Source organism: Micromonospora sp. WMMD558, from assembly GCF_049315255.1.
In the GTDB taxonomy this organism is placed as follows: Bacteria; Actinomycetota; Actinomycetes; order Mycobacteriales; family Micromonosporaceae; genus Micromonospora.
In genome coordinates this window covers 3,916,496-3,973,605 of record NZ_CP186061.1, presented here as the reverse complement: position 1 = coordinate 3,973,605, position 57,110 = coordinate 3,916,496, and the positions used below count along the sequence as shown (strand labels likewise).

The window sequence follows — 57,110 nt, the reverse complement described above, 5'->3', positions numbered from 1 at the left end:
CGACTTGCGGCCGGCGGCCACCGCGTCCTCCAGGTCGAGGATGACCGCGTCGGCGCCGGCGGCGACCGCCTTGGCGAACCGGTCCGGCCGGTCGCCGGGAACGTAGAGCCAGGTGAGCAGCACTCAGATCACCCCCTGGTCACGCAGCGCGGCCAGCTCGGCGTCGTCGAGTCCGAGGGCCCGGAACACGGCGTCGGTGTCCTGGCCGTGCCGGCGCCCGGCGTGCCGGATCGCTCCGGGGGTGTCGGCGAGCCGGAACGGCACGTTCTGCATCCGCACCTCGCCCAGCTCCTCGTCCGGCACGGTGCGGACGGTGCCGAGCGCGGCGTACTGCGGGTCGGCGAGGACGTCCCGCACGTCGTAGACCGGCGCGACCGCCGCCTCGGCGGCCTCGAACGCGGCCACCACCTCGTCCCGGCCGCGCCGGGCGACCCAGGCGCTCACCGCGGCGTCCAGTTCGTCGGCGTGCGCGGCGCGGCCGCTGCCGGTCGCGAACCACGGCTCGTCGACCAGTTCGGGGCGGCCGACCAGCCGCATCACCCGCTCGGCGATGCTCTGCGCGCTGGTCGACACGGCCACCCACCGTCCGTCCGCGCACCGGTAGGTGTTGCGCGGGGCGTTGTTGTTGGACCGGTTGCCCAGCCGTGGCTGGAGGTAGCCGAGCTGGTCGTACCAGGTGATCTGCGGGCCGAGCATCGCCATGATCGGCTCGATGATGGCGAGGTCCACCACCTGCCCGGCACCGGTGAGGTCGCGGGCCCGCAGCGCCAGCATGGCCGCGTACGCGGCGGCCAGCGCGGTCACCGAGTCGGCCAGCCCGAACGGGGGCAGGGTCGGCGGGCCGTCGGGTTCCCCGGTGGCGGCGGCGAAACCGCTCATCGCCTCGGCCAGGGTGCCGAAGCCGGGCCGCCGGGCGTACGGGCCGACCTGCCCGAAACCGCTGATCCGGACGATCACCAGCCGGGGGTTGACCGCGTGCAGCTCGGCCGGGCCGAGCCCCCACCGCTCCAGCGTGCCGGGGCGGAAGTTCTCCACCAGCACGTCGGCCTCGGCGAGCAGCCGGCGCAGCAGGTCGGCACCGGCCGGGTCGGACAGGTTGCAGGTGACGGTGCGCTTGTTGCGCCCGAGCACCTTCCACCAGAGGCCGACGCCGTCCTTGGCCGGTCCGTGCCCGCGCGACGGATCCGGCTTGGCCGGGTGCTCCACCTTGATCACGTCGGCGCCGAAGTCGCCGAGGAACGCCGCGGCGAGCGGCCCGGCGAACAGGGTGGCCAGGTCGACCACCGTCACCCCGTCCAGCGGCGCGGTCACCGGGTCGCCTCCGTCGCGTCCCCGCCGCCCGGCACCGCAGCAACCAGGTCGGCCGCGCAGCGGAAGCCGACCTGGTCGGAGCGGGTCATCCCGGCGCCGAGCAGCAGCAGCTTCACCGAGACGTCCGGCGGCTGGGGGCCGCCGTCGAGGTACCAGTCGGACCCCTCGGCCCGGTACGCGGCACCGCCCTTCACGATGGCGAACCGGGTCCGGCCGTCGGAGTGCTCGCTCTCGGTGAGGTTCCACACCAGCGGCTCCCCACGAACCAGCAGTCCCGCCTCGGCGGCCACCTGCCACTCGTCCTCGGTCGGCAGCCGCAGCCCGGCCCACGCCGCGTACGCGCGGGCGTCGGCCAGTTCCACCCCGGTGACCGGGGCGTCGGCCGGCCCCTGACCGGCGGTGAACCGCTCCGCGCGCACCGGCCGGTAGCCGGTGGCGCGCAGGAACTCGGCGTACTGACCGTGGGTCACCTCGTGGGTGGCGATGGCGAACCGGCCGAGGTGGACGCTGCGGCGCAGCGTGCCGGTGTGGTGCAGCCGGGGCGGCAGCGGCTTCCACTCGTCCAGGTAGGGGGTCTCGCCGTAGAGCCCGGTCTCCCGGACCCGGTGGTGGACCACCAGCTCGCGCCGGACGCCGTCGACGGCGACCATGCCCGTCGGCACCCCGGTGCGCGGCGCCCACGGGGTCCGGACCCGCACCGCGGCGCGGGCCGGGAACGACGGGTCACCGACCGGGGAGGCGTGCGCCGGACCGGCGTCGTCGGCGGTGGCGACCACGGCGGCGATCGCCCCGGCCGGCAGCGGCCCGCCCACCGCGACCCGACCGTCGGCGGTCGGGGCGGCGGCCAGCTCCGCGCCGGTGACCAGGTCGACGTAGCGTCGGCCGGGACGCGGCTCGGTGACCAGCCACGGGCCGTCGTGGTCGCCGCCGGTGTTCGCCACCGTCCACAGCGGCTCGCCGTCGTGCGTCCAGCGGGACGCGTACACCCGACCGGTGCCGGGGTGGTCGGCGAGCGGGACCCAGTCCTCGGCGCGCAACCACGCGGCGTGGCTGGCCTGCACGCGGCGCATCGCCCGCAGCACCGCCCGGTCCCGGTCGTTCCAGCCGACCCAGACCCCGAAGACGCTCTCCCAGACCAGCACCCCGACACCGTTGAGCCAGGCCGAGTGCAGCTCGTCGAGGTGGCTGCGGTGCCAGCGGCGGGTGTGGTGCAGCACGTGCCGGCGTTCGAACCACTTGGCCCGCAGCACGCCCGGCACCTCGGAGTCGGCGAACCACTGCGCCCAGCTCATCGCGTGGTCGGCGACGCGGGCCAGCGGCACCCGGCTCTCCCCCTCCAGCACCAGGCCGGGGCGGACGGCGTCCAGCTCGCGACGCAGCTCGCCGGCGCCCTCCTTGAGGGTGTCCAGGAAGACGCCGTCCACGCCGAGCGTGCCGGCCAGCGCGGCGACCTCCCGGGCGTCGGTACCGGCCTCGCGTCGGGTGCCGGTGTCCCACGGGTTGTAGTCGACGAACACCCGCACCCCGCGCCGCTGAAAGGCGCGCACCACCTCGGGCAACTCCGGCACGTCCCGGTAGAAGTCGAACTGGTTGCGGTCGTCCAGGCCGATCACCGGGTACGCGTGCCAGAGCACCACCCCGTCGAAGCCGCCGAAGTCGCGCTCGGCGGTGTCGAGGAACTCGTCGACGGTGAAGACACCCCGCTCGTGGTCGTACAGCGTCTCGTCCCACAGCCAGGCGAGGCAGACGCTGAAGCAGTCGCCGGGGATCTCGGCGTAGTGGGAGCCGGTGTACCCGATCCGCGCCCGGGCGTCGGCCCGCCAGCGGGTGAGCTGCTCCCGCCAGGCCGGCCAGTCCGCCGGGTCGGCCGGGGCGGCGAAGATCTTCGCCTCGTCCAGCGTGCTGAGGTCGGCGTCCGCGCCGAGCGGCACCTCCGTGGGCCGGTCGATCGGGCGGGGCACGTACGGGTTGAAGCTCACTCGGTACCTCGGTAGGTCGCGGTGTACAGGGCGTCGATGGCGGCCCGCTCGGGCAGCGCGGTCGACGCGCCGGGGCGCTGCGCGCAGGCGGCGCCGGCGGCGCACGCCCAGCGCACGACGTCGGTGACGGCGTCGGCGTCCGGCGCGCCGCCGCGCTCGGCCCAGCCGACCGCGAGCGCGCCGGTGAACGCGTCACCGGCGGCGGTGGTGTCCACGGCGTCGATCAGCGGGGCCGGGACGGTGCGGCGCGCCCCGTGGCGGTCGGCGTACGCGGCACCGCGCGCGCCGAGGGTGAGCACCACCCGGGGCACCAGCGTCAGCAGCGCGTCGAGCAGCACCGCCGGGTCGTCGGAGAACACCCCGGCGACGACGGCCGCCTCGTGCTCGTTGACCACCAGCACGTCGACCAGGTCGAGCAGCTCCGCCGGCAGCGGGACCGCCGGGGCGGCATTGACCACCACGACGGTGCCCGCGGCGCGGGCGAGGTCGGCGGCGCGGACGACGGTGGGCAGCGGCACCTCCAACTGGAGCAGCAGCACGTCGGCCGCGCCGATCACCGCCGCGTCGTCGGCGTCGAGTTCGGTCAGCGCGGCGTTGGCGCCGGGGGCGACCACGATGAAGTTCTCCGCCGCCTGGTCGACGGCGATCAGCGCGACCCCGGACGGGCCGGGCACGGTCCGCAGGCCGCGCAGGCCGACCCCGGCGCCGGCGAGACTGTCGCGTAGCTGCCGGCCGAACGCGTCGTCGCCGACCGCGCCGACGAACTCGCAGCCGGCGCCCGCGCGGGCGGCGGCGACCGCCTGGTTGGCGCCCTTGCCGCCGGGAACGGTGCGGAAGTCGCCGCCGAGCACCGTCTCACCGGGGCGGGGCAGCTGCGGCGTGCTGACCACCAGGTCCAGGTTGGCGCTGCCGACCACGACCACCCGCGCGCTCATCGCGTGCCCGCCGGGGTGCTTCCGGCCGGCGCGCCGGTCCCGGCCAGAGCGGCGGTACGGGCCGCCAACTCGTCGAAGCCGATCCCGTCGAAGCCGGCGATGCTGCTGGCCAGCCGGTTGTGCAGCGGCGCGACCCAGCGGTCCGGCAGCCCGGAGGCGCCGGTCAGGGCCCCGGTGACCGCCCCGACGGTGGCGCCGGTGGAGTCGGTGTCCCATCCCCCGCTGACCACCGCGCAGATCGACCGTTCCAGGTCGCCCCGCCCGTACGCGAGCGCGGCGGCGATCAACGCGGCGTTGTTGCGCACGTGCACCCAGTGCAGGTGGCCGTGCCGGGCGTACAGCTCGTCCACGACGGCCTCCCAGTCGTCGGTGCCGGACCCGAGGGCGCGCGCCTCGCGGACGGTGGCGGCGAACCGGCTGCGCGGCGGCAGCACCGCCTCGCCCGCGTCGAGCACCTCGTCCACGTCGCCGGCGACGGTGGCGGCCGCGGCCATGGCCGCCACCCAGATCGCCCCGTACGCCCCCGCGCGGACGTGGCTCACGCTGGCGTCCCGCCAGGCCAGCTCGGCGGCCCGGTCCGGGCGGCCCGGGTTGACCCAGCCGTGGACATCGGTGCGGATCTGGGCGCCGATCCACTCCCGGAACGGGTTGTGCCGCCGCGCGGTGGCCGGCGGGGCCAGCCCGAGCAGCAGGTTGCGGTAGGCCACCCGCTCGGCGGTGAAGACCCGCCCGCCGGGCAGCCAGTCCAGCCACGCCTGGGCCACGTCGGCGCTGGTGAAGCCCGGCCCGTGCGTCTCCAGCACGCGCAGCGCCAGGAGCGCGAAGTTGAGGTCGTCGTCCTCGGGCATCCCGTCGATGTTCTCGGCCAGGCTGGTCGGGGCGCTGCGCCGGTTCCACGGCCAGCGGGCCGCCACGTCGGCGGGCAGCCCGCGCGCGGTGAACCAGTCCCGCAGCGGCCAGCGACCGGTCGCGACGAGAATCTCCCGGATGCCCTGCCGGGGGATCTTCTCCACCGGCTTGCCGAGCAGGCAGCCGACCGCCCGGCCGAGCCAGGCCCCGTGCAGCCGGTCGTCCGCCGCCGGGCCGGCCGGCAGCGACCAGGTCGCCGGCCAGGTGGCCCGGACGGCGTCCAGGTCCTCCGGTTCGTCGGCGGACGCGGCGGCCGGCAGCGCGTCGGCCGCGTCGAGCAGCTCGGTGGCGAGGGACCGCAGCTCCGGCGTGGCCGGGCTCGCCGAGGCCCCGCTGACCGGCGGGGTCAGCTCCCCACCGGCGGCGGCCCACCGCCGGGCGATCGCCTCCACGTCGCGACCCTCGTCCCGGCTGGCCGCGATCTCGTGCGGCAGCAGGTCCTCCGGCTGCACCCAGGTGATCCTCACGCCGACTCCCCCACCTGCCCGTCGCCGAGGCCGGCGAAGCGCTCGGCGCGGCGGGCGAAGCGGGCCCGGTCGCGGTCGAAGACCTCGGTGGCCACCGCGGCGAGGGTGCGGGCCGGCTCCACCAGGTCGGTACGCGAGGCGGTGGCGACCGCCTCGGACCACTCGGCGGGCACCGCCGACGCGCCGCCCAGCGCCCCGGCGATCGCCCCGGCCATGGTGGCGGTGGAGTCGGCGTCCCGGCCGTAGTTGACCGCGCCGAGCACCGCCGCGCGGTAGTCGCCCCGGGCTACGACGAGCATGCCGATGGCGACCGGCAGTTCCTCGATGGCGTGCAGCCGGCTGGGTCGCCGGGCCCCGAGGCCGGGGTTGCGGTACTCCTCGCCCACCGTGTCGTAGCGGGACACCGCGGCGCGCAGCGGCGCGATGGCGGCCCGCCAGTCGTCGTACGCCCGGGCCTCCTTGACCACCGCGTCGATGGCCGCCCGGGTGCCGTCGCGGGCCAGGTCCAGGGTGGCGGCGACGACGTCCTCGACGCCCGCGCCGGGGGCCGCGGCGGCGGCGACCGCGGCGGCGAAGACCGCCGCGGCCTCCCGCCCGTAGCTGTGCTGGTGCGCCCCGGCGACCTCCACCGCCTCGGCGTACGCCCCGGCCGGGTCGCCCGCGTTGACGATGCCGACCGGGGCCATGTACATGGCCGCGCCACAGTTGACGATGTTGCCCACGCCCGCCTCGCGGGGGTCGACGTGCGCGTGGTGCAGGCGGGTGACCAGCCACCGCTCGGCGGCCGCGAGCCGGTGGAAGGTCACCCCCTCGCGCTCCAGGTCCGGGATGTACACCACCCGCTCGATCAGGTCGGGGACCAGCAGCTCCACCACGTCGTACGCGTCCAGGTGGTCACGCTTGGCCGCGTACGCCCGCACCAGCGCGTGGGTCATCAACGTGTCGTCGGTGATGTGCCCGTCGCCCTTGTGGTACGGCGCGAGTGGCCGCGCGGTGGCCCACTCGGCGTGGAACGGGGGCACGATGCCCTCCACCCAGCCGCCGAAGCGGTGCCGGATCTGCTCCGGGAGTGCCGTCTCCGTGGCCCCGCCGAGGGCATCGCCCACGGCGGCGCCGACGAGACATCCGACCGACTTGTCGAGCAAGAGTGACATCGTTACCTCAGAACCTGCTTGCCACCGTCGACCAGCTGCGTGCCGAGCTGGTCCAGGGTGATCTTGTTGGCGAAGTACTGCTGCAGGGCCGGAGTGGCGTACTTGGTCTTCCACTCCGGGTACCCGTCGGCGAGCTGGAACGGCGCGACGGTCAGGTCGGCCGCGCTGTCCGCGGCGACGTCCCAGCCCTGCTTGCCACCGGTCAGCTTGACCAGTTCCTCGTTGGCCTGCCTGCCGGTGGGCACCAGCCAGTCACCCTTGGCGAGCGCGGCCATGTTGGCCGGGTTGAGGAAGTACTCCAGGAACTGCGCGGCCTGCTTCTTGCTCTTGGAGTCCTCGGCGATGGACAGCGTCTGCGGGTTCGCCGCCTGCTTGCTGGACAGCCCCTTGACCGGGGGCAGCGTCACCCACTCGAAGCCGGCCGGCGCCTGCTCGACCATCTGCTGGCGCAGCGACACCGAGCCGGGCAGCATGGCGTACTTGCCGCCGAAAAAGCCGGGCAGGGTGTCCGCGCCGCTCATTCCGAGCGCCTCGGGGGACGCCGACTTCGTCGTGTAGATCATGTCGTGGATGCGCCGCGGGACCTCCTTCTCCGGGTCGCCGACCTTCACCTCGGTCCGGCCACCGTCGGTGTAGAAGAACTTCCCGTCGAAGTTGAGCGCCAGGTTGAGCACCCGGTTGGTCGGCGACTTCAGCGCCCAGGCCACGCCGTACTGGCCGGGCTTGGTGAGCTTCTGCGCGTTGGCCTGGAACTCGTCCCAGGTCCAGCCGCCGTCGGCCGGCGGCACCGCGACGCCGGCGGCGTCGAGCAGCTTCTTGTTGGCGATGACGACCTGTGACTCCAGGAGGAACGGCACGCCGGTGACCTTGCCGTCGTAGGTGACCGTGTCCCAGACGCCCTGGTCGATCTGGCCCTTCAGGTCGCCGGACACCAGGCCGGACAGGTCGGCCAGGTAACCCTGCTTGCTGAACTCCCCGATCGCGGACGCCTCGTAGTGGACGATGTCCGGTGCGTCGCCGCCCTCGAACGAGGTGACCAACTGGTCGTGGATCGAGTTCCAGTCACCCTGGACGTACTCGACCTGGATGTCCGGGTGCTCGGCGTTCCACTTGGCGACCAGGTCCTTGTTGGCCTGGAGCGACTCCTTCTGCCAGGCCAGGCTGAGGAAGCGCAGCTTCACCGGGCCGGACGTGGACTCGTCGTCGCCGCCGTCGCCGCACGCGGTGAGCGCGCCGAGGCCGACGACCGCTACCGCGGCGGCCGCGGCGAGTCGACGGAATCTTCTGCGGAGCATGGGGGGAACCTCCTCGGTGGTGGGGTGTGCGATCAGCCCTTGACCGCGCCGGCGAGCGACCCGGACGAGAGCCGGCGTTGCATGAACGCGAAGAAGATCAAGCTGGGCAGGGTGGCCAGCAGCGAACCGGCCGCGAGCGGGCCCAGGCGGGCGGTGCCCTCGATGCCGACGAACCGCGCCAACGCCACCGGCAGGGTGGCCAGTTCGGGCGTCTTGACCAGCACCAGGGCGAAGAAGAACTCGTTCCAGGCCGAGATGAACGAGAACAGCGCGGTGGCGACGACGCCGGGCGCGAGCAGCGGGAAGACCACCCGGCGCAGCACCTGCAGCCGGCTGGCGCCGTCCACGCTGGCGGCCTCCTCCAACTCGCGCGGGATGTTGCGGACGAAGCCCTGCAGCATCCACAGCGCGAACGGCAGCGCCCAGACCACGTAGATCACCACCAGCCCGGCGTGGGTGTTGGCCAGGCCGACCTGCCTCAGCACCAGGAAGATCGGGATGATCAGCAGCACGAACGGGAAGAGCTGCGAGAGCAGCACCCAGCCCAGGGCCACGGTGCCGAGCTTGGAGCGGAACCGGGCCAGCGCGTACGACGCGGGCAGCGCCACCAGCACGGTGAGCACGGCCGAGGCGAGCGAGACCTGGAGGCTGTTCAGCGCGGCCCGGCCCAGCTCCTGCTCGGTGAAGGCCTGCACGAAGTTCTGCACCGTCGGGTTGGACGGCACCAGCGTCGGGTGCAGCTGCACCAGCTCCCGGGGCGGCTTGAACGCCGTCGAGACCAGCCAGACCAGCGGGAACCCGAGGAAGATCAGGTAACCGGCCAGCGCCACGTACTGCAACGTCCGCCCGGTACGGCTCGGCCTTCCGATCACGTCAGTTCGCCTCCCTCAGCCGGCGACGCAGGTAGACGGCGAGCAGCGCCACGATGATCACGACCATCACGTTGCCGAGCGCGGCGGCGTAGCCGTAGTTGCCGTAGCGGAACGCCTCCTCGTACGCGAACAGCATCGGCAGCATCGTCTTGCCGCCCGGACCGCCGGCGGTGAGCACGTAGACCAGCCCGAACGAGTTGAAGTTCCAGATGAAGTCCAGTGCGGTGATCGCGACGATCACCGGCGCGATCGCGGGGAGCGTGACGTGCCGGAAGCGGTGCCAGGTGCTGGCCCCGTCCACCGCGGCCGCCTCGTGCAACTCCCGCGCCACGCCCTGCAGGCCGGCCAGGAGGACGACCGTGGTCTGCGGCATGCCCGCCCAGACCCCGACGATGATCACCGCCGGCAGGGCGGTGCTGAAGTCGCCGAGCCAGTTGGTCCGCAGCCCGTCGGCCCCGACGCGGTGGAAGAACTCGTTCAGCAGACCGGCGTCCGGGTGGTAGACGAGTTTCCAGAGGATGCCGATCACCACCGGGGGCATCGCCCAGGGCACCACGGCCAGCACCCGCGCCACACCCCGGAAGCGCAACTGCTGGTTCAGCAGCAGCGCCAGGCCGAGGGCGAGCAGGAACTGCAGGACGGTCACCCCGAAGGCCCAGAGCAGACCGATCTTGAACGAGTTCCAGAACAGGTCGTCACCGAGCAGCTCGCGGTAGTTCTCCAGGCCGGTGAAGCTCACGTCGACGTTGCGGCCGGCGCGGGCGTCGGTGAAGCCCAGGTACATGCCGCGCAGGAGCGGGAAGACCGACAGCAACAGGATGGGCACCAGCGACGGAAGCAGCAGCAGGTAGATGGCGGTCCGGTCGGAGCGGGACCGGGCGGAGCCGCGCGGCTTCCCGCGCCGCGCGACATCCGGCCGCTCGGCCACGGCGGTCATGAGGGCAGCTCCTCGGTGGACGGGCGGGGCCCCGGCACGGCGACCCGGCTGGAGGCGCGTACGGCGAGGCTGGGCGGCACCTGCTCCCGACGGGGTGGCAGGCTCGGGTCGGCGATCCGGGTGAGCAGCAGCTCGGCGGCGCGCCGCCCGCGCTCGGCCGAGCCCAGGGAGACGCTGGACAGCTGCGGGAACATCATCTGGGCCAGCTCGGTGTCGTCCATGCCGACCACGGCCACGTCCTCGGGCACCCGGTGCCCGGCGGCGAGCAGCGCGTGCAGCGCCCCGACCGCGATCAGGTCGTTGGCGCAGACCAGCGCGTCCGGCCGGGCCCGGGCCAGCAACCGCTCGGCGGCGGCGCGGCCGGCCGCGTACTGGAAGTCGCCGACCTCGACCAGGTCCTCGTCGAGCCCGATGCCGTGCCGGTCGAGGGCGGCACGGAAGCCCGCGTCGCGGGCGGCGCCGGGAACGGTGTCGAGCGGGCCGTTGACGAACCCGATCCGTCGCCGTCCGGTGCCGACGAGGTGGTCCACGGCCAGGGCGACGCCGTGCCGCGAGTCGGTGCGTACGTTGTCGACCGGCGCGTCGGCACCGAGCTGGCCGACCACGACCACCGGGACCGGGCTCTGCACCAGCGCGGCCAGGTGGTCGTCGGTGACCCGGATCGGGGACAGGATCATGCCGTCGACGTAGCGGTTCGCCAGCCGGCGCAGCAGGCTGGTCTCGTTCGCGATCTGCCCGCCGGTCGCGTGCACCAGCAGCTGGCGTCCGGAGGCGGCCACCACCGCCTCGATCGCCCGCATCATCGACACGTAGACCGGGTTGCCGATGTCCTCGACGGCGAGCGCGACCAGTCCGGTGCGCTGGGACTGCAGCGAGCGGGCGATGGCGTTGGGCACGTACCCGACCTCGGCCGCGGCCGCGCGGACCTTGCGGATGGTCTCCTCGCTGCCGCCGACGCCGTTGAGGACGCGGGAGGCGGAGGCGATGGAGACGCCGGCGCGGGCGGCCACGGTGTGCACGGTGGGCCGACCGTCGGCGGAGTCCTGTAAACGTTTACGAACCACGACCCGGCACCTCCGTCTCATCCTGTAAACGTTTCCGGGAGTGTGCGCCGCGTCCACCAGGCAGGTCAAGAGCTCGTTACGAAAACGTTTCCAACCGCCGGAGGACGGCTCGCCACCGTACATTCGTGAGCCATGTCGGGCGATGTCACCTCCCTGTCGACGCAGATCGCCGGATGGTTGCGGGAGAACGCGCCGCTCACGTTCGAGAAGCTGAACCCGCCAGCGGATGAGCCGGCACTGGCCGAGCTCGCTTCGGCGTTGAACACCGAACTCCCGGCGGACCTCTCGGAACTGCTTCGCAACTTCGACGGCTCCGACGCACGAGACGTCACCGGCGTGATCCTGCTTCCGCCGGGCTACCAGGTGATGGGCAGCTCGGAGATCGCAAGCGACACTCGCCAGCGAGCGTCGATCTGGGGCGACGCCTGGCAGCCCACGTGGATCGCGTTCGGAAACGACCTGTGCGGTGGCTGCCTCGTCCTCGACACCGGGCCACAGCCACCGTACGGGCGGATATTCCAGTTCGACGAGATCGACGGCCCGTTCGGATTCGCGTGGGGCAGCCTGACGGATCTGCTCACCGAGATGTTGGCCCTGGTCGAAGGACGAGCGGTCCGCCTGGCTCACCGGATCCCCTACGACTATCCCCGCGCGCCGGATCCCCTGAAGCCGGTTGTCCAGAATGGGGAGTTGGAGTGGGAGGTGGGATAGCAATTCCGCTTCGGTGACCAGATCACCTGTCGACGGGAGCGCCGTCCTGAGCGATGTCGCCGGCCGGCGGGCGATCGAGCCCCGGGAACGCCGCCCGGCACACGGCGGCCACGGTGCGGAAGGCCGGGCCGTGCGCGTACATGGCGGCGGTCAGCGCGTCGACGGCGGCAGCCAACGAATCGTCGTTGGTGGCCTGGGTGACGGTGGGAAACGCCAGGTCACCAGCCCGGATGGCGACCCGGGCCAGGCTGTACCGGGCTTTCGCCTCGCCCGCCGGGTCACCGGCCGCCCGGGCCCGCTCGATCTCGGCCTCGCTCATCCGCACCACGGCGTCGGTGTCACCGCGCCGGAAGGCCGAGCGTACGTTCTCACTGAAGTTCACTGGTCACTTCCGACGTGTGGGTCATCAGGCGGTGTGCGTACGCACCCAGTCGAGGACGGGCTGGGCGACCTCGCGCCAACCGCTGTCGAAGACCAGGGAGTGGCCGCGATCGTCGAACGTGCGGTACTCGGTGTTGCCGCCCGGGCGGTAGAGCTCGGCGGCCTGCCGCGCCACCACCTCGGGGATGGTGTGGTCCCGGCCACCGCCGATGATCAGTAGCGGTCCCCGGTTGCGGTCGTCGAGGTCGACCGCGACGGGCGACGCCGGGTCCTTCTTCGCCGCGGTCAGGTCGAAGATCGGCCGGCCCGGGCCGCGGATCGCCCAGCGGTCGTAGAGCTGGTCGGACTCCTCGCGGCTGACGGCGTTGCCGAAGCGGTACCGGAACTGGCGGCGGCTCAGCATCACCGCCCGGTCGCGGTTGGCCTTGCGACGCAGCACCGGCAGCGCCGACCAGACCTGCGCGAACGGAAGTGCTCGGACGCCCTTGATCGGGGCCGGGTCGATCGCCACGGCGGCCCGGGCGACGCCCGCGGCGAGCAGCTTCTGGGCGATGAGCCCGCCGAACGAGTGCCCGATCACGATCGGCGGTTCGCCGAGCCGCGCGATCCGCGTGAAGTGGTCGGCGATCTCGCGGACGCCGTAGCCGGCGACATGCTGCGGCTGTCGCCGCGTCTGGGTGACGGTTTCGCCGTCACCGGGCCAGCCCGGTGCCTCCGCCTCGAACCCGGCCGAGCGGAAGAGGTCGAGCCACGGATCCCAGGCGCGGGCGTGGATCCAGAGGCCGTGCACGAAGAGAACACGAGTCGCCACGGAATACTCCTATGAACGGACGGATAGAAAGAACGGTCGTTCTCCCTAGGCTCAGACCGTAGCCTTACCCCTCCCCTTCAGCAAGTGGTCGACATGTGAGAGAAAGAACGGTCGGTCTGGGGTGTAGGATGCAGTCATGGCGAGCACCAGGCAGTCAGCGCCCCGCGACCACCTCCTCGCGACCGCGAGCCGGCTGTTCTACGACAACGGCATCAACAGCGTCGGGGTCGACCGCGTCCTCAAGGAGGCCGGCGTCACCCGCGCCACCCTCTACCGGCACTTCGCCGGCAAGGAGGCGCTCGTCGTGGCGTACCTCGAACGCGAGGACCAGATGATCCAGGCGCTCTGGGACGAAGGGCTCGGCCGGGCCGTCTCAGCCGATCACGCACTCGAGATGGCCATCGAAGGCATCGCCGACGACGCCCACCGGCACCACACGCGCGGCTGCCCGTTCATCAAGGCGGCCGGCGAGTTCCCCGACCCCGAGAGCCCGGTGCGCCGGGTGATCGACAAGCACCGCGCCTGGTTCCACGCCGAGTTGCGACGCCTGCTCACCGAGGCCGGCCGCGACGACGTCGACGCCAAGGCCGAGACCCTCGCCATGCTGCGCGACGCCCTCATGATCGGCTGCTTCCTCGACGACCCCGACGTCACCCGCCGCACGTTCGTCCGCAATGCGCGCTGGGTGGCGGGCCTGCGCTGAGCGGAACCCGACCGGTGCACGGCTGGCGGGGTTCACCTCCACGGAAAGCGCCGGCCACCCGGAAACGGCCCCCCGGACGGGTACTTCTCGGGTGATCGCACCCGTCCACGGCCCTCCCACGCTGCTAGCGTTCGGCGGTGTCCGCAGGCCCCGAGGAGGTCCAGCCGAAAGGTCCCGCTCACCAGCCGGCCGACGTCGGTCGACTCGCGGCGTTCAGCGACGGTGTCTTCGCCATCGTCATCACCCTGCTGGTGCTCGAATTGCGGGTACCCGAATACCACCAGGGTGAGCTGCTCGCGTCGCTCGGCAAAGAGGCCCCGTCCCTCCTGGCGTTCGTGGTGTCGTTCGTCTACATCGGCGTCCTCTGGCTCAACCACCACGCACTGCTGCGGCTGGTCCGCGGCACGACCCTCGCGCTCAGTTGGATCAATCTCGCCATCCTCTTCGGCGCGGTCATCATCCCGTTCCCGACCGCGGTTCTCGCGTCGGCGCTCGTCGACGGCGACACCGACGACCTGCGGGTGGCGGTCGTCATGTACGCGCTGGCCGCGGCGCTGATGTCGGCGCCCTGGTTGGTCTTCTTCGCCTACCTGCACCGCCATCCGATGCTGCGCGCGGAGGACGTCGGCCCAGACCAGGTCCGCGCGCAGGAGGCCCGCCCCATCACCGGTCTCGTGCTCTACGGACTGGCCGGGTTGCTCGGCTGGGTCGTGAGCCCGCTACTGGGACTCCTCGGCATCATTGTGATGATCATTTATCACGGCGTGACCAGTGAAGGCCTCCGCACCGGAGCGCTGCGGTGGGTTCGCCGTCGAGGTTGAGGCACGGCGGAAGGTCCGCACGGCGCAGCCGGACCCGCGACACCGGTCGGCGTGACCGCTGAGGTCAGTGCGGCGGACGCAGGTGGGTGTGCCGGCTCTTGCGCCCCGCCTCGTACGCGGCCCGGGCGGCCCGCCCCTGCTCGGTGGTGGAGACCTCGGCGACCGGAACGTCCCACCAGGCGCCGGCATCCGGACCCGCCTGGAACCGGTCCGTCCGCACGTGCACCACGCTGGTCCGGGTCGCCGCCGTCGCCGTCGCCAGAGCCGCCCGGAGCTGCGCCATGGTCGACACCCGGATCAGGTCCGCGCCGAGGCTCGCCGCGTTGACGCCGAGGTCGATCGGCAGCGGCGCACCGGCCCGGTCGACGTAGGCGGTGCCGAGCCGGTGCGCGCCGACGTTCTCCGACAGCCGGCCGATCGAGGCGAAACCGGAGTTGTCGACCAGCACCACGACCAGCTTGACGCCCAAGGCGACCGCGGTGGCCAGCTCGCTCGGCAGCATCAGGTAGGACCCGTCGCCGACCAGCACGAACACCTCGCGCTCCGGCGCGGCGAGCTTCACCCCGATGCCGCCGGCGATCTCGTAGCCCATGCAGGAGTAGCCGTACTCGACGTGGTAGCTCTTCGGGTCCCGGCTGCGCCACAGCCGATGCAGGTCGCCGGGCATCGACCCGGCCGCGCACACCACCACGCCGCCTGCGCCGGCAGCGTCGTTGACCGCACCGATCACCGCGGTCTGGGTCGGCCGCGCGTCAGGTGCGGCCTGCCGGGCGCTGTCCGCCACGGCCGACCAGCGCTCACGCAGCCGCGCCACCGACGCGCGGTACGCCGGCCCGGTGGCCCAGCCGGCGCAGGTCTCGTCGAGGGTGGCGAGGCTCTCCCGGGCGTCGCCGACGACCTGGGTGCCGGACAGTTTCGCCGCGTCGAAGCTCGTGACGTTCAGGTTGACGAACCGGACGTCGTCGCCGAAGAGGGTGCCGGAGGCGGTGGTGAAGTCGCTGTACCGGGTGCCCACCCCGATCACCACGTCCGCGCCGGCCGCGACCTCGTTGGCCGCGGTGGTCCCGGTGACGCCGACCGCGCCGAGGGCGAGCGGGTGGTCGTACGGCATCGCGCCGGTGCCGGCCTGGGTCTCCGCCACCGGCACCCCGTGCTCCTCGGCGAACCGGCGCAGCACCTCGGTCGCCCCGCTGTAGATCACCCCACCGCCGGCAACCACCAGCGGCCGGCGGGCCGCTCGCACGACCCCGGTCGCCCGGTCGACCGCCGCCTCGTCGGCGCGGGGGCGCGGCACGTGCCAGACCCGTTCGGCGAACAGCTCGTCCGGCCAGTCGTACGCTTCGGCCTGGACGTCCTGCGGCAGGGCGAGGGTGACCGCGCCGGTCTCCGCCGGGTCGGTCAGCACCCGCATGGCGGCCAGCAGCGCGGCCGGCAGCTGTTCCGGCCGGTTGATCCGGTCCCAGTAGCGGGAGACCGGCCGCAGCGCGTCGGTGACGCTGACGTCGTAGGAGCGCGGGTCCTCCAGTTCCTGGAGCACCGGGTTGGCCACCCTCGTCGCGAAGATGTCGCCCGGTAGCAGCAGCACCGGCAGCCGGTTGACGGTCGCGCCGGCGGCGCCGGTGACCAGGTTGGTCGCGCCGGGGCCGATCGACGTGGTGCAGGCCAGGGTGCTGAGCCGGTCGGTCATCCGGGCGTACGCCGCGGCGGTGTGCACCATGCCCTGCTCGGTGCGGCACAGGTGATAGGGCAGGTCCGAGCCGGCGGTGGCCAGGGCTTCACCGATGCCGGCGACGTTGCCGTGGCCGAAGATGCCGAAGCACGCCGGGACCAGCCGTTGCCGTCGCCCGTCGCGTTCGGACCACTGCCGGGCCAGGAACCTCACCACCGCCTGCGCCACCGTCAACCGGCCCATCACGCCTCCTTCGTTCCGGGCCGGGTCAGCGGCAGCCGCGGGTCGACCGGCTGGCCGGCCCAGCTGCCCCGGATCCAGCCGTGCCGCGGATCGTCCACACAGGCCATGGTGCGCTCCGCGCCGGGCCCGGCCAGCACGTTGAGGTAGTACAGGTCGTAGCCGGGCGCGGCCATCGACGGCCCGTGGTAGCCGTACGGGACGAGCACCACGTCACCGGTACGCACCTCGGCCAGCACGTCGATCGGCCGGCCGGCCGTGCCGTAGACCCGCTGGTAGCCCACCGGACCCGCACCGGGCGTGCCACCGGCCACCTCGAAGTAGTAGACCTCTTCGAGCGCCGCCTCCACCCGTCCGTCGTCGTGGGTCCGGTCCTCCTCGTGCTTGTGCGGCGGGTACGACGACCAGTTCCCGCCGGGGGTGAGCACCTCCACGGCGACCAGCCGGTCGCAGTCGAAGGCGTCCGGTGCGCAGAAGTTGTTGACCTGCCGGCTGGCCGGCCCGGCGCCGCGCAGTTCCACCGGCACGTCCCGGGCGGCACCGTAGCGGGGCGAGAGCCGGCGGGTGGCCCGGGCCGACGGCAGCGCGAGACGGCCCTCGCCGCGGATCGTCGCGACGGCGTCCCGGGGCAGGTAGGCGAAGTCGGTGACCGCGGCGAACACCGACTCGCGCCCGGTCAGGTTGAGCCGCAGCCCGTCACAGCGCACGGTGGCGGCGCCGGCCAGCGGCAGGACGAGCATCTCCTCGTCGCCGGTGGCGAAGCTGACCTCGCCGCCCGCCGGCAGAGTGAGTACCCGTAGGCCCGCGTACCGCCATCCGGCCCGCTCCGGAGTGACCTCCAGCGCCCATGGCGAGCGGGCCGTGCCGCCCCACGGCAGGTACGCCTCGCCGGTCCTCACGCGTCCTGCCCCGTGGGCAGCAGCGACCCGGCGAGGTCCACCGCGGCGGCCACGTCGTCGTCGGGCGGGTAGAGCAGCGCCCGGCCGACCACCAGGCCGCGCACGCCGGGCAGCCGCAGCGCCCGCTGCCACCGCGCGTACACCACGTCCGGCGCCTCCACCGGGTCTCCGCCGAGCAGCAGGACCGGCAGGGTCGTGGCGGCGACCACCCGCTCCATCTCGTCGATGGCCGGCAGCTTCAACCAGGTGTACGCGCTGGTCGCCCCGAGCGCCTGCCCGACGCTGACGCCCTTGATGACCGATTCCGGGCGCAGGTCGGCGTTGACCCGGGCACCGTTGCGGACCACCCACAGCGGTTCGACCAGGGCCACGGTGCGGTGGGCCGCGAGCGCGGTGACCGCCCGGGCGCAGGCCTGGAGGGTCGAGGCGGTGCCGGGGTCGTCCGGGTCGATCCGGCAGAGCATCTTTCCGCCGTCGTAGCGCATCGTGGCGATGCTGTCGGCGTCGTAGGCGGTGAACCGGTCGTCGAGTTCGAAGGTGGCGCCGGAGAGGCCGCCGCGGTTCATCGAGCCGATGGCCAGGCGGTTCTCCAGCGCGCCGAGCAGCAGCAGGTCCTCCAGGATGTCCGGGGTGCCGAGCACGCCGTCCACGCCGGGCCGGGACAGCGCCAGACGCAGCCGGTCCAGCAGGTCGGCGCGGCCGGCCATGGCCATCGGTCGGTCCCGTACACCGAGGGCGCCCCGGGCCGGATGGTCGGCGGCGATGACGAACAGCGGCCGGCCGGGGTCGGGCCAGGGCCGGCGGGTACGGCGGGCGGCGGCTTCGGCGATCGCCTGTGGCCGGTGGGCGCGGGTGCGGGTCAGCGCGTCGTACTCGGTGCTCACCGGTCTTCTCCTCCCGGGGCGGCGGTCGACGGTGCCGGTCGCGGCGCGGCGGACCGGGCCAGCGCGGCGGTCTCGGCGTAGTCGGGCATGGCAGCGGAGCAGGCCAACCGGGACGCGACGATCGCGCCGGCGGCGTTGGCGAAGCGCAGGGTGTGCTCCAGCGGCCAGTCGCGCAGCAGCCCGAGGCAGAGCGCGCCGCCGAAGGCGTCGCCCGCGCCGAGCCCGTTGACCACCTCGACCGGCACCGGCGGCACCCGTACGGTCTGCGCGTCGGTGCGGGCGAGGACCCCCGCCGGGCCGAGCTTCACCACCGCGAGGCGCGGCCCCCGGTCGAGCAGGAGCCGGGCGGCGTGTTCGGGGTCCCGGGTGCCGACCGCGATCTCCACCTCGTCGAGGTTGCCGACGGCGACGGTGACCTGTGGCAGTGCCTCCGCGATCGCCGCCGTGGCCGCCGCTGGGTCCGACCAGAACGTCGGACGGTAGTCCAGGTCGAGCACGGTGTGTGGGCGCCGGTCGCGGGCGGCCAGCGCGGCGGCGTGGGCGTCGCGGCTCGGCTGCTGGCACAGGCCGGTGCCGGTGAGCCAGAAGACCCGCGCGGAGGCGACCGCGTCGAGGTCGAGTTCCTCGGGCCGGATCTGAAGGTCGGGCGCGGTGGGGGTGCGGTAGAACCAGAGCGGGAAGTCGTCCGGCGGGAAGATCTCACAGAAGGTGATCGGGGTGGGCAGCCCGTCCACCGGGCGGACGTGGCTGTCGTCCACGCCGAACTCGCGAAGTGCCTTGTGCACGTACCCGCCGAAGGCGTCCGCCCCGGTACGGGTGATCACGCCGGCGCGCAGCCCCTGGCGGCTGGCCGCGACGGCCACGTTGGTGGGACTGCCGCCGAGGAACCTGCCGAAGGTCTCGACCTCGGCCAGCGGCGTGGCGACCTGCAGCGGATAGATGTCCACCCCGACCCGGCCGATGGTGAGCACATCGAGCATGCGGCGCCCTTCGTCCCGGCCGGCGACGGCGCGCCCGCCAGCCCGCTTTCGTCCCTGACAGGTAACAGTGCTCCGCGAGTTGTGTCAATGTGTTGTCATGACATCCGTCCTCTGCGCGCAGTGACCGCTTCGGTACAGTGACGCCCGTCCCCCGAGATCCCCGCGCGTCGCACAGCGAGGAGGTGCCGTGAGCGGCCCCGAGATCGCGGTCGACCGGAGCAGCCCGGTCCCGCTCTACTTCCAGGTGGCGGAGCAGTTCGCCGCGGCGATCCAACGCGGCGACCTGGCGCCCGGTGACCGCCTGGACAGCGAGTTGCAGCTGGCGGACCGGCTCGGGTTGTCCCGCCCGACCGTCCGCCAGGCCATCCAGCACCTGGTCGACAAGGGACTGATCGTGCGCCGTCGCGGGGTCGGCACCCAGGTGGTGCGGGGCGAGGTGCGACGGTCGGTCGAGCTGACCAGCCTGCACGACGACCTGCTGCGCGCCGGCCAGCGACCGTCCACATCGGTGCTGGAGTTGGCTACCGTGCCGTGCCCAGCGGAGGTCGCGGCCGCTCTCGGGGTCCCGCCCGGCAGCGAGGTGCAGCACCTGCGCCGGCTTCGGTTCGCCGACGGCGAACCCCTCGCCGTGATGGAGAACTGGCTCCCGCTCGACCGGGTGCGGCTCACCATCGACGCACTGCAGGGCAACGGCCTGTACGGGATCCTGCGCGCCGGAGGCATCCGCATCCGCGGCGCCCAGCAGCGCATCGGCGCCCGGGCGGCGACCGGGGCCGAGGCGCAGATGCTCGGCGAGCGACGCGGCGCGCCGCTGCTCACCATGACCCGTACCGCGTACGACGACCAGGGGCACTACGTCGAGCACGGCGCACACATCTACCGGGCCAGCCGCTACTCCCTCGAGGTCACCGTCGCCGAGCGGTGACGGTGGATGTTTCTGGTTCATTTCAGTGACAGGTATTTACGTCGTCAAGCTGTCATGACATTGTGGCCGCAAGCACCGCCGGCGGCGGACGTGCGGCCGGCGGGCGACCCCGCGAGTCTCTTCGAAGTCTCTCCTTGCGAAGGGAAACAGCCCATGTCAGCCAAGCCGAGACACGCAGCGGGCGTGCTCGCCGCGTTCACCGCCGTCGCCCTCGCCGTCACCGCCTGCGGCGACTCGTCCGAGCCCGCCGGCAAGGACGCCAAGAACATCACCCTCACCATCTCCGCCAACGCGATCGCCGGAGGCAAGAACGCCGCCGGTGCGGAGTGGATCGAGAAATGGGTCATTCCCCGGTTCGTCGAGGCGCAGCAGGCCAAGGGCGTCACCGCCAAGGTGACGTTCGTGCCGAGCGGCGTCGACGACGAGCAGTACAAGACCAAGCTGGCCCTGGACCTGCGCTCCAAGGGCGGCGCCGACGTGATCGCCGTGGACGGCATCTGGGTGGGCGAGTTCGTCCAGGCCGGATACCTGAAGCCGCTGTCGGAGGTGGCCGGCGACCAGGTCGACTCCTGGGAGGGCTGGTCGCAGATCCCGGAGAGCGTGCAGGGCCTCGGCAGCTTCGAGGACAAGCGCTACGGCATCCCGCTCGGCACCGACGGCCGGGTCCTCTACTACAACAAGAAGCTGTTCGCCCAGGCCGGCCTGCCCGCCGACTGGCAGCCCAAGAGCTGGCAGGAGATCCTCGACGCCGGCGCCAAGCTGAAGGCGCTGCCCGGGGTGACCCCGATCCAGATCAACGCCGGCACCGCGATGGGCGAGGCCACCTCGATGCAGGGCGCGCTGCCGCTGCTGGTCGGCGCCGGCGGCGAGATCTACGCCGACGGCAAGTGGGCCGGCGCCAGCCAGCCGGTCAAGGACATGCTCGACTTCTACACCAAGGTCTACGGTGGCGGCCTGGGCGACCCGAAGCTCCAGCAGGAGGCGAAGGGACGGGACAAGTCGTTCACGGAATTCGCCGCCGGCAAGATCGGCATCCTGGCCGAGGGCGACTACTTCTGGCGCAGCGTGGTGAACCCCAAGGACGGCATCGCCAAGATGGCCGACCGGGACACCACCGTCGGCTACGCGATGATCCCCGCCAAGCAGCCCGGCGCGGGCATCCGCGGCCAGGACTTCGTCAGCATGTCCGGCGGCGGCGTGCGGGTGCTCAACCCCAACTCGAAGTTCCCGTCGCAGGCGTGGGAACTGCTGTCGTTCATGCACTCGGCGGAGGCGGTCAAGGCCGAACTGGCCGGCGCCACCCGGATCACCGCCCGCACCGACGTGAACAAGGAGGTGCTCGCGGCCGACCCGATGCTCAACTTCGTCGCCGAGAAGGTGCTGCCGATCACCGCGTACCGGCCGCCGCTGGCGGTCTACCCGCAGGTCTCGGTGGCGTTGCAGGAGGCCACCGCCGACGCGACGGCGGGCAGGAGCGTGGACGAGGCGGCCAGCGCGTACCAGAAGAAGGTCGAAGGGATCGTCGGTGGCGCAGGCAACGTCACCTCCTGACGAAATGGTCGAGGGAGCGCGCCCGGTCACGGGCGCCTCCCCCGCCCCCGACGCCGCCGGGCTCGGGCGGGCCCGGGCCACCGGGTTCCTCGTCCCCGCCATGGTGCTGATCCTGGTCTTCCTGGTGGTGCCGGCCGTCTGGACGATCTACCTGGGCGTCACCAACTACCGGCTGACCGGCCTCGCCGCGGCCAACCCGGAGATCGTCGGCCTCGACAACTACACCGAGGCGCTGGGCGACGAACGGTTCCGCACCTCGCTGCTGCTGACCCTGCAGTTCGTCCTCGGCTCGGCCGTCATCGGCCAGGCCGGGCTCGGCTTCGCCATCGCCTTCGCGCTGCGCGACCGCCGCGGCCCGCTGCGCCGCGTGGTCGAGGGTTTCGTCCTGCTCTCCTGGATCCTGCCCAGCTCGGTGGTCGCCTTCCTGTGGATCGCGCTGCTCGACCGGGACGCCGGCACGCTCAACGCGCTGCTCGGCATCCCCGGAATGGCCTGGCTGCTCGACTACCCCATGCTGTCGATCATCATCTTCAACACCTGGCGCGGCACCGCGTTCTCGATGATGCTCTACGCCGCCGCGCTGGAGAACGTCCCCCGCTCGCACCTGGAGACCGCCCGGCTGGCCGGCGCGTCGACCTGGCAGCAGCTGCGCGACGTGGTGTTCCCCCGCATCCGCGGGCACGTGCTGACCAACCTGCTGCTGATCAGCCTCTGGACGTTCAACGACTTCGCGCCGTTCCTGATCACCGCCGGCGGCCCCGAACAACGTTCGGAGATCCTGCCGGTCTACGTCTACAAGGTGGCGCTCTCCGGCGGCGAACTCGGCTTCGGCGCCGCGATCTCGTTCATCATGCTGCTGATCAACCTGGTCATCGCCCTGGTCTACCTGCGGCTGCTGGGCCGGCGGAAGGAGTCGGCGTGACCGTCACCACCGCGAGGCCCACGCCCGCCACCGATCCGACCGGCGAGCGGCCCACCATCGCGGTTCGCCACGTGCTCGCCCGGATCGGCCGCTACACGTTCCTCTGCGCCGTCCTCGGCTTCTTCGCACTGCCGCTGCTCTGGCTGGCCACCGCCCCGTTCGACGACACCCCGACCGTCACCGCCTCGCTCCCGCAGTTCACCCTGGACAACTTCCGCACCCTGCTGGACAACCCGTACGCGCTCAGCTCGCTGCTCAACTCCGTCTACCTGGCCGGCGGCACCGCCGCGCTGGTGGTGACGTTCGCCGCGCTCGCGGCGTACGCGCTGAGCCGGGTCCGGGTGCCCGGCCGCGACGCGCTGCTCTACGGGCTGCTGCTGCTGTCGTCGATCGTCACCGGCACCGCGACCATGGTGCCGCTGTTCGAGCTGGCCTTCCGGCTCAACCTGATCGACTCCCGGCTCGGCGTGATCCTGATCCTCAGCGGCGGGCTGCTACCCGCGGCCATCTTCATCCTCAAGGACTTCATGGACTCCACCCCGACCTCCTACGAGGAGTCCGCCCGGGTCTTCGGCGCCAGCCCGTTGCAGATCATGCGGCACATCGTGGTGCCGGTCGTCCGCCCCGGCCTGGCCACCGTCGGGGTGTGGGCGGTCGCCAACGTCTGGGGCAACTTCCTGGTGCCGTTCCTGCTGCTGCGCGGTCCGGACAAGGCCCCCGCCGCGGTGATCATGTACACCCTCTACACCGAGGGCGGCCAGGCCGACCTGCGGCTGCTCTCCACCTTCTCGCTGCTCTACTCGCTGCCGGTGGCGCTCATGTTCGTCTTCGTCAGCAGCCGGTACGGCTTCCGCTTCCACGGAGGGATCAAGCGCTGATGTCCGCCATCACCATGCGCGAGCTGACCAAGGTCTACCCCGGCGGGGTACGCGCCCTGGACGCCCTCGACCTGGAGATCGCCGACGGCGAGTTCTTCGCCCTGCTCGGCCCCTCCGGCTGCGGCAAGACCACGCTGCTGCGGACCATCGCCGGGCTGGAGGTCGCCTCCGGCGGCAGCGTACGCATCGGCGACCGCAACGTCACCAACCTGCCGCCGGGAAAGCGGGACGTGGCCATGGTCTTCCAGGACTACGCGCTCTTCCCGCACATGACCGTCCAGGACAACATCGCCTACCCGCTGCGGATCAAGAAGGTCGACCGGCGTGAGCGCGCCGGCAAGGCCGCCGAGACCGCCGCCGAACTCGGCCTGTCCACGCTGCTGCAACGCCGCCCGGGGCAGCTCTCCGGCGGCCAGCAGCAACGCGTGGCGCTCGCCCGGGCGATGGCCTGCCACCCGCAGGTGTTCCTGCTCGACGAGCCGCTGTCCAACCTCGACGCCCGGCTCCGGTTGGAGGCGCGGACCTTCCTCAAGCGCCTGCAACGGGAACTCGGCGTCACCACCGTCTTCGTCACCCACGACCAGGCCGAGGCGCTCGCCCTGGCCGACCGGATCGCGGTCATGGAGGGCGGCCGGATCCGCCAGGTGGGCACCCCGACCGAGGTGTTCCGCCGTCCCGCCAACACCTTCGTCGCGGGGTTCATCGGCTCCACCCCGATGAACCTCCTCGACGCCCGGGTGCACGGCGGTGAACTGGCCGTGGGCGGGGCACGGCTGCCGCTGCCCGACGACGCCCACGGCCGGGTCACCGACGGGGAGCGGCTCGTCTACGGCGTCCGCCCGGAATACCTCGAGTACTCCCCCACTCCCGTCCCCCGGGCGCTGAGCGGGCAGGTCGTGGTGGTGGAGAACCTGGGCAGCGTCTCCCTGGTCTCGCTGGACGTCCCCGTCGACGACGACGGCAGCCGGGCCGGCGCGGACGACGACGCGAGCGGCACCGGCGCCGCCGGCCGGACCAGCGTGCAGGTCGTCGTCGCGGAGGGCCGCGAGCCCGAACCGGGCGACACCGGCTGGGTGGTGCCCCGACCCGGCCGATCGCTGCTCTACCGCGACGGCAACCTGGTCACCGACGCCGAACCGGCGAGCGTGCCGACGCCCCGGGCCGGCGCTACCGTGCAGGGCTGACCATGGTCGCGCACCGGGGCAGGTGGACCCTGCAGGACCGCGCCGACGGCGTGATGCGGGCCCTGCCGGTCACCGTCGCGCCCGGCACCGCCGCGCTCACCGTCCGGCTGGACTACCCGCGTGCGGCCGGGGTGCTCGATCTCGGCTGCGTCGGCCCGGACGGCTTTCGCGGCTGGTCGGGTGGCGCCCGGGACGGCTACACCATCGCCGCCGACTGGGCCACCCCCGGCTACCTGCCCGGTGAACTGGAACCCGGCGAGTGGCAGGTGCTGCTGCGGCTGCACCGCATCCCGCCCGACGGGCTGGATTACGAGGTCACCGCCGACACCAGCGGCACACCGCCGCCGGCACCCGAGCCGCCGGCCGCGCCGCCGCGCCCCGACCTGCCGCCGCGCCGGGACCTGCCCGGCGTCGACGGCCGCCGCTGGCTGGCCGGTGACCTCCACGCGCACACGGTGCACAGCGACGGGGCGCACTCCGTCGACGAGCTCGCCGCGCTCGCCGCCTCCCGCGGCCTGGACTTCCTCGCCGTCACCGACCACAACACCGTCAGCCACCACCCGTGGCTGCCGGCCGCCTCGGCGCGCTACGGCCTCACCCTGCTGCCCGGCCAGGAGGTGACCACCGACCGGGGGCACGCCAACGTCTTCGGCCCGGTGAGCTGGGTCGACTTCCGCCGACCGCCCGACGAGTGGCTCGCCGCCGCGCGCCGCGACGGCGGGCTCATGTCGGTCAACCACCCGCTCGGCGGCGACTGCGCCTGGCGCCAGCCGCTGGCCGACCGCACCCCGCTGGTCGAGGTGTGGCACTCCGGCTGGTGGGACCGCACCTGGGGTGCCCCGCTGGCCTGGGCGCGGGCGTGGGCGGCGGACGTCGTACCCGTCGGGGGCAGCGACTTCCACCGGCCCGGCGCCGACGCGTTCCCCGGCTCCCCGACCACCTGGCTGCTCGCCGATCGCGACCTCCCGCCCGGGGACGCGGTGCTCGACGCCCTGCGCGGCGGCCGTACCGCCATCTCCGCCGACCCCGACGGGCCGCTGCTGCTGCGGCTCGGCGACGAGCTGCTGGCGCTCGGCGCCGACGGCGCGTTGCTGGCCTACCCGGACGGCCGACACCGGCTGGTCCGCGGCGACCGGTGCCTGCTACCGGCCGGCGACGGGCTGCACGTCCTGGAGTCCCACCGCATGGAGGTGATCGCACTGTGCCGCTGACCGGACGCACACGGGTGGCCGGCGCCCCCGTCAACTACGGCATCTACCAGCCCACCGGCGCACCCGTCGGCCCCGACGACCTGCTCGCGGCGCTGGCCGACGACGGATACACCGGGGTGGACTCCGGCCCGATCGGCTACCTCGGCACCGGCGAGACCCTCGCCCGCCGGCTGGACGCGGCCGGCATCGGGCTGGCCGGCGGCTGGGTGGACCTGCGCTTCGCCGACGCGGCCGGCTTCGCCGAGGACCTGGCCCAGCTCGACGCCGCGCTCGACGTGTTCGCCGCCGCGCCGGCCGACGACCCGCGTTTCGTACCCCGACCGACGCTGGCCTGCCCCGGCAACCCGGCCCGGATGGCCCGCCCCGGCACCCCGACCGACCTGGCGTCGGCGCTGCCCGCCGCGGCCTGGCCGGACTTCGCCGCCCGGGTGCGGCAGGCTGCCGGCCGGTGCCGCGACCGCGGCCTGGAACCGGCGTTCCACTACCACCTCGGCACCGACGTGGAGACCGAGGCGGAGGCCGACCGGTTGCTCGAACTCACCGACATCGCCATCTGCCTGGACACCGGGCACCTGGCGCTGGCCGGTGGCGACCCGGTCGCCGCGGTACGCCGCTGGGCCGGGCGGATCGGCCAGGTGCACCTGAAGGACGCCGACCTCGCCGTCCACGCCCGGGTCCGGGCGGCCGGCGGCGGCCTGCCGGACGTGGTCGCCGCCGGCGGCTTCTGCGCCCTGGGCCGCGGCGACGTCGACCTCGCCGGGGTGCTCGCCGGCCTCGACGACGTCGGCTACACCGGCTGGCTGGTGATCGAGCAGGACAGCCCCGAGGAGAGCCGGGACCTGGACCGGATCCGCGCCGACCAGCACGCCAACCTCCGGTGGCTGGAGGGGGCGCTGCGATGACCGAGCCGGGCAAGCGGATCCGGATCGCGGTGGCCGGGCTGGGCATCATCGCCCGGACCGTGCACCTGCCGCTGCTGCAACGCCGTGACGACCTGTTCGAGATCGTGGCGCTGGCCGACCTGTCCCCGTCGCGGGTGACCGAGCTGGGCCAGCGGTACGGCGTCGAGCCGGCCCGCCGCCACACCGACGCGGCCCGGATGGTGACCGACGGCGGCTGCGACGCGGTGCTGCTGGCCACCTCCGGCTCGCACGGCGAGCTGGCGGCGCTGGCGCTGCGCGCCGGGCTGCCCGTGCTCTGCGAGAAACCGCTGGCCTACACGACCGCCGAGACGGCCCGACTGGCCGAGCTGGCCGCCGGAACCCCGGCGCTGATGGTCGGCTACATGAAGCAGTACGACCCGGCGGTGGCCGAGGCCGCGCGGCTGCTCGCGGACCTCGGCGGCGCGGAGCGGGTGCACGCGGTCGAGGTGACCGTGCTGCACGCCGGCGGCGACCGGCAGCTGCGCTTCGCGAACCTGCCCCCGGCCGCCGGCGACGTGCCGGCCGAGGAGGCGGCCCGGCTCTCCGCCGCCGACCGGGAACTGCTCGACGCCGCCGTCGGCGCCGACCCGGGCGCCCGCACCCTCTACCAGATTCTGATCAACAGCATCTCGCACGACCTGTCCCTGCTGCGGCTGTTCACCGGCGCACCGGCCACCGTCGAGCACGTGGCCACCTGGCCGCTCACCCCCGACGGCCCGGCCGAGCCGTCGGTGGAGATCAGCGGGCGGCTGCCCGGCGGCGCCCGCTACGGCGTCCGGTGGCTCAACCTGCCGGACTACCCCGCCTACCGGGAGACGGTCACCGTGCACCACGCCCGCGGCTCGCTGGAGCTCGTGTTCCCGTCGCCGTACCTGCTCAACGCACCGACCACGCTGACGGTCGTCGACGACCACGGCGACGGCGAGCGGCGGGCCGCGTTCCGGTCGGTGACCGAGGCGTTCGAGCAGGAACTGGTCGCGTTCCACGCGATGGTCACCGCGGCCGCCGCGCCGCTGACCGGCATCGTCGAGGGCGCGGCCGACGTACGGACCAGCCAACAGGTGGTACGCCGCTACGGTGAGCTGACCGGGGCGGCGATCGGCGGAGAGGCGGCGAGCCGATGACGCGACCGACCGAGATCATCGTGGTGCCACACACCCACTGGGACCGGGAGTGGTACGAGCCGTTCCAGCGGTTCCGGCTGCGGCTGGTGGCGCTGCTCGACGAGGTGTTCGACCGGATGGAGCGGGACCCGCGGCAGCGGTTCACCCTGGACGGGCAACTCGCCGCGGTCGACGACTACCTGGAGGTCCGCCCGGAACGGCGGGAGCAGGTGATCTCCCTGGTACGCGCCGGGCGACTGGCGGTGGGCCCGTGGCAGATCCTGCTCGACGAGTTCCTCTGCTCGGGCGAGAACATCGTCCGGAACCTGGAACGCGGGCTGAGCCGCAGCGCGGAGTTGGGCGGAGCCATGCCGGTCGGCTACCTGCCCGACATGTTCGGTCACATCGCCCAGATGCCGCAGATCCTGGTCGGTGCCGGGCTGGCCCACGCCTGCGTGTTCCGCGGCGTACCGGAGCGGATGCGCCGTCACGCCTTCGCCTGGGAGGCACCCGACGGCACCACCGTCCGGACGGAGTATCTGCCCGGCGGCTACGGCAACGCCGCCGGCCTGATGGACGACACCGCGCAGGTCACCCGCCGGGCCGACGACCTCGCGACGAAGCTGGCCGGGTGGCGGTTCGAGGGTGCGGACACCCCCGCGCTGGCCATGTACGGCACCGACCACGCGGCACCGGCACCGGACGCCCCCGACCTGCTCGCCGCCGCCGATCTCGCCGACACGCGGTTGCGGCTGGGCACCCTCACCGAGTACTTCGCCACCCAGCCGGCCACCGTCGACGGCCTGCCGGTCGTCCGCGGCGAGCTGCGCTCGCACGCCCGGGCCAACATCCTGCCCGGCGTGATCTCCGTCCGCGGCCACCTCAAGCAGGCGATGAACCGCGCCGAGCGGCGCGTCGAACGGTACGCCGAACCGCTCGCCGCGCTGACCCACGACGCGTCCGTGCGGCGCTTCCTCGACATGGCCTGGACCCGGCTGATCGACGCGAGCTGCCACGACTCGGTGACCGGCTGCGGCTGCGACGAGACCGCCGAACAGGTCGCCGCCCGCCTCGCCGAGGCCGACCAGCTCGGCCGGGCGGTCTGCGACCTGGTCGGCGCGCGGCTGGCCGCGGCCGTGCCCCGGGACGGTCACCTGGTGTTCAACCCCACCCCGACGGCCCGCACCGCGCTGGTGCACCTGGACGTGGCGGCACCGGCCGACAGCACGGTGGCCCTGGCCGACGCGGCCGGCCGCAGCGTCGCGGCCCAGGTCCTCGACCGGAGCCGTACGCTGCTCGCCGACGACGTGGTGCCGGCGGCCGACCTGCCGGCCGTGCTCACCCGGGTGCACGGCCGGGAACTCTACGGCCAGGAGGTCGCCGCCTGGTCCGTGTCGCCCGAGGACGCCACCCTCACCTTCCACGTGGCCCGGCACGGCGACCCCGCCTTCGACGTGGAGGATGTCCGCTCGGCGCTCACCGCCGCCGGGCCGCGCGACAGGTGGCGGGTGCGGATCCTCGCCGAACCCCGGGCCACCGTCGCCGCTCTCGTCGAGGTGCCGCCGCTGGGCCGCGCCGCGGTCCGGCCGGTGCCCCTGCCCGCCACCGGGGAGCCGGCGGCGGCCCCGGTGACGGTGGCCGGGCGCGCCCTCGACAACGGCCTGCTCCGCGTCGATGTCGCCGAGGACGGCACCCTGACGCTGACCACCGCGGACGGCGTCACGGTGGACGGAGTGGGCCGGATCGTGGACGGCGGTGACGTGGGCGACAGCTACAACTACGCCCCGCCGGCCGCCGACGAACTCGTCGACAAGCCACGGGCGGTGCGCACCTCCGTGCGCCACGACGGGCCGCTGGTGGCCGTCGTGGACGTGGTGCGGGAGTACCGGTGGCCGGTGGCCGCGGACGTCGACGCCGGCTCCCGCGCCGTGGACCGCGAGCCGATCACCGTCACCACCCGGGTCGAGCTGCGCTGCGGCGAGCGGTTCGTCCGGCTGCGCGTCGAGTTCGACAACCGCTGCGACGACCACCGGGTCCGGCTGCACCTGCCGCTGCCGTCGCCGGCCGACAGCTCCTACGCCGAGGGCCAGTTCGCGGTGGTCGAGCGGGGCCTGACCGCGGAGGGCGGCGGTGGTGAGGTGCCGCTGCCCACCTTCCCCGCCAACGGGTTCGTCGCCGCCGGCGCACCGGACGGGGCGCTGGCGGTGCTGCTGACCCAGCCCACCGAGTACGAGCTGACCGACTCCGGCCACGAACTGGCGGTCACGTTGCTGCGCGCGATCGGGATGCTGTCCCGCAACCGGCACGCCCTGCGCGACGAGCCGGCCGGTCCGCAGCTGCCCACCCCCGAGGCGCAGTGCCGCGGCGCCCGCACCGTCGAGCTGGCGGTGCTGCCGTACCGGGGTGCCTGGCACGGGGCCGGGGTGCTGGCGGCGGCCGAGGCGTACCGGCACGAGCTGCTGGCCTTCGCCGGCGCGGCCGACCCGGGCACCGCCCTGCCGGCAGCGACGAGCGGGTTGTCCGTCGACGGTCCCGGCGTCGCGCTGACCAGCGTGCGGGACCGCGCCGGCCGCACCGAGGTGCGGCTGGTGGCCCAGACTCCGGTGGACACCACCGCCGTGCTCGGCGGCGCGACCATCCGCGCGGCGTGGTGGGCGGACCTGCTCGGCCGGGCCGGCGAACCGGTTACCGTGGACGGTGACGGGCTGGTCCGGCTGCCGCTGCGGGCCTGGGAGATCGCCACGGTGCAACTCGACCTGACCTGACGGCTCGAATTGGGCGGTTCATGTTTGACGTGATCATTGCCGGGGGCGGACCGACCGGCCTCATGCTGGCCACCGAGCTGCGGCTGCACGGCGTGCCCGCGCTCGTGCTGGAGAAGGACGCGGAGCCGACCAGGGTGGTGCGGGCGCTCGGCCTGCACGCACGCAGCATCGAGGTGATGGCCCAGCGCGGTCTGCTGGACCGGTTCCTCGCGCACGGTCAGCAGTACCCGGTCGGTGGCTTCTTCGCCGGCATCAACAAGCCGCAGCCGGACCGGCTGGACACCGCGCATCCGTACGTCCTGGCCATCCCGCAGACCATCACCGATCGCCTGCTGGCCGAGCGGGCCACCGAGCTCGGCGTCGAGATCCGCCGCGGCTGCGAACTGGTCGGGCTGAGCCAGGACGAACACGGGGTGACCGTCGAGCTGGCCGACGGCACCCGGTTGCGCTCGCGCTACCTCGTCGGCTGCGACGGCGGCCGCAGCACGGTGCGCAAGCTGCTGGGTGAGATGGCGGTGGCCGCGGCGCCGGAGGCGGTGGCCGCCGTGGTGGCCGAGGTCCGCAGGACCCAGCTGCGGTTCGGCGCCATACCTCTCGGGGAAGGGGTGTACCGCGTCGTCGTGCCCGCCTCGGGGGTGGCCGAGGACCGCACGGTCCCGCCGACTCTCGACGAGTTCAAGCAGCAGCTGCGGGCCACCGCCGGCACCGACTTCGGCGTGCACTCGCCGCGCTGGCTGTCCCGGTTCGGTGATGCCACCCGGCTGGCCGAGCGCTACCGGGTCGGCCGGGTGCTGCTGGCCGGCGACGCGGCGCACATCCACCCGCCGGCCGGCGGACAGGGCCTCAACCTCGGCCTGCAGGACGCGTTCAACCTCGGTTGGAAACTGGCCGCCGAGGTCAACGGCTGGGCCCCGGAGGGGCTGCTGGACAGCTACCACACCGAACGGCGCCCGGTGGCGGCCGACGTCCTCGACAACACCCGCGCGCAGATGCACCTGATGTCCACCGAGCCGGGTCCGCAGGCGGTGCGCCGGCTGGTGTCGGAGCTGATGGACTTCGAGGAGGTGCACCGGCACCTGATCGAGAAGATCATCGCGATCGGGGTGCGCTACGACTTCGGTGCGGGACATGACCTCCTCGGCCGGCGGCTGCGCGACGTGCGCCTGGAGCGGGGCCGCCTCTACGCGCTGATGCACACCGGTCGCGGCCTGCTGCTCGACCAGACCGGCCGGCTCTCGGTGGACGGCTGGGCAGACCGGGTCGACCACGTCGTCGACGTCAGTGCGGACCTGGACGTGCCCGCGGTGCTGCTGCGGCCGGACGGCCACGTGGCGTGGGTCGGCGCCGATCAGCCGGACCTGCTCGGCCAGTTGCCTCGGTGGTTCGGCGGTGCCGGCTGAGCAGGGCTACCGGTCGTGCTCGGTCGGACGGGCCATGGTGGACAGGGCGTCCTGGGGCGCCGCCGCGCGGAGGTAGTCGCGGCGCATCGTGCGCCGTTCGCGGCGGCACCGTCGGCACGCCCACGGCAGTGGCCACCACCGGCCGCAGATCCAACATTTCACGTCGATCCCCCCTGGGGACACCGTACGCGGATCGGTGGCCTCATCGGTTGCGTCCACGTTTCGGCCACCGCCCGACCTGCCGGCTCCGATGCCGCGTCCCGGCGGGACGGCCTGGACGGAACGGGCCGCCACAGCGCCGTGGCGGCCCGTTCCCGATCGCTCCGCCGGCCGACGACCGACGGTCGTGGTCAGGACGTCGGAATGGCGTCGGCCGGTGGTGTGACCGGCGGCTCGGGGAACTCCCTGACCTGTTCCTCGCCGTCGTCGGTGAGGTAGGTCGGACCGAAGTAGGCCTGCACTCCGTTCTGCACCTTGGTCAGCCGGACGCCGCTGTAGCCGGCGTGGACGAACCTGGTGTACCGGAAGGGGGTCACGCCGGGCCCCCGGAACCCGCCCTTCTGCACCGCCTCGACCAGCTTCTCGCGCGTGAGGTCCGGGCCGGCGGTGAGCAGCGCCTGCACGAAGGTGTACGCCATCGAGTAGCCGTAGATCGCGTTGCCGTCGAGCGGGTTGGCGGCGTTGTAGTGCTCGTGGATCTTCCGGAACGCCCGGATCCAGGGATCGTTCGCGTCGCCGGCCATCGGCAGGTAGTTGTCGGCGATCATGCCCTCCAGGATCGCCTTCTTGTCGCCGAGCTGCGTCGACAGCGTGGTGTAGTCGGCGCCCACGTTGGACACGATCCACTGGGCCTTGAAGCCCTGGGCGGCGGCCTGACCCATGGCGAGCGCGGTGAAGCCGGGAATGGTAGCGGCGACGACCACCTCGCAGCCGGCTGCCTTCAGGGCGCCGATCGCCGGCCCGACCTGCTGGTTCGTGGTGGTGTAGGTCTGCTTGGCCGCCACCGGGCCGAGGATCTTCTCGACACCGGCGAGGGAGTCGCGCCCGAAGTCGTCGTTCTGCCCGAAGTGGCACACCTTCCGGCTCGGGAACTCCTTCTTCACGAACGTGGCGAGGATCTTGCCCTCCACCGTGTAGTCCGGCTGCCAGCCGAAGGTGGTCGGGTACCTGTCGGGCTGGTTCCAGGTGCGGCTGCCGGAGGAGACGAAGAGGTCCGGCACCTTCTGGGCCTTGACGAACTCCAGCACGTTGGTGTGGGTGGGGGTGCCCAGGCCGCCGAGGAGCGCGAAGACCTTGTCGTCGAGGACGAGCTTTCGGACGACGTTCTCGGTGTTGGCGGGGTTGTAGCCGTCGTCCATCACCTTGTAGACGATCTTCCGGCCGTTCACCCCGCCCTTGCTGTTGACGTGCTCGAAGTACGCCTTGGTGGCGGCGGAGATTCGGGAGTACCCGGGAGCGGCCGGGCCGGTGAGGGGTTGGTGGGTGCCGATCAGGATCTCGGTGTCGGTGACGCCCGGGACGTTGTCGGCCGCCCGTTGGGCGTCGTCGGCGCAGGCCGAGGCGCCGGCCAGCAGCGCGAGGCCGGTGGCGGCCGCGAGGCAGCGACGTGCGATGGGATACATCGTTCTCCTGTCCTGTGCGAGGTGGTGGGGTGGGTGCGACCGGTGGCTCAGCGGCTCGGGACGCGTCGCCGGAGCCGCGCGACCAGCGAGCGGGCGGCGCCCTGCAGACCGGCCGGGGCGACGATCATGACGACGATGAGGATCAGCCCGAACACGGCGAGGGCGAGGTTGCCCTCCAGCCGCTGGGCGAGGCCCGCGGGCAGGGCGAAGGTCTCGGTGATCCGGCTCGGCAGGTCCTGCAGCGCCACCAGCAGGATCGCGCCCCAGACCGCGCCGGTGAGGCTGCCGAGGCCGCCGATCACGATGGCCATCAGCAGGAACAGCGAGAGGTCCAGCGCGAACTTGCCCGGGGCGACGGTCGCGGTGAGCACGGCGTACACCCCGCCGCCGAGGCCGGCGCAGGCGGCGCTCACCACGAAGGCGAGCACCTGGGTACGGGCGACGTGGACGCCGGCGAGCCGGGCGGCCACCTCGTCGTCGCGGACGGCCCGTAGCGAGCGACCGAAGCGGCTGGCCACCAGGTTCGCCATGAGCAGCATCGTCAGCAACGCCGCGACCAGCGCGATCCAGGCCAGCCAGCGCTCGGGCTGGAAGTACGCGCCGAGGAACGCCGGCGGCGTCTCGGTCGGGAAGCGCAACCCCTGTTCCCCGTTGAAGACCTCGGTGAAGATCGTCGTGACGGCCGGGACCAGCGTCGCGACGGCGAGCGTGACACCGGCCAGGTACGGCCCGCGCAGCCGGGCGGCGGCCAGCCCGATGACGAGTCCCACCACCGCGGTCACCGCGACGGCGAGCAGCAGCGACAGCGGCAGGACCCACCGGCCCTGCACCGCCCGTTCGTCGAAGGCCTGCCGGGTCAGGGCCACGGTGTACGCGCCGGTCGCCATCAGCGCCCCGTGTCCGAGGGAGAGTTGGCCGTTGAGCCCGACCAGCACGGTGTAGCCGGCGGTCACGCAGAGGAACGCGCAGACCCGGGCCACCTGGAGGTTCTGGTACGGCTCGAGCTGGTTGGTCACCAGCACGACGACGGTGCCGGCGAGCACGGCCAGGATCAGGTGCCGCAGCAGGGTGGAGCCGCCCGTGACGGGGTTGCCCGGCGGGCCGGGCAGCAACCGGCGCAGCGGCGACGGCCGGGCGGGCCGCGGGTCTGCTGTGGACACGTCGGTCCGGGTGGCGGTCACACGTGTCTCGCTTTCACGCTGGAGAAGAGGCCACCGGGGCGGACCAGGAGGACCGCCAGCAGCAGGACGAGGACGGCCAGCGGTGTGGTGTCGGGGCCGAGGTAGCCGGTGACGTAGGACAGGATCAGGCCGACCAGCAGCCCGCCGACCACGGCTCCGGCCGGACTGTCCAGGCCCCCGACCACGGCGGCGGTGAACGCGACGACGAAGACCAGGTCCATCGCGTGCGGGTGGAGTCCCAGCCCGGTGGGGATGACCAGCATCCCGGCGAGGGCGCCGACCGCGGCGGCCAGGGCCCAGCCCACCGTGAGCATGCGACCGACGTCGACGCCGAGCAGTCGGGACACCTCGGGCGCGAAGGCGGACGCCCGCATCCGCAGCCCGATCGACGTCCGGGTGAACAGCAGCGCGAGCAGCACCACGACCACCATGACCGCGCCGAACACCCACAGGTCGTACGGGGAGACGGCGGCGATCCCGCCGATCGACAGGGCGTCGGTGTCGAACGGTACGGTCGCCGGCCGGTACTCGTTGCCGAAGACCATCCCGAGCACCGCCTGGATCAGCAGCACCAGGCCGAGGGCGACGATGACGTCGCCCAGCGGGTTGGCGGGCCCGACGAAGCGCATCAGCACCCGTTCCACGAGCGCGCCCAGGGCCAGGCCGGCCAGCACGGCCACGCCCAGGCCCAGCCAGTAGGAGCCGGTCGCTGAGGCGACGGCGTAGCCGACGTAGGCCGTCGCGACCGCCATCGCGCCCTGCGCGAAGTTGACCAGGCGTGCCGCCCGCCAGATGAGCACCAGGGCGAGGGCGAACGCCGCGTAGACGGCTCCGGTGGACAGGCCGTCGAAGGTGAGGAACAAGAACCGGTCCAACCGCGGGATCCTTCCTGAGGAGGGGCTTGTCAGAACCCGAGGTACGCGTGGCGGAGCTGCTCGTCGTCCCGCAACTGCGCCGCCCCGGTGGCCATGACCACCCGGCCCAGGGACATGACGACCCCCTGGTCGGCGACGGAGAGGGCACTGCGCACGTTCTGCTCGACGAGCAGGACGGTCAGCCCGTTGCTGTCGCAGAGCCGGCGCAGCAGCGCCATGATCTGCGCGGTGACCCGGGGGGCGAGCCCGAGCGACGGCTCGTCGAGCAACAGCAGCTTCGGGCGCCCGACCAGCGCCCGCCCGAGGGCGAGCAGCTGCCGCTCCCCGCCGGAGAGCTGGTGCCCGGCGTGCCGGCGCCGCCGGGCCAGCGGCTCGAACAGCTCGTACACCTCGTCCTGCGCCCGCCGGGCGTCGGCGCGGTCCCGCCGCCACAGCCCACCGAGGCGCAGGTTCTCGTCGACGGTCAGTTCCGCGACGATGCCGCGCCCCTCGGGCACGTGTGCCAGGCCGCGCCGCACGAGGCCCTCGACGCGGACGCCGCGCAGGTCGGCGCCGTCGAAGAGGACCCGGCCGCCGGTGGGCCGGAGCAGGCCGGAGAGCGTACGCAGCAGGGTGGTCTTGCCGGCGCCGTTGGCCCCGAGCACGGCGGCGACCGTCCCGGCCGGCACGCTGAGCGTGACCTCCCGCAGTACCGGCACCGGGCCGTAGCCGGCGCTGAGCCCGTCGACCTGGAGGATGGGGTCGGCGCTCACGACCCGGCCCCCCGGCCCGGCGCGGCCCCGGTCACCTCGGTCGGGACGTCGGCGCCGAGGTAGGCCTCGGTCACCGTCGGGTCGTCGCGTACCTGTTCGGGTGGCCCGGCGGCGATGACCCTGCCGAAGTCGAGCACCACGATCTCGTCGCAGACGGACATGACCACGTCCATGTGGTGCTCGACGAGCATGATCGAGCACGCGCCGGCCACGCGGCCGGGCAGCGCGGTGATGAGCTCACCGAGTTCGGCGATGTCGTCGGCGCCCAGCCCACCGGCCGGTTCGTCGAGCAGGAGCAGGCGGGGTCCGGCGATCAGGGCACGGGCCAGGGCGACGCGTTTACGCACGGCGTACGGCAGGGTGGCGGGGGCTGCGGCGGCGTGCCGCGCGACGCCCAGCTCGGTCAGCAGGTCCAGGGCCCGTTCCCGCAGCCGCCGTTCGTCGCGGTCACTTCTCGGAAGGCCGAACAGGGCCGCGGCGAAACCGGCGCGGGCGGCGTGGCTCGCGCCGGCCATCACGTTCTCCAGGACGGTGAGGCCCGGGAACAGGCCGACGCCCTGGAGCGTGCGGGCGATGCCGAGACGGGTCAACCCGTGCGGGCGCGGCCGGAACGGTCGGCCGTCGAGGGTGAGCGATCCGCTGGTCGGCGCGACGAAACCACAGACCACGTTGAACAACGTCGTCTTTCCGGCTCCGTTGGGCCCGATGACGCCGACGATCCGGCCGGCGGGTATCCGCAGGGAGACGTCGTCGAGTGCGACGACCCCGCCGAAGCGGACGCCGACGCGGTGCAGCGCCAGGTCGATGCCAGCGGGGGTGCCGGATGGTGGGTGGCTCATCGTCACCTCGGGCTTTCCACGTTCGCTCGGTCACGTTCGCTGGACGCCGTACCGACCAGTCGGTATGTTCTGCGTCCGGCGACGGTAGCGAGCCGCCGGCATGTGCGTCAATGGGTAGACAGGTGGGACCTCGAACGGACGCCCGAGGTGTGGAGTACCTGCATCCACCGGGGCTCCCGCGACAGCCGGGGCCGGTCGACCCCGCGACGAGGCGAGCCGGACGGGAGCGTGCGACGTGAACGGTGACGAACCGTCCACCGGGGAGACCGCCGCGGGTGGGGACCCGGTCCCGGCCGAGCTGGCCGAGGTTCTGGAGCGCCAGGCCAGGCTGCTCGACCCGGCCCGCGCCGACGCGACGGCGGGACGACACGCGGCCGGGCGGCGCAGCGTACGGGAGAACCTCGCCGACCTGCTCGACGAGGGCACCTGGCTGGAGTACGGCGGCCTGGCCGTGGCGGCGCAGCGCTCCCACCGGCCGCTCGCGGAACTCACCGAGGCGACCCCCGCCGACGGCGTGCTCGTCGGGGTCGGCCGGGTCGGCGGCGCCCGCGTCGGCACGGTCGCGTACGACTACACCGTGCTCGCCGGCACCCAGGGGCTGACCGGTCACCGCAAGACCGACCGGCTCTTCGGCATCGTCGCGCGGGAGGACCTGCCCGTCGTCATCTTCGCCGAAGGTGGCGGTGGCCGCCCCAGCGACACCGACCATCCGACCGTGGCGGGTCTGGAGCTGACGACCTTCGCGTCGCTGGCCCGGCTGCGCTCGCTACGGGTCGGGATCGCGGCCGGCTTCTGCTTCGCCGGCAACGCCGCGCTGCTCGGCACGTGCGACGTCACCATCGGCGTCGCGGGCGCCAGTATCGGCATGGGCGGACCGGCCATGGTGGAGGCGGCCGGGCTGGGCACGGTCGCACCGCAGGACGTCGGCCCGCTCGAGGTGCACCTGGCCAGCGGTGCCGTGGACATCCGCGCGGCGGACGACGCCGACGCCGTACGCCTGACCCGGCTGGTGCTGGGCTACGCGGACGGGCGACCGGCGCACGGGAGCCACGAGGACCAGCGCCGGCTGCGCCGCGCCATGCCGGAGAACCGGCGCCGGGCCTACGACGTACGCGACGTCATGCGGCTGCTGTTCGACGTGGACTCGGTTCTCGAACTCCGGGAGCGGCACGGCCGGTCCCTGGTGACCGCGTTCGCCCGCCTCGGCGGGCATCCGGTCGGCGCGATCGCCAACAACCCGCTGCACCGTGCCGGCGCGATCGACGCCACCGCCGCCGGCAAGGCGACCCGCTTCCTGCGGCTCTGCGACCGCCTCGGCCTGCCCGTGGTGAGCCTCTGTGACACCCCGGGAATCATGGTGGGTCCGGACGCGGAGCGGACCGGGCTCGTGCGGGCGGTCGGGGAGTTCTTCACCGCCGGCGCGTCGCTGCGCACCCCACTGGTGACGGTGGTGCTGCGCAAGGCGTACGGCCTCGGCGCCATGGCGATGGCCGGCGGAAGCTTCCACGAGTCCCGCCTCACCCTCGCCTGGCCGACCGGCGAGGTCGGCGCGATGGGTCTGGAGGGGGCGGTCCGGCTCGCGCACCGCCGGGAACTGGCGGCCATCACCGACGACGCCGAGCGCCGGCGCCGCTACGACGAACTGGTGGCACTCGCCTACGCCCGCGGCAAGGCGCTCTCCGCCGCCGCGAGCTTCGAACTCGACGACGTGGTCGACCCCGCGGACACCCGGGCGAGGCTCCTCTCCGCGCTCTTCTGACCGGCGGTGACGCCGCCGGCTGTCACCTGGCGACCACGGTCAGCGGGCTGCCTCGGGCCGCAGTGAGGCCAGGAGCAGGCCGGCGAAGTGATCGCCGACCTGCTCCGCGGTGAGCCGGCCGCCGCTGCGGAACCACGCGCCGAGATGGTGCACCGCGCCGAAGAAGTAATCGACCACCAGGTCGGCCGGCACGTCGGCACGGAAGGTCCCGGCGCGCTGCCCCTCCTCGACCAGCGAGCGGAAGCGCTCGTGGTACTCGCGGCGGGCCGCCCGCACCGCGCGCCGGCGGTCGGCGGACAGCAGATGCATCGACTGCAGGAAGATGGTGGCGTCGTCGAGGTTGGCGATCGCGGTGACGACCACGTCGGCGGCGGCGGCGTGCAGGCGCTCCGCCACCGGCTGCGGGCCGGCCATGATGGTCTCCAGGCGCTCGCGCTGCATACGCAGCAGCCGCTGGTAGATCTCCTGGAGCAGGTCGTCCTTGGCGGCGAAGTAGTGGTACATCGCGCCCTTGGTGACTCCGGCCGCCTCGACGATCTCCTGCACCGAGGTCTTCTCGAAGCCCTTCTCCGCGAACAGCCGGGTCGCGACCGCCAGCAGCCGCTGGGGCAGTGCCTCGCCGCCGACCGTACGCCCCACGTCGCCTTCCCTTCCGGGCCGCCGGCCCCCCGGTGGGCCAGCGTACGCGGCTCAGGCGGGCTCGACCCGCACCGGGATGCCGTTGAGCACGACGTTGCCCGACAGCGGATCGACGGCCGTCTCGTCGGTGAGCACGTTGCTGTTGACGCCGGCGTGGGCGCGGGCCACCGACTGGCGCGTGCCCGGGAGGTCGTGTCCCCAGCCGTGCGGCATGCTGACCACGCCGGGCATCGTGTCGGCGGTCAGCTCGACGGGCACGACGACCGACCCGACCCGGGAGGAGACCCGCGCGGCGTCCCCGGCGTCGAGCCCGAGTCGGGTCGCGTCCTCCGGGTGCACCTGCAGCGTGCAGCGGTCGCGCCCCTTCACCAGCGCGGGCACGTTGTGCATCCAGCTGTTGTTCGACCGCAGGTGCCGGCGCCCGACGAGGACGAATCCGTCCGGTGGCGCGTCGCGCGCCGCACGGAGCCGGGCCACGTCGGCGGCGATCGGCGACGGGCAGAGCTCGACGGTCCCACTCGCCGTGCGCAGCACCTCCGGCAACCGCGGTCGCAGCGGCCCGAGGTCGACGCCGTGCGGGTGGTCGAGGAGCCGGGCCAGGGACAGGCCGTCCGGTCGCGCTCCGAACTGGTCGCCGTAGGCGCCGAGCCGCAGCCGCGCGTCGAGCAGGCGCTCGGCCGGCCGGTCCCCGGTGACCAGGGCACGCAGCTGGGCCGCCGGCCGGCCCGACGTCTCGGCCGCGTCGGCGAGCGTCTGGCCGAGCAGGTGCTCGTGCAGCTCCGCCGGGTCGGCGTCGGCGCCCCGGCCGGCGGCGATCAGGGTGAGCCGGGCGAGGATGTCGCACTCGTCGAGGCTGTCCGGTTCCGGCGGCAGGGCGGGGGGCGAGTAGCTGGCGACGTTGCGGACGGCCAGGGTGAGGAACGCGAAGTCGTAGTGGCCGGTGCGGGCGGCATCGGGCGGCGGCAGGACCACGTCGGCGTGCCGGGTGGTCTCGTTCAGGTACGGGTCGACGCTGACCATGAAGTCGAGCGAGGCGAGGGCGCGGTCCAGCCGCCGGCTGTTGGCGGTGGAGAGAACGGGGTTACCGGCGATGGTGATGAGCGCCCGGACCTGGCCTTCCCCCGGTGTCTCGATCTCGTCGGCGAGCGTGGCGACGGGGAGTTCGCCCTTGACCTCCGGCAGGCGGCGTACCCGGCTGGTCCAGCGTCCGGTGCGGAAGCCCCGGCCGGGCCCGGCGGCGCGGGGGCGCTGGTGGGCGGCGAGGGGGAACATCGCCCCGCCCGGCCGGTCCAGGTTGCCGGTGAGCACGTTGACCACGTCGACCAGCCAGCTGGTCAACGTGCCGAACGCGACGGTGCAGGTGCCGATGCGGCCGTAGACGGCCGCCGCGGGAGCGGCGGCGAGCTCGCGGGCGAGCTGGCGGATGCGCGGCGCGGGCACCGCGCACCGGTCGGCCACCCGTTCGGGCGCGAACGCCCCGGCCAGGTCCCGGACGGCGTCGACGCCGGTCACCTGCTCCGCCAGCCGCCCCAACCGTACGAGGTCCTCGTCGAAGAGGGTGTGCACGACGGCGAAGAGCAGCAGCGCGTCCGTGCCGGGCCGGATGGGCAGGTGCTCGTCGGCGGCGGCGGCCGTGCGGGTGCGCCGGGGGTCGACGACGAGGAACCGGCCGCCGCGGGCCTGCAGCGCCCTGAGCCGGCCGGGGAAGTCGGGGGCGGTGCAGAGGCTGCCGTTGGACTCGAAGGGATTGGCGCCGAGCAGCACGAGCAGGTCGGTGCGGTCGAGGTCGGGCACCGGGATGGCGTTCGGGTCGCCGTAGAGATAGCCCGAGGAGACGTGCTTGGGCATCTGGTCGACGGTGCTGGCGGAGTAGACGTTGCGGGTGCCGAGCGCCCGCACGAGGGGACCGACATGCAGCCCGCCGGCCATGGTGTGCACGTTGGGGTTGCCGAGGTAGACGGCGACGGCGTCCCGGCCGCCCGACCGGGCGGCGGCGAGTCCGGCCGCGACGGCGGCGAACGCCTGCTCCCAGCCGACCTCGCGCAGCGTGCCGTCGACGCGCAGCAGCGGCCGGCGCAGGCGGTCCGGGTCGGCGAGGAGCTGTGGGAACGCGGCTCCCTTCGGGCAGACGAAGCCGTGGCTGAACACGTGGTCGTGGTCGCCCCGCGTGTGGGTGACCCGATCGCCGGTGATGGTCAGGGTCAGGCCGCAGGTGGCCTCGCAGAGCGGACAGGTGCGGTACGCGGTGCGCGTCGCGGTCGTCTCCGCCATCGCGGGCCCCGTCCGGTCGGTCGGTTCGACGGCTGGCATCCCCTACTCCTCCGCGACCTGGAGCACCAGCTTGCCGAGGTTCTCACCGCGGAACAGCCGGAGCAACGTCTCGGGAAACGCGGTCACCCCACCGGGAACAACGTCCTCCATCGAGCGCAGTTGGCCGGCCGCCAACCACTCGGCCAGCTTCGCGACGGCCTCGGAGTACCGGTCGGCGTAGTCGAAGACGACCATTCCCGTCATGGAGGCGCGGTTCACGAGCAGCGACAGGTAGTTGCTCGGCCCCTTGACCGGCTCGGTGTTGTTGTACTGGGAGATGGCGCCGCAGATGACGATGCGGGCACCTCGGGCCAGCCGGGTCAGCACCGCGTCGAGGATGTCGCCGCCGACGTTGTCGAAGAACACGTCCACCCCGTCCGGGGCGTGCTGGCGTAGCGCTTTCTGCACATCCTCGGACCGGTAGTCGATCGCCGCGTCGAACCCGAACTCGTCGACCACCAGTCGGCACTTCTGCTCGCCGCCGGCGATGCCGATGACCCGGCAGCCCAGGAGCTTGGCGATCTGGCCGACCACACTGCCGACCGCGCCGGCCGCCGCGGAGACCACGACGGTTTGCCCGGGCTGCGGGCGGCCGACGTCGAGCAGGCCGAAGTAGGCCGTGATACCGGTCATGCCGAGGGTGCCGAGATAGACCGGAAGCGGTGCGAGCGCGGGGTCCACGATGGTGACGTCGCGCCCGTCCGACACGCAGTACTCCTGGACGCCGAAGGCGCCGGACACGTGGTCGCCGACCGCGAAGCCGGGGTGCCGCGAGGAGACGACCCGGCCCACCGCGCCGGCGCGCATCACCTCGCCGATCTCGACCGGCCGGATGTACGACCTGGCCGCGTTCATCCAGCCCCGCATCGCCGGATCGAGCGAGAGGTACCGCACCTGCACGAGGAACTCACCCTCGCCCGGCTCCCCGACCGGCACCTCGGTCAGCTTCCAGTCGGTCGGCCGGGGCAGCCCGACGGGACGCGCAGCCAGGAGCAGTTGACGGTTGATGCGCTTCATCTCGGCGGTCCCTCGATTCTCGCGGCTGACGGATGGCTGAACGTGCACGGCGACAGGCTCGGGCCGCAGCTCGACACGGCCATCACGGCTGGGCGTACCGACCGGTCGGTTTGTAGTCAAGCTACGTTCACGCCGCAACGGAAGCAAGCACCACCCGAGTCCGGGCCGCCGCCCACGGGTGAGATCCGCCTCTCACCCCCGGTGGAGCGCCCACGCTCCGCCGCGTGACACATCGTGAAATGTTGATTACAAGGGGTGTCGCCTGCCGGGGGTGGGTGGCTACGGTGGCCGCGGTCGCCGCGGCACGTCAGGCCAGCTGGTGTGTGCCACGACGCCGATGGGACTCATCGTGCTGCGCCACGCCGAGATGCATCACCTGCTTCGCGACCCCCGGCTGGCGCAGAGCGGCGAGCGCTGCCTGGAGCTGATGGGCATCTCCGACGGACCACTGCACGACTGGCATCCCGAGCTGGCCGGGCGCCTGCGCGGCCTGGTGCTCTTCGCCACCTGGGCGGGCCGCATCCTCGACCGGGCGCCGCAGAACCGGCTGCAGATCCCGCTGCTGGAGACCGGTGTCCTGCAGCGGATCGCGCGCACCCGTACCGGAGGTGTGCTGTTCGGAGCCGCGCAGTGCGGCACCCGGCCGTCACCGGCCATGATCTCCGTGTTCCGCGAGGTCTTCGTCCGGCAGAACCACCAGCCGCTCATCCCGATCGTGCGGGCCTTCAGCCGGGAGGACCACTATCCCCGGCTGGACGAGATCACCGTACCGACCGTCGTCGTGGTGGGCTCGGCGGACCGATCGACGCCCCCGAGCCACTCGCACCGGCTCGCCGCCGGGGTGCCCGGAGCGCGGCTGGTGACCGTGACGCCGGACACATGCTGAACTGGGAGGCGCCGGACGTTCTCGTGGAGACCATCGCGTCACTCCAGCCGTGACACCCGCGCGGCCGAGCGGTCGACGACCGAGGGCGCCGGGACGGTCAGAAGTCGTCCGGCGTGCGCATCCGCTCGCGCACCCAACCGCCGGCCGGCTTGAGCCGGCCCGTACCGCTGAACTGCCCGCTGCCGCACGTGCCGCCGGTGAAGACCGCGCCGGAGCGGAAGTCGTCGGAGTAGTTCCAGCTCACCCAACTGATCTTCCTGCTCGCCAGCAGGTCGAGGTAGCGCTGGGTCATCGTGAAGTTGTTCGGACCGTCGCCGGAGGCCTCCTGGCTGCCGAACTCGGTCACGAAGATCGGGAGCCGGTCCGCCGCGCGCGCCAACGTGTCGTAGTACCGGTCGCCGTGCGAGGCGGCGTAGAAGTGGAAGACGTACATGATGTTGGTCGCGGCCACCGGGTTGGCGGCAATGGTGTCGACGCCACCACCGGTCCCGGAGACACCGAGCGACGACCAGTCGGGGGTTCCGACGAGCACCACGGCCTCCGGATCCCGCTGGCGGATGACGGGGACGACCTGGTCGGCGTAGCTCTTGACGGCGCTCCAGCTGACGCCGTTCGGCTCGTTGGCGATCTCGTAGAGGACGTTCGTCTTGTCGCGGTGGCGGTCGGCGATCTCGGCGAAGAAGGTACGGGCCCGGGACAGGTTGTGGTTCGGATCCCCGGGGGTGAGCATGTGCCAGTCGACGATCGCGTAGAGGCCGCGGGCGGTGGCCAGCTCGATGTAGTGATGGACCAGGTCGGTGAAGCGGCGCGGATCGGTCTCGTAGCCGCCCTCCTGGACGTACATCGAGATCCGCAGGACGTCCGCCCGCCACTCCTGCGCGAGGACGTCGAGGGAGGCGGGAGTGACGCAGTTGGCGTACCACTGGAGGCCGTGCGTGCTCATCCCCCGCAGTTGGATCGGCTTGCCGTTCCGGTTGCACAGTTGCCGTCCGCAGACCTGGAGCTGTCCGTTCGCCGCCACCGGCGTGCTGGCGGGAGGCGCGGTGGTCGGTGGAGGCGGGGGTGGGCTCGTCGTCGGCGGTGGGGTCGCGTCACACGGCTGGCCGTTGAGCCGGCAACCGGTGGGGCTGCCGGACCCGTTGCCGAGAAGGCCGAACGTCACCGAAGTGCCGGGAGTGAGCGTGCCGTTCCAGGACCGGTTGGTGAAGCTGTAGTGCTGCCCGTCCCGGGTCATCAACGCGTCCCAGTACGAGCCCACGCTGGTACCCGCCGGCAGGTCGAACTCGACGCGCCAGGAGTCGAGGGTGCTGCCGCCCCGGTTGGTGATGGTGTACCGGCCCTCCCAACCAGATCCCCAGTCGGAGGTCTTGACGAAGGTCGCGGTCGGCGTGGCCGCCGCGGCCGCGGTGGCGCCGACGGCCACGGGGACCGCCGCCATGACCGCGACGACGCCCGCCAGGACGAGATTCCTGACGTTCAGCTTCACAGGTCCTCCGGTGGAGACGTCGCCCGAACGGCTCGCGCGGCCGGCATCGGGACGGCGCCGCGGCGCATCGCAATCGAACTATAAACATACTTAAATGTTCTGGCAACGGGCGGTCGAGGCCCACCGGCGGTCCGTGATGGCGGGCGAGCGCCAGCAGGGCCACGCGCAACTGCGGTAAGGAACGCGGAGAGCCGCTCCCCCACCGTGTCACCGGCCGGCGTCCCGGGGAGCAACGACGAGCCGCGATATCCCGGGCGGCCGTAGCGTCAGTTCCCGGCTCGGCCGGAAGCGTCGACGGTCGACACGGGGGTGCCGAGTTCGACGGTACGGGAGACGGTGCAGAGCCGGTCGTGCGACTGCTGCAGCGACCGGGGCAGCGCCGCACGCGCCTTGTCGCCGTCTTCGTCCATCGGGAATTCCACGGTGAACTCGACCGTGAGGTTCCGCATCCGGTTCCCTCCGGTCTCGTCCCGGACCTTGTCGCCGCTGACCTTGACGGTGAACCGGGTCGGCTCGGCGCGGCGGCTGGTGATGTGGTCCACGTCGATCGCGGTGCAACCGCCGATGGCCGCCAGAAGCAGCTCCACCGGTGTGAAGCTGGCGTCCTCACCCGCGCCCATCGGCAGCGATCCGCCGCGGACGTTCCGCGCGACGTACTGCCCGACGCTGGTGCGCTCGATCTCGACGGAGCGGAAGGTGTCCTCACTCATGACCGGGACGCTACCCAACCGGGCCGGTGGCCGCCGGGAGAGGTGGATGATCGGGTGAGACGAAGCTGACACGCCGACGCGACATCTAGTGTTGCTTGCTCGACGGTGTCGGCATATATGGTGTTCCCCGCAGCTGGTTCGGCCGTTCCCGCAGGGGCGGTCGAGGCAAGAGGGAACCCGGTGCGAGTCCGGGACTGCCCCGCAGCGGTGAGTGGGAACGACCGCCGTCATCGAGCACTGGGCCTGATCGGGCCTGGGAAGCGACGGCCAGTAGGCGACCGGCGACCCCGGTCAGGCCCGCGAGTCCGAAGACCTGCCAGCGCGCCGTGCGCCTGTGCGCGCGGCGGTCGGAGGTCGCGCGGGACGACCGACGCCAGCAGCCGGGCCTGCCGTCCGTCGGGTCCGCTGGCGTTCTCCCGCGTCCGAGGGCCATCGGAGACAGCGCGAGGAGAGGTCATGACGGTCGTACAGGAGAGGCTCGCGTCCGGCGCGGGCGCACCGGAGCCGCGCCGGCAGGTGATGCAGGTCCGCAAACGCAACGGCGACGCCGAGCCGGTGGACGTCAACAAGATCGTCAAGGCGGTCGAGCGGTGGGTGGCCGACCTGGACGAGGTGGACCCGATGCGGGTCGCCACGAAGACGATCAGTGGTCTCTACGACGGGGCGACGACCGCGGAGCTGGACAAGTTGTCGATCCAGACGGCGGCGGAACTGATCGGCGAGGAGCCGCAGTACTCGAAACTGGCGGCGCGGTTGCTGGCCGCGTACGTGGACAAGGAGGTCCGCGGGCAGGGTGTGGCGAGCTTCAGCCAGTCCATCCGGTACGCCCACGGGCTGGGCCTGATCGGTGACGACACCGCCGCGTTCGTGGCCCGCAACGCCCGCAAGCTCGACGACGCCGTGGACCCTGTCGGTGACCTGCGGTTCGAGTATTTCGGGCTGCGCACCGTCGCCGACCGCTACCTGTTGCGCCACCCCGAGTCGCGGCTGGTGGTGGAGACGCCGCAGTACTGGCTGCTACGGGTGGCCTGCGGGCTGTCCGGGACGCCGGGCGAGGCGATCCGCTTCTACCGGCTGATGTCGTCGCTGGCGTACCTGCCGAGTTCACCCACGTTGTTCAACTCGGGCACCCGGCACACGCAGATGTCGTCCTGCTTCCTGGTCGACTCGCCACGGGACGAGCTGGACTCGATCTACGAGCGGTACCACCAGGTGGCGAAGCTGTCGAAGTTCTCCGGCGGCATCGGCATCGCCTGGTCGCGGGTACGCGGCCGGGGCGCGCTGATCCGCGGCACGAACGGCAGGTCGAACGGCATCGTGCCGTTCCTCAAGACCCTCGACGCCGGCGTCGCGGCGGTCAACCAGGGCGGCCGTCGCAAGGGGGCGGCCTGCGTCTACCTGGAGCCGTGGCACCCGGACATCGAGGAGTTCCTGGAGCTGCGGGACAACACCGGGGAGGAGTCCCGGCGTACGCACAACCTGAACCTCGCCAACTGGATCCCGGACGAGTTTATGCGCCGGGTGGAGGCGGACGGCGACTGGTCGCTGATCGACCCCTCCGACGCGCCGGAGCTGCCCGACCTGTATGGCGAGGAGTTCGACGCCGCCTACCGGATCGCCGAGAAGAAGGCGGTCCGGACGGTCAAGGCCCGAGACCTGTACGGGCGGATGATGCGGACGCTGGCGCAGACCGGCAACGGGTGGATGACGTTCAAGGACCCGTCGAACCGGCTGTCCAACCAGACCGGCGTACCGGGCAACACCATCCACCTGTCCAACCTGTGCACCGAGATCCTCGAGGTGAACAGCGACACCGAGACCGCGGTGTGCAACCTCGGCTCGGTCAACCTCGGCGCGCACGTCACCGGGGACGGGGTCGACTGGGAGAAGCTGCGCTCGACCGTACGCACCGCGGTGGTCTTCCTCGACCGGGTGATCGACATCAACTACTACCCGGCCGACCAGGCCGCGGCATCGAACCCGCGCTGGCGGCCAGTCGGGCTCGGCCTGATGGGCCTGCAGGACGCGTTGTTCACCCTGCGCCTGCCGTTCGACTCGGCCGAGGCGAAGGAGCTGTCCACCCGGGTGCAGGAGGAGATCTTCCTGACCGCCCTGGAGACGTCGGCCGGCCTGGCGGAGCGGTTCGGCCCGCATCCCGCGTACGCCGAGACCCGCGCCGCCCGCGGTGAGCTGCACCCTGACCTGTGGGGTGTCGAACCCGCCCAGACCGAGCGGTGGGCGGCGCTGCGTTCGGCGATCGCCGCGCACGGCCTGCGCAACTCGCTGCTGGTCGCGATCGCGCCGACCGCCACGATCGCCTCGATCGCCGGCTGCTACGAGTGCATCGAGCCGCAGGTGTCCAACCTGTTCAAACGCGAGACCATGTCCGGTGAGTTCCTCCAGGTCAACACGTACCTGGTCCGCGAGCTGAAGGCGCGGGGACGGTGGACGCCGGAGATCCGCGACCAGATCAAGCGCGCCGAGGGATCGGTGCAGGGGATCACCGATCTGCCCACCGACGTGCGGAAACTGTTCCGCACCGCCTGGGAACTCCCCCAGCGGGCACTCATCGACCTCGCCGCCGCCCGCGCACCGTACGTCGACCAGTCGCAGTCGCTGAACCTGTTCATGGGGGCGCCGACCATCGGCAAGCTGTCGTCGATGTACCTGTACGCCTGGAAGTCCGGGCTGAAGACCACCTACTACCTGCGTTCGCGTCCCGCGACGCGGATCCAGCAGGCCACCGTCGCCGTCGCGCCCACGGCGGTCGCGCCTCCGGTCGTCGCCGCCGACGCCGAGGCGCTGGCCTGCTCCCTGGAGAACCCCGAGAGCTGCGAGGCCTGCCAGTGACCACGACGTCCGAACCCCGTACCGACACCCGGCACATGCTGCTCGACCCCGGCATGGATCTGACCCTGCGCCCGATGCGCTACCCGCACTTCTTCGACCGGTTCAAGGACGCGATCAGGAACACCTGGACCGTCGAGGAGGTCGACCTGCACTCCGACCTCGCCGATCTGGCCCGGCTCTCCCCCGCCGAGCAGCACCTGGTGTCCCGCCTGGTCGCGTTCTTCGCCACCGGCGACACGATCGTCGCCAACAATCTCGTGCTCAACCTCTACCAGCACGTCAACTCCCCCGAGGGCCGGCTCTACCTGTCCCGGCAGCTGTTCGAGGAAGCCGTGCACGTCCAGTTCTACCTGAACCTGCTCGACACGTACGTCCCCGACGAGAAGGAACGCTTCGCGGCGTTCGCCGCGATCGAGAACATCCCGTCCATCCGACGCAAGGCCGAGTTCTGCTTCCGCTGGATCGACTCCGTCTTCGAGCTCCGCGAGCTGAAGAGCCGCGAGGACCGCAGGGCGTTCCTGCTCAACCTGATCTGCTTCGCCGCGTGCATCGAGGGCCTATTCTTCTACGGCGCGTTCGCGTACGTCTACTACCTGCGCTCCCGGGGCCTGCTCAACGGCCTCGCCTCCGGCACCAACTGGGTGTTCCGCGACGAGTCGATGCACATGGCGTTCGCCTTCGACGTGGTGGACACCGTACGGCGTGAGGAGCCGGACTTGTTCGACGACGAGTTGGTCCAGCGGGTCCGGGAGATGCTGGCCGAGGCGGTCGAGTGCGAGGTCCAGTTCGCCGAGGACCTGCTCGAACAGGGCGTCTCCGGGCTCTCCCTGGGCGACATGCGGCTGTACCTGCAGCACGTCGCCGACCGCCGGCTCGCCCAGCTCGGCATTGCACCGCTCTACGGCTCGACGAACCCCTTCGCGTTCATGGAACTGCAGGACGTACAGGAACTGTCGAACTTCTTCGAGCGGCGCGTGTCGGCGTACCAGGTGGGCGTCACCGGAAGCGTCACCTTCGACGACGACTTCTGAGCAACGGCCGGGGGGTGAACGGCTGCACCGCGAACCTGACTGAGGCCGTGCTCACCTCGACGGTAGCTGATCCGGATCTCCGTTGATCTTGCGCGTCTGATCCGTCACCGCTGCCAGGAGAGCGGTCAGTGCGGGAGCCGGCGGGGTGTCTCGGGTGACGACGACCAGGCGGCGCCGGAGGGTGGCTTCGGCAACGTCACGGATCGCCAGAGCGGGATCGCCGGTCGGTAGGGTCAACGCCGGCATCAACGCGACGGCTGCTGCGACGCGGACGAGTTCGAGTTGCACGTCGGCGTCGCTGGCGCGGTGTCGCAGGTCGGGCTCGTACCCGCCGAGGGACCGGCAGGTCCCGACCACCATGGCGTGGTGGCCGGTCCCCTCGGCGGAGGCGGCCCAGACGTCGGATCGCAGCGCCGCGACCGACACGGGTCCTCCCGTTGTGGCGAGTGGATGCGCTGCCGGTAACACGACCTTCAGCGGTTCCTCGTGCAGGAGCGCGAAGCGTAGCCCTGCCGGCCGGGGCCGGGGGTGGCCGTCGTACTCGTCGCCGATCATCAGGTCGACCGCGCCCAGCCGCAGGCCGGGTAGCGCCTGTTCGAGTTCGAGTTCGAAGATCTCCGCGCGCACCTGCGGGTGGTCGGCCGTCATGCGGGCCACAGCGGGCACCAGCAGACGGCGAGCCGCCGATTGCAGGCCGCCGGCTCGCACCGCGCCCCGGATGTCGCCGCCCAGGGCCGCCAGGTCCGCCTCCGCCGCCTCCGCCGCCGACAGCAGCACGCGCGCATGCTGGGCCAGCAGTCGCCCGGCGTCGGTGAGCCGGACGCCGCGCCCGGCCTTCTCGAACAGCCGGGCACCGGTCTCCCTCTCCAGGAGGGTCAGTTGCTGGGAGACCGTCGACGGGCTGTAGCCCAGAGCGGCGGCGACGGCTCCGAGGGTGCCGCGCTCCTCGAATTCCCGAAGGAAGCGGAGGCGGCGAAGATCCAATGCGACCATGTAGGAATTCTAATGAGTTCGCTCCATCAATCATCGCTAGACCTGACGGTTTTGGTGGTTGATGCTCGACGCATGGGTCCCGCACTGTGTCTTGTCTCCGCGGCCTGTTTCGGCGCTATGGCGATCTTCGGCAAGTTCGCCTATGACGCCGGCGTCTCACCGGGGGCTCTGCTGCTGGTGCGCTTCAGCCTGGCGGCCGCGCTGCTGGGGGTTCTCCTGCTCCTGCGGCCGGGGCTACGACGAGCGGAACCGGGTGCACACGGTGGCCTACCGGCCGGTCGGGCACCGGCAGGGCACGGCCGGGTGCTGGCTACCGCCATCGGGTTGGGCGCGATCGGGTACGCGACCCAGGCGGGCCTGTTCTTCTCGGCCTTGCAGCTGATGGATGCCTCGCTGTTGTCCCTGATCCTCTACACCTACCCGGTCCTGGTCACCGTGGGCGCGGTACTGCTCGGCCGGGATCGGCTGACCCCCGGACGTTCCGCCGCGCTGGTGGCCGCGTCGGGCGGAGCGTTGCTGGTCCTGCTCGGCGCCGGCGGGGTGAGTTTCCACCCGCTCGGCGCGCTGCTGGCCTTCGGTTCGGCGATCACCTACACCATCTACATCCTCGTCGCGGACACCGTCGTGCACCGGCTGCCGCCCGTGGTGCTGTCCGCGCTGGTGATGGCCGGGGCTGCCGGCACCCTCGGCGCCCGCGCCGGGTTCACCGGCGGGGTCGACCTCGGCTTCGGGTTGCCGGGATGGTTCTGGCTGGCCTGCATCGCCGGCGTCTCCACCGTGTTGGCGATGCTCACCTTCTTCGCCGGCCTGAAGCGGACCGGTCCGTCGACCGCCGCCATCCTGTCCACCTTCGAACCCGTGGTCACCACCGCACTGGCGGCGCTCACCCTCGGCGAATCCCTGACCCCAGTTCAGCTCGCCGGCGGTGCCCTGGTGCTGTCGTCCGTCGCTGTTCTCCAGGTCCGCCCAGCGAGGGGCCGGAAGCAGGATCAGGCCTCACGCCCGGCGCCCGACCAACCCGACCGCGCCTGCCACGGGGCGCCGGCGGCCGCGCAGAGCAAATCCGGCGAACCGCAGGCGGTGGCGCCATCGGCTGAGCCGGCCGCCCGGTGCGGCTCATCGCAGCGCCCGCGTGCCTGTTGCTAATTCGCTTTCGGCATGGCGCCACCACGGTGTCTGATCAGACTGTGTCGATCGTGTTGAGCGAGCCAGCAGTCGATGGGTTGAGCGAGGCCGTGCGCGTGCTGCGGGAGTGGCAGTACGACGGGGCGCCGATGCAGCTGCACCCAGGGGACCTGGGCTGGCACTGGCGGTTCGGCGCTGAGGCGACGGCCGCGGCGGTCCGGACCTGGAGCCGTGACGGACAGATTCTCGCCGTCGGGCTGTTGGACAGTCCCGGCCTGTTACGACTGGCGATCGCACCGGACGTTCAGGACGACGAGGAGCTTGCCCGACAGATGGTCACCGACGTGACCCGGCCGGAGCGCGGCGTCCTGCCGCAGGGGAACGTCTACATCGAAGCACGATGTGGCGCATTGCTCCACGGGCTGCTGTTCGATGACGGGTGGGACGCCGACGAGCCGTGGACACCGCTGCGGCGCGACCTCGCGGAGCCGGTGGAGGGCTGCGGCGTGCGGATCGAGCTGATCGGCCCGGCGCGGGCGCACGTGCGGTCCGCCGTCCAGCGGGCGTCGTTCGACAGGTCGACCTTCACCGACGAGCGCTGGCACGCGATGGCCGCCGGATCACCGTACGCCGACGCCCGGTGCCTGGTCGCGTACGACGACCAGGGCACCGCGGTGGCGGCCGCGACGGTGTGGTCCGCCGGTCCGGGGAAGCCCGGGTTGCTGGAACCGGTGGGCGTGCACCGCGACCATCGCGGACACGGCTACGGCAAGGCGGTCGCCGTCGCCGCGGCGGCCGCCCTCCGGGCACTGGGCTCGTCGAGCGCGATCGTGTGCGCCGAGAGCTCCAACGTCGGCGCCGTTGCCACCTACCGGTCGGCCGGCTTCGAACAGCTCCCTGAGGTGCGGGACCTGCACCGGAGCGCCTAGGAAACCGTCCTGACCGTTCCGGGGTGCCGCAGACCGTCATTATATCGATAGACTTACATCTATCGTTCTAGTGCTGGTTCCTGGGAGGAGCGACAATGAGACAGGTCCTGCGTCGCCTACGGACGGCGGCGGTCACGTTCAGTGCGTGCACGCTCGGGCTGAGCCTGGTGTCGGTGCCCGCCGCCGAGGCGTACTCGGCTCAACCGCTCGCACCGCATTCCGAGCGGGCACCGGAATCGGATCAGTTCTCGGCGGAGGGCGTGACCACGGTCGGTGAACTTCGCACCGTGGACGGCTCGCTGTCCTACGCCCGCGCCGGCCGGCGACAGATCATCCGGCACCCCGGCGCGGCGTACGTCAAGGTGCACTTCAGCTCACTGCGACTGGCTCACGGCGACTACGTCACCGTGTCGAGCCCCGACGGCCGGGAGAGCTACCGGTACGACCGCTACCTGAACCGGGCGACCAGCTCGGACTACACCACCGACGGACAGCCGGGCTTCTGGGCGATGTCGGTGGAGGGCGACACCGCCGTGGTGACGCTGCACAGCAGCCGCCCCGCGCACGGCAGGGCCGCGACCATCGACCGGTTCTGGCGCGGCTACGACCGGACGGAGATCACGCAGTACAACCTCTCCACGCTCTCCGTCTGCAGCACCGACGCCCGCCGCGACGTGGTCTGCTACCAGAACAGCCACCCCAGCGAGTACGCCCGCAGCAACGCGGTGGCGCGGCTGCTGATCAGCGGCGGTGGGTTGTGCACCACCTGGCGGGTCGGCAACACCAACCGCATGCTGACCAACAAGCACTGCATGTCGACGCAGTCGACTGTCAGCGGCAGCGAGATGCAGTTCAACTACCAGTGCGCCACCTGCGGCGGCGCCAACCCTGGCCCCGGCACCAAGGTGAGCGGCGCCACCCTCTACCGGGTGAGCAGCGGCGGCTCCAGCCAACTCGACTACACCCTGTACTCGGTGAACAACTTCACCAGCATCCAGGGCTTCGGCACGCTGTACCTGGCGACCACCGCCACCAGCACCGGCGCGCAGATGTACATCCCCGGACACGGCGACGGCAGCCCGAAGCGGCTGTCGATCTACGAGAACGCCCAGGGTGGCACGAGGTGCACCGTGCGGAACGCGAACTACAACACCTGGAACATCAGCTACAGCTGTGACACCTCTGGCGGCAACTCGGGCTCGCCGGTGCTGAACGCCAGCCACCGGGTGATCGCCCTGCACCACCTCGGCGGCTGCCCGTCGAACCAGGGCGCCAAGGCACACGTGATCTACAACGAGATCGCCGGCCTGATCGACAACGGCTGACGACGGTGGGCCGTTGCGGCGCTACCGGCGCCCCAACGGCCCCTTCGGGTCCCGGTGGGGCGCGGCGGGCGCGGTCGGCGCCGCCTCGTGGTCAGGCACGGTGGACGGGCCGGGGTCGGTGGCTGTCGGGCGGGCGCGCAGCAGCGCCGCGACCTGCTCGCACCACTCGCGGTTCTCCTGCTCGAACCGACGGCCGCGCAGACACGTCAGGTACGGCCCGATGCGGTCGCCCTCGCGCAGGAACGTCTCCTCGTCCCGCTGGCCACGCAGCCGCCGTAGCATCCGATCGAAGAGGTCGACCTTCGCCGCCGCCATGGCCGCGCGCTCCTCGAGCTGGGCGATGACCGTGGCCGGGTCCAGCCGGTCGACGGCCTGGACCATGACGAGCAGATCCTCCCGGATGGACGACGGCTTCGACGGCGTAGCGGCGAAGGCGGCCAGCTCCGCGAGGCCGGCCTCGGTGACCGTGAACAGTCGCTTGTTGGGCCGGTCCCGCTGGATGACCTGCCGGCCGACGATCAGCCCCTCGCGCTCCAGCTTGGCCAGCTCGGCGTAGAGCTGCTGGGGCACCGCGTACCAGAAGTTCGACAGCGACACGTCGAAGGCTTTGGCCAGTTGGTACCCGCTGTACTCGCCGTCGAGCAGTGCCGCCAGCACGGCGTGACGCAACGCCATCGGCCACACCTCCCACTTCCCTCGTCGCCTAGTCAGTGATATGACTACTCCTATCATTGACTATAGGGGAGGTCGCGCCGTGACGACCGTCGAGCGGTTCCGTGCCGCAGTCGAGGCCGGGGACCCGGCCGCGTTCGAGGGGCTGTTCAGCCCGGACGTCCGCTTCTTCAGTCCGGTGAAGTTCACCCCGTTCGAGGGGGCGCCGGCCGTCCACGGGCTCCTCGGCGTGCTCCTACGCACGTTCGAGGATTTCCGGTACGTCGGGCAACTGGCCGGCGAGGCCGAGATCGGCACGGCGGGCCGACCGGTCGAGTCGCACATCCTCATCTTCCGCGCGACCGTGCGCGGCAAGCAGATCCACGGCCTCGACCTGCTCCAGCTCGGCGACGACGGTCTGATCGAGGAGTTCACGGTCATGGTCCGCCCGCTGTCCGCCGTCACCACGTTGAGCGAGGCGGTCGTCGCCGGTCTCGCCGCCGACGGCATCGCCCCGTGACACGGAAGGTCGCGCGATGAAACTCGGGTACACCACCGGCTACTGGTCCTCCGGCCCCCCGGCCGGCGTCACGGAGGCCATCGCGGAGGCCGACCGCCTCGGCTTCGACTCGGTCTGGGCCGCCGAGGCGTACGGATCGGACTGCCTGACCCCGCTCGCCTGGTGGGGCGCCAGCACCTCCCGCGTGCGGCTGGGCACCAACATCATGCAGATGTCGGCCCGCACGCCGACGGCGGCCGCGATGGCGGCGCTCACCCTCGACCACCTGTCCGGCGGCCGGTTCATCCTCGGGCTCGGCGCCTCCGGCCCCCAGGTCGTGGAGGGCTGGTACGGCCAGCCGTACCCCCGGCCGCTGGCCCGCACCCGGGAGTACATCGAAATCGTCCGCGCCGTCCTCGCCCGCACCGGCCCGGTCGAGTACGACGGCGAGTTCTACCAGCTGCCGCACCGTGGCGGCACCGGCCTGGGCAAGCCGCTGAAGTCCACCGTCCACCCGCTGCGCGCCGACATCCCGATCTTCCTCGCCGCCGAAGGGCCGAAGAACGTGGCGCTGGCCGCCGAGATCGCCGACGGCTGGCTGCCGTTGTTCTTCTCCCCCAAGGCGGACGGCTTCTACCGCTCCGCGCTGGCCGAGGGCTTCGCCCGACCGGGCGCCCGGCGCGGCCCGGACACGTTCGAGATCGCCGCGACCGTGCCGATCGTCGTCGACGACGACGTGGAGCGGGCGGCCGATCGCATCCGGCCGTTCGTCGCACTGTACGTCGGTGGCATGGGTGCCAAGTCGGCCAACTTCCACCGGGACGTCATCGCCCGCCTCGGATACGAGCGGGAGTGCGACGTCATCACCGAGGCGTACCTGGCTGGCAACAAGCAGGAGGCGATCGCCGCCGTACCGACCGCGCTGGTGGAGGACATCGCGCTGATCGGGCCGACCGCGAAGATCAAGGACGAGCTGCAGCGGTGGCGCGAGACGGTGATCACCACCCTGCTGGTCCAGGGCGGCCCACGACAGCTGCGCCAGTTCGCCGAGTTGGTCGACTGAGGAGCCCACTGCCGCTACGGCCGGTTCCTCGACCGGCCGTAGCGGCAGTGCCATCGGTGCGGGCCGACCGGTGGCACCTCTCGCCGCCACCTGCTGGCCGGCCCGCTCCAGCCTGACGGCGTCACCTCGACTCCGACATCCATCGATGGATGGCTATTGACGGTGGACTGTTAACAAACTTTACTGAGAGCGACGTCCATCGCTGCGGGCGCCGGTCCCGCCAGGTCAGAAGGAGCGCGCCATGCATCTACCGCGCCGCGCCACCGTCGCGGCCCTCGCTCTGCTGCTCTTGCCCACCGCCGTCATCACAGCCACGCCAGCGGCAGCCGCCGCCGGCCTGACCGCCACCTTCTCCAGCGCCGACCACGGCTCCTGGTGGCAGTCCAGGTACGTCGTCGCGAACCCGACCAGCGCCGCCATCACCGGCTGGACGCTGGAGTTCGACCTACCGTCCGGCGTCACCATGAGCGGCTCCTACAACGGCAAGGCCACCGTGTCCGGCAGTCACGTGACCGTCGTCAACGAGTACTACAACGGATCGGTCCAGCCCGGTGGCAGCACCGAGCCGTACAGCTTCTGGTTCATCGCCTCGGGACCGGGCACCCCGACCAACTGCCGGATCAACGGCAGCAAGTGCGACGGCAGCGCCGACCGGCCACCGTCGCCCCCGACCGGCCTGCGCTC

50 protein-coding genes, 1 pseudogene and 1 riboswitch (2 of these 52 running past the window's edge) are annotated in these 57,110 nt (G+C 72.5%); of the genes and pseudogenes, 23 read left to right on the top strand and 28 right to left on the bottom strand.

What is annotated here, in order from left to right; translation table 11 throughout:
- The 10 genes in view from ACN26Y_RS19035 to ACN26Y_RS18990 are tightly spaced (at most 32 nt apart) and all read right to left on the bottom strand, a layout consistent with a single transcriptional unit that may run on beyond the window.
- Positions 1–123, bottom strand: the 5' portion of a protein-coding gene (locus ACN26Y_RS19035; protein ID WP_422733168.1) for an HpcH/HpaI aldolase/citrate lyase family protein. 699 nt of this gene lie to the left of the window's left edge; the window shows 123 of its 822 coding nt (coding positions 1–123); it begins with the start codon at positions 121–123; the stop codon falls past the left edge of the window.
- Positions 124–1,311: a CaiB/BaiF CoA transferase family protein gene (locus ACN26Y_RS19030; protein WP_422733167.1), complete on the bottom strand. Its 1,188-nt coding sequence runs from the start codon at positions 1,309–1,311 to the stop codon at positions 124–126.
- On the bottom strand, positions 1,308–3,290 hold the full coding sequence (locus ACN26Y_RS19025; protein ID WP_422733166.1) for an SUMF1/EgtB/PvdO family nonheme iron enzyme: 1,983 nt from the start codon (positions 3,288–3,290) through the stop codon (positions 1,308–1,310). The genes ACN26Y_RS19030 and ACN26Y_RS19025 overlap by 4 nt, the downstream gene beginning before the upstream one ends.
- Positions 3,287–4,225, bottom strand: coding sequence for a ribokinase (locus tag ACN26Y_RS19020; RefSeq protein WP_155331576.1), 939 nt, complete (start codon positions 4,223–4,225; stop codon positions 3,287–3,289). Before ACN26Y_RS19020 ends, ACN26Y_RS19025 begins: the two co-directional genes overlap by 4 nt.
- Positions 4,222–5,601 (bottom strand): ADP-ribosylglycohydrolase family protein, encoded by a 1,380-nt coding sequence (locus ACN26Y_RS19015; protein WP_422733165.1) that lies wholly within the window; start codon positions 5,599–5,601, stop codon positions 4,222–4,224. The genes ACN26Y_RS19020 and ACN26Y_RS19015 overlap by 4 nt, the downstream gene beginning before the upstream one ends.
- Complete coding sequence (locus ACN26Y_RS19010) at positions 5,598–6,755, bottom strand: ADP-ribosylglycohydrolase family protein (protein WP_366599648.1); 1,158 nt, start codon at positions 6,753–6,755, stop codon at positions 5,598–5,600. Before ACN26Y_RS19010 ends, ACN26Y_RS19015 begins: the two co-directional genes overlap by 4 nt.
- A gap of 2 nt (positions 6,756–6,757) precedes the next feature.
- Positions 6,758–8,050: an ABC transporter substrate-binding protein gene (locus tag ACN26Y_RS19005; RefSeq protein WP_422733164.1), complete on the bottom strand. Its 1,293-nt coding sequence runs from the start codon at positions 8,048–8,050 to the stop codon at positions 6,758–6,760.
- A 32-nt stretch (positions 8,051–8,082) separates the two neighbouring features.
- Positions 8,083–8,922: a carbohydrate ABC transporter permease gene (locus ACN26Y_RS19000; protein WP_366599650.1), complete on the bottom strand. Its 840-nt coding sequence runs from the start codon at positions 8,920–8,922 to the stop codon at positions 8,083–8,085.
- Position 8,923: 1 nt separating this feature from the next.
- Positions 8,924–9,859 carry a carbohydrate ABC transporter permease gene (locus ACN26Y_RS18995; protein ID WP_155331572.1) on the bottom strand — a complete coding sequence of 312 codons (936 nt, stop codon included), beginning with the start codon at positions 9,857–9,859 and terminating at the stop codon, positions 8,924–8,926.
- Positions 9,856–10,923, bottom strand: a complete 1,068-nt coding sequence (locus ACN26Y_RS18990; protein ID WP_230688637.1) for a LacI family DNA-binding transcriptional regulator — start codon at positions 10,921–10,923, stop codon at positions 9,856–9,858. Before ACN26Y_RS18990 ends, ACN26Y_RS18995 begins: the two co-directional genes overlap by 4 nt.
- A gap of 132 nt (positions 10,924–11,055) precedes the next feature.
- Between ACN26Y_RS18990 and ACN26Y_RS18985 the strand changes: the two genes are divergently transcribed.
- Positions 11,056–11,634, top strand: coding sequence for an SMI1/KNR4 family protein (locus ACN26Y_RS18985; protein WP_422733163.1), 579 nt, complete (start codon positions 11,056–11,058; stop codon positions 11,632–11,634).
- Between the two features lie 22 nt (positions 11,635–11,656).
- On the opposite strand, the gene ACN26Y_RS18980 is transcribed toward ACN26Y_RS18985, so the two are convergent.
- Positions 11,657–12,016 (bottom strand): hypothetical protein, encoded by a 360-nt coding sequence (locus ACN26Y_RS18980; RefSeq protein WP_422733162.1) that lies wholly within the window; start codon positions 12,014–12,016, stop codon positions 11,657–11,659.
- A gap of 24 nt (positions 12,017–12,040) precedes the next feature.
- Entirely contained in the window at positions 12,041–12,826 is a 786-nt protein-coding gene (locus ACN26Y_RS18975) for an alpha/beta hydrolase (RefSeq protein WP_422733161.1), read from the bottom strand.
- A 136-nt stretch (positions 12,827–12,962) separates the two neighbouring features.
- Between ACN26Y_RS18975 and ACN26Y_RS18970 the strand changes: the two genes are divergently transcribed.
- Positions 12,963–13,529 (top strand): TetR/AcrR family transcriptional regulator, encoded by a 567-nt coding sequence (locus tag ACN26Y_RS18970; RefSeq protein WP_422733160.1) that lies wholly within the window; start codon positions 12,963–12,965, stop codon positions 13,527–13,529.
- Between the two features lie 137 nt (positions 13,530–13,666).
- Positions 13,667–14,350 (top strand): TMEM175 family protein, encoded by a 684-nt coding sequence (locus ACN26Y_RS18965; protein ID WP_155331568.1) that lies wholly within the window; start codon positions 13,667–13,669, stop codon positions 14,348–14,350.
- 64 nt (positions 14,351–14,414) lie between these two features.
- Here the strand turns inward: ACN26Y_RS18965 and iolD are convergent, their stop codons facing one another.
- From iolD to iolC, 4 genes are read right to left on the bottom strand one after another with little or no spacing between them, the layout of a single operon-like run.
- The gene (gene iolD, locus ACN26Y_RS18960; protein ID WP_422733159.1) at positions 14,415–16,262 is read right to left on the bottom strand and encodes a 3D-(3,5/4)-trihydroxycyclohexane-1,2-dione acylhydrolase (decyclizing); all 1,848 of its coding nucleotides are present in this window, start codon (positions 16,260–16,262) and stop codon (positions 14,415–14,417) included.
- The gene (gene iolB, locus ACN26Y_RS18955) at positions 16,262–17,158 is read right to left on the bottom strand and encodes a 5-deoxy-glucuronate isomerase (protein WP_422733158.1); all 897 of its coding nucleotides are present in this window, start codon (positions 17,156–17,158) and stop codon (positions 16,262–16,264) included. The genes iolD and iolB overlap by 1 nt, the downstream gene beginning before the upstream one ends.
- The gene (locus ACN26Y_RS18950; protein ID WP_155331565.1) at positions 17,155–18,042 is read right to left on the bottom strand and encodes a Cgl0159 family (beta/alpha)8-fold protein; all 888 of its coding nucleotides are present in this window, start codon (positions 18,040–18,042) and stop codon (positions 17,155–17,157) included. Before ACN26Y_RS18950 ends, iolB begins: the two co-directional genes overlap by 4 nt.
- Positions 18,039–19,022 carry a 5-dehydro-2-deoxygluconokinase gene (gene iolC / locus ACN26Y_RS18945; RefSeq protein WP_422733157.1) on the bottom strand — a complete coding sequence of 328 codons (984 nt, stop codon included), beginning with the start codon at positions 19,020–19,022 and terminating at the stop codon, positions 18,039–18,041. The genes ACN26Y_RS18950 and iolC overlap by 4 nt, the downstream gene beginning before the upstream one ends.
- 187 nt (positions 19,023–19,209) lie before the next feature.
- Between iolC and ACN26Y_RS18940 the strand changes: the two genes are divergently transcribed.
- The 10 genes from ACN26Y_RS18940 (at position 19,210) to rox (ending at position 31,884) form a co-directional block, all read left to right on the top strand.
- Positions 19,210–19,947 carry a GntR family transcriptional regulator gene (locus tag ACN26Y_RS18940; RefSeq protein WP_155331563.1) on the top strand — a complete coding sequence of 246 codons (738 nt, stop codon included), beginning with the start codon at positions 19,210–19,212 and terminating at the stop codon, positions 19,945–19,947.
- Positions 19,948–20,100: 153 nt separating this feature from the next.
- The gene (locus tag ACN26Y_RS18935; protein WP_422733156.1) at positions 20,101–21,498 is read left to right on the top strand and encodes an extracellular solute-binding protein; all 1,398 of its coding nucleotides are present in this window, start codon (positions 20,101–20,103) and stop codon (positions 21,496–21,498) included.
- Between the two features lie 4 nt (positions 21,499–21,502).
- The gene (locus tag ACN26Y_RS18930) at positions 21,503–22,420 is read left to right on the top strand and encodes a carbohydrate ABC transporter permease (RefSeq protein ID WP_155334168.1); all 918 of its coding nucleotides are present in this window, start codon (positions 21,503–21,505) and stop codon (positions 22,418–22,420) included.
- The gene (locus ACN26Y_RS18925) at positions 22,417–23,298 is read left to right on the top strand and encodes a carbohydrate ABC transporter permease (RefSeq protein WP_422733155.1); all 882 of its coding nucleotides are present in this window, start codon (positions 22,417–22,419) and stop codon (positions 23,296–23,298) included. Before ACN26Y_RS18930 ends, ACN26Y_RS18925 begins: the two co-directional genes overlap by 4 nt.
- The gene (locus tag ACN26Y_RS18920) at positions 23,298–24,482 is read left to right on the top strand and encodes an ABC transporter ATP-binding protein (protein WP_422733154.1); all 1,185 of its coding nucleotides are present in this window, start codon (positions 23,298–23,300) and stop codon (positions 24,480–24,482) included. Before ACN26Y_RS18925 ends, ACN26Y_RS18920 begins: the two co-directional genes overlap by 1 nt.
- Positions 24,483–24,484: 2 nt before the next feature.
- Positions 24,485–25,693, top strand: coding sequence for a CehA/McbA family metallohydrolase (locus tag ACN26Y_RS18915; RefSeq protein WP_422733153.1), 1,209 nt, complete (start codon positions 24,485–24,487; stop codon positions 25,691–25,693).
- Positions 25,684–26,595, top strand: a complete 912-nt coding sequence (locus ACN26Y_RS18910; RefSeq protein WP_230688634.1) for a sugar phosphate isomerase/epimerase family protein — start codon at positions 25,684–25,686, stop codon at positions 26,593–26,595. Before ACN26Y_RS18915 ends, ACN26Y_RS18910 begins: the two co-directional genes overlap by 10 nt.
- Positions 26,592–27,740, top strand: coding sequence for a Gfo/Idh/MocA family protein (locus tag ACN26Y_RS18905; protein WP_155331559.1), 1,149 nt, complete (start codon positions 26,592–26,594; stop codon positions 27,738–27,740). The genes ACN26Y_RS18910 and ACN26Y_RS18905 overlap by 4 nt, the downstream gene beginning before the upstream one ends.
- Entirely contained in the window at positions 27,737–30,484 is a 2,748-nt protein-coding gene (locus ACN26Y_RS18900) for a glycoside hydrolase family 38 C-terminal domain-containing protein (RefSeq protein WP_422733152.1), read from the top strand. The genes ACN26Y_RS18905 and ACN26Y_RS18900 overlap by 4 nt, the downstream gene beginning before the upstream one ends.
- A gap of 20 nt (positions 30,485–30,504) precedes the next feature.
- A complete protein-coding gene (rox, locus tag ACN26Y_RS18895) occupies positions 30,505–31,884 on the top strand; it encodes a rifampin monooxygenase (protein ID WP_422733151.1) in 1,380 nt (459 codons plus the stop codon).
- A 350-nt stretch (positions 31,885–32,234) separates the two neighbouring features.
- On the opposite strand, the gene ACN26Y_RS18890 is transcribed toward rox, so the two are convergent.
- From ACN26Y_RS18890 to ACN26Y_RS18870, 5 genes are read right to left on the bottom strand one after another with little or no spacing between them, the layout of a single operon-like run.
- Complete coding sequence (locus ACN26Y_RS18890) at positions 32,235–33,506, bottom strand: ABC transporter substrate-binding protein (RefSeq protein WP_155331556.1); 1,272 nt, start codon at positions 33,504–33,506, stop codon at positions 32,235–32,237.
- Positions 33,507–33,553: 47 nt separating this feature from the next.
- Positions 33,554–34,687 carry a branched-chain amino acid ABC transporter permease gene (locus tag ACN26Y_RS18885; RefSeq protein ID WP_155331555.1) on the bottom strand — a complete coding sequence of 378 codons (1,134 nt, stop codon included), beginning with the start codon at positions 34,685–34,687 and terminating at the stop codon, positions 33,554–33,556.
- Complete coding sequence (locus ACN26Y_RS18880; RefSeq protein WP_155331554.1) at positions 34,684–35,562, bottom strand: branched-chain amino acid ABC transporter permease; 879 nt, start codon at positions 35,560–35,562, stop codon at positions 34,684–34,686. Before ACN26Y_RS18880 ends, ACN26Y_RS18885 begins: the two co-directional genes overlap by 4 nt.
- 29 nt (positions 35,563–35,591) lie before the next feature.
- Complete coding sequence (locus tag ACN26Y_RS18875) at positions 35,592–36,314, bottom strand: ABC transporter ATP-binding protein (protein WP_155331553.1); 723 nt, start codon at positions 36,312–36,314, stop codon at positions 35,592–35,594.
- Positions 36,311–37,153, bottom strand: a complete 843-nt coding sequence (locus ACN26Y_RS18870) for an ABC transporter ATP-binding protein (RefSeq protein WP_155331552.1) — start codon at positions 37,151–37,153, stop codon at positions 36,311–36,313. Before ACN26Y_RS18870 ends, ACN26Y_RS18875 begins: the two co-directional genes overlap by 4 nt.
- A gap of 235 nt (positions 37,154–37,388) precedes the next feature.
- On the opposite strand from ACN26Y_RS18870, the gene ACN26Y_RS18865 reads away from it, so the two are divergent.
- Positions 37,389–38,912 carry an acyl-CoA carboxylase subunit beta gene (locus tag ACN26Y_RS18865; protein ID WP_155331551.1) on the top strand — a complete coding sequence of 508 codons (1,524 nt, stop codon included), beginning with the start codon at positions 37,389–37,391 and terminating at the stop codon, positions 38,910–38,912.
- Positions 38,913–38,951: 39 nt separating this feature from the next.
- Here ACN26Y_RS18865 and ACN26Y_RS18860 read toward each other — a convergent pair whose 3' ends face one another.
- From ACN26Y_RS18860 to ACN26Y_RS18850, 3 genes are read right to left on the bottom strand one after another with little or no spacing between them, the layout of a single operon-like run.
- On the bottom strand, positions 38,952–39,551 hold the full coding sequence (locus ACN26Y_RS18860; protein ID WP_155331550.1) for a TetR/AcrR family transcriptional regulator: 600 nt from the start codon (positions 39,549–39,551) through the stop codon (positions 38,952–38,954).
- Between the two features lie 51 nt (positions 39,552–39,602).
- A complete protein-coding gene (locus ACN26Y_RS18855) occupies positions 39,603–41,861 on the bottom strand; it encodes a molybdopterin-dependent oxidoreductase (RefSeq protein WP_230688633.1) in 2,259 nt (752 codons plus the stop codon).
- A gap of 3 nt (positions 41,862–41,864) precedes the next feature.
- A complete protein-coding gene (locus ACN26Y_RS18850) occupies positions 41,865–42,878 on the bottom strand; it encodes an NADP-dependent oxidoreductase (protein WP_196255623.1) in 1,014 nt (337 codons plus the stop codon).
- Between the two features lie 337 nt (positions 42,879–43,215).
- Here ACN26Y_RS18850 and ACN26Y_RS18845 point away from each other — a divergent pair, with 337 nt between their 5' ends.
- Positions 43,216–43,764, top strand: coding sequence for a hypothetical protein (locus ACN26Y_RS18845; RefSeq protein ID WP_230688632.1), 549 nt, complete (start codon positions 43,216–43,218; stop codon positions 43,762–43,764).
- A 97-nt stretch (positions 43,765–43,861) separates the two neighbouring features.
- Here the strand turns inward: ACN26Y_RS18845 and ACN26Y_RS18840 are convergent, their stop codons facing one another.
- Positions 43,862–45,250 (bottom strand): cellulase family glycosylhydrolase, encoded by a 1,389-nt coding sequence (locus ACN26Y_RS18840; protein WP_155331549.1) that lies wholly within the window; start codon positions 45,248–45,250, stop codon positions 43,862–43,864.
- 266 nt (positions 45,251–45,516) lie between these two features.
- Positions 45,517–45,960, bottom strand: coding sequence for an OsmC family protein (locus ACN26Y_RS18835; protein WP_155331548.1), 444 nt, complete (start codon positions 45,958–45,960; stop codon positions 45,517–45,519).
- A gap of 117 nt (positions 45,961–46,077) precedes the next feature.
- A riboswitch (cobalamin riboswitch) is annotated at positions 46,078–46,296 on the top strand.
- A 120-nt stretch (positions 46,297–46,416) separates the two neighbouring features.
- Between ACN26Y_RS18835 and ACN26Y_RS18830 the strand changes: the two genes are divergently transcribed.
- Both ACN26Y_RS18830 and ACN26Y_RS18825 read left to right on the top strand, forming a co-directional pair.
- Positions 46,417–48,810, top strand: a complete 2,394-nt coding sequence (locus tag ACN26Y_RS18830; RefSeq protein WP_155331547.1) for a ribonucleoside-diphosphate reductase subunit alpha — start codon at positions 46,417–46,419, stop codon at positions 48,808–48,810.
- 35 nt (positions 48,811–48,845) lie between these two features.
- Positions 48,846–49,841, top strand: a complete 996-nt coding sequence (locus tag ACN26Y_RS18825; protein WP_155334163.1) for a ribonucleotide-diphosphate reductase subunit beta — start codon at positions 48,846–48,848, stop codon at positions 49,839–49,841.
- A 51-nt stretch (positions 49,842–49,892) separates the two neighbouring features.
- Here the strand turns inward: ACN26Y_RS18825 and ACN26Y_RS18820 are convergent, their stop codons facing one another.
- The gene (locus ACN26Y_RS18820; protein WP_422733150.1) at positions 49,893–50,834 is read right to left on the bottom strand and encodes a LysR family transcriptional regulator; all 942 of its coding nucleotides are present in this window, start codon (positions 50,832–50,834) and stop codon (positions 49,893–49,895) included.
- Positions 50,835–50,906: 72 nt separating this feature from the next.
- Here ACN26Y_RS18820 and ACN26Y_RS18815 point away from each other — a divergent pair, with 72 nt between their 5' ends.
- The 3 genes from ACN26Y_RS18815 to ACN26Y_RS18805 all read left to right on the top strand — a co-directional run bounded on the left by ACN26Y_RS18815 (position 50,907) and on the right by ACN26Y_RS18805 (position 54,213).
- Positions 50,907–51,980 carry a DMT family transporter gene (locus tag ACN26Y_RS18815; protein ID WP_155331545.1) on the top strand — a complete coding sequence of 358 codons (1,074 nt, stop codon included), beginning with the start codon at positions 50,907–50,909 and terminating at the stop codon, positions 51,978–51,980.
- Between the two features lie 41 nt (positions 51,981–52,021).
- Positions 52,022–52,888: a GNAT family N-acetyltransferase gene (locus ACN26Y_RS18810; protein ID WP_155331544.1), complete on the top strand. Its 867-nt coding sequence runs from the start codon at positions 52,022–52,024 to the stop codon at positions 52,886–52,888.
- Between the two features lie 95 nt (positions 52,889–52,983).
- Positions 52,984–54,213, top strand: coding sequence for a trypsin-like serine peptidase (locus ACN26Y_RS18805; protein WP_155331543.1), 1,230 nt, complete (start codon positions 52,984–52,986; stop codon positions 54,211–54,213).
- A 129-nt stretch (positions 54,214–54,342) separates the two neighbouring features.
- On the opposite strand, the pseudogene ACN26Y_RS18800 reads toward ACN26Y_RS18805, so the two are convergent.
- Positions 54,343–54,888 (bottom strand): annotated as a pseudogene (locus ACN26Y_RS18800) (PadR family transcriptional regulator); the annotation flags it as partial.
- A gap of 79 nt (positions 54,889–54,967) precedes the next feature.
- On the opposite strand from ACN26Y_RS18800, the gene ACN26Y_RS18795 reads away from it, so the two are divergent.
- The 3 genes from ACN26Y_RS18795 to ACN26Y_RS18785 form a co-directional block, all read left to right on the top strand.
- Complete coding sequence (locus ACN26Y_RS18795; RefSeq protein ID WP_155331541.1) at positions 54,968–55,384, top strand: nuclear transport factor 2 family protein; 417 nt, start codon at positions 54,968–54,970, stop codon at positions 55,382–55,384.
- Positions 55,385–55,400: 16 nt separating this feature from the next.
- Positions 55,401–56,426 carry an LLM class F420-dependent oxidoreductase gene (locus ACN26Y_RS18790; protein WP_155331540.1) on the top strand — a complete coding sequence of 342 codons (1,026 nt, stop codon included), beginning with the start codon at positions 55,401–55,403 and terminating at the stop codon, positions 56,424–56,426.
- Positions 56,427–56,667: 241 nt separating this feature from the next.
- Positions 56,668–57,110, top strand: the 5' end (the start) of a protein-coding gene (locus ACN26Y_RS18785; RefSeq protein ID WP_422733149.1) for a glycosyl hydrolase family 18 protein. 1,840 nt of this gene lie beyond the right edge of the window; 443 of the gene's 2,283 nt are visible here — the first part of the coding sequence; its start codon is at positions 56,668–56,670; its stop codon lies beyond the right edge, outside the window.

Excerpts from the sequence above, each read along its gene's own strand:
- ACN26Y_RS19020 (WP_155331576.1), bottom strand. The coding sequence starts at position 4,225 with ATGAGCGCGCGGGTGGTCGTGGTCGGCAGCGCCAACCTGGACCTGGTG.
- ACN26Y_RS19010 (WP_366599648.1), bottom strand. The coding sequence starts at position 6,755 with ATGTCACTCTTGCTCGACAAGTCGGTCGGATGTCTCGTCGGCGCCGCC.
- ACN26Y_RS19005 (WP_422733164.1), bottom strand. The coding sequence starts at position 8,050 with ATGCTCCGCAGAAGATTCCGTCGACTCGCCGCGGCCGCCGCGGTAGCG.
- ACN26Y_RS18995 (WP_155331572.1), bottom strand. The coding sequence starts at position 9,859 with ATGACCGCCGTGGCCGAGCGGCCGGATGTCGCGCGGCGCGGGAAGCCG.
- ACN26Y_RS18985 (WP_422733163.1), top strand. The coding sequence starts at position 11,056 with ATGTCGGGCGATGTCACCTCCCTGTCGACGCAGATCGCCGGATGGTTG.
- ACN26Y_RS18970 (WP_422733160.1), top strand. The coding sequence starts at position 12,963 with ATGGCGAGCACCAGGCAGTCAGCGCCCCGCGACCACCTCCTCGCGACC.
- iolD (WP_422733159.1), bottom strand. The coding sequence starts at position 16,262 with ATGGGCCGGTTGACGGTGGCGCAGGCGGTGGTGAGGTTCCTGGCCCGG.
- iolC (WP_422733157.1), bottom strand. The coding sequence starts at position 19,022 with ATGCTCGATGTGCTCACCATCGGCCGGGTCGGGGTGGACATCTATCCG.
- ACN26Y_RS18935 (WP_422733156.1), top strand. The coding sequence starts at position 20,101 with ATGTCAGCCAAGCCGAGACACGCAGCGGGCGTGCTCGCCGCGTTCACC.
- ACN26Y_RS18930 (WP_155334168.1), top strand. The coding sequence starts at position 21,503 with ATGGTCGAGGGAGCGCGCCCGGTCACGGGCGCCTCCCCCGCCCCCGAC.
- ACN26Y_RS18920 (WP_422733154.1), top strand. The coding sequence starts at position 23,298 with ATGTCCGCCATCACCATGCGCGAGCTGACCAAGGTCTACCCCGGCGGG.
- ACN26Y_RS18915 (WP_422733153.1), top strand. The coding sequence starts at position 24,485 with ATGGTCGCGCACCGGGGCAGGTGGACCCTGCAGGACCGCGCCGACGGC.
- ACN26Y_RS18905 (WP_155331559.1), top strand. The coding sequence starts at position 26,592 with ATGACCGAGCCGGGCAAGCGGATCCGGATCGCGGTGGCCGGGCTGGGC.
- ACN26Y_RS18900 (WP_422733152.1), top strand. The coding sequence starts at position 27,737 with ATGACGCGACCGACCGAGATCATCGTGGTGCCACACACCCACTGGGAC.
- rox (WP_422733151.1), top strand. The coding sequence starts at position 30,505 with ATGTTTGACGTGATCATTGCCGGGGGCGGACCGACCGGCCTCATGCTG.
- ACN26Y_RS18890 (WP_155331556.1), bottom strand. The coding sequence starts at position 33,506 with ATGTATCCCATCGCACGTCGCTGCCTCGCGGCCGCCACCGGCCTCGCG.
- ACN26Y_RS18870 (WP_155331552.1), bottom strand. The coding sequence starts at position 37,153 with ATGAGCCACCCACCATCCGGCACCCCCGCTGGCATCGACCTGGCGCTG.
- ACN26Y_RS18855 (WP_230688633.1), bottom strand. The coding sequence starts at position 41,861 with ATGCCAGCCGTCGAACCGACCGACCGGACGGGGCCCGCGATGGCGGAG.
- ACN26Y_RS18850 (WP_196255623.1), bottom strand. The coding sequence starts at position 42,878 with ATGAAGCGCATCAACCGTCAACTGCTCCTGGCTGCGCGTCCCGTCGGG.
- ACN26Y_RS18845 (WP_230688632.1), top strand. The coding sequence starts at position 43,216 with ATGGGACTCATCGTGCTGCGCCACGCCGAGATGCATCACCTGCTTCGC.
- ACN26Y_RS18835 (WP_155331548.1), bottom strand. The coding sequence starts at position 45,960 with ATGAGTGAGGACACCTTCCGCTCCGTCGAGATCGAGCGCACCAGCGTC.
- ACN26Y_RS18830 (WP_155331547.1), top strand. The coding sequence starts at position 46,417 with ATGACGGTCGTACAGGAGAGGCTCGCGTCCGGCGCGGGCGCACCGGAG.
- ACN26Y_RS18825 (WP_155334163.1), top strand. The coding sequence starts at position 48,846 with ATGCTGCTCGACCCCGGCATGGATCTGACCCTGCGCCCGATGCGCTAC.
- ACN26Y_RS18820 (WP_422733150.1), bottom strand. The coding sequence starts at position 50,834 with ATGGTCGCATTGGATCTTCGCCGCCTCCGCTTCCTTCGGGAATTCGAG.
- ACN26Y_RS18815 (WP_155331545.1), top strand. The coding sequence starts at position 50,907 with ATGGGTCCCGCACTGTGTCTTGTCTCCGCGGCCTGTTTCGGCGCTATG.
- ACN26Y_RS18805 (WP_155331543.1), top strand. The coding sequence starts at position 52,984 with ATGAGACAGGTCCTGCGTCGCCTACGGACGGCGGCGGTCACGTTCAGT.
- ACN26Y_RS18790 (WP_155331540.1), top strand. The coding sequence starts at position 55,401 with ATGAAACTCGGGTACACCACCGGCTACTGGTCCTCCGGCCCCCCGGCC.